This window comes from Hominisplanchenecus faecis (assembly GCF_020687205.1).
GTDB lineage: Bacteria > Bacillota > Clostridia > Lachnospirales > Lachnospiraceae > Hominisplanchenecus > Hominisplanchenecus faecis.
In genome coordinates this window covers 57,672-115,342 of the sequence record NZ_JAJEQE010000003.1, presented here as the reverse complement: position 1 = coordinate 115,342, position 57,671 = coordinate 57,672, and the positions used below count along the sequence as shown (strand labels likewise).

General features: G+C 42.9%; 51 protein-coding genes and 2 pseudogenes (2 of these 53 cut by a window edge). 6 read left to right on the top strand and 47 right to left on the bottom strand.

Going from position 1 to position 57,671, the window contains the following annotated elements:
* The 29 genes and pseudogenes from aguA to LKD42_RS01880 all read right to left on the bottom strand — a co-directional run.
* A protein-coding gene (gene aguA / locus LKD42_RS02025; RefSeq protein WP_248834654.1) for an agmatine deiminase crosses the window boundary here: on the bottom strand, window positions 1-662 show its 5' portion. It extends 502 nt beyond the left edge of the window; 662 of the gene's 1,164 nt are visible here — the first part of the coding sequence; the start codon lies at window positions 660-662; its stop codon lies beyond the left edge, outside the window.
* Window positions 663-724: 62 nt separating this feature from the next.
* Complete coding sequence (gene nspC, locus LKD42_RS02020) at window positions 725-1,873, bottom strand: carboxynorspermidine decarboxylase (protein WP_248834653.1); 1,149 nt, start codon at window positions 1,871-1,873, stop codon at window positions 725-727.
* On the bottom strand, window positions 1,870-3,129 hold the full coding sequence (locus LKD42_RS02015; RefSeq protein ID WP_248834652.1) for a saccharopine dehydrogenase family protein: 1,260 nt from the start codon (window positions 3,127-3,129) through the stop codon (window positions 1,870-1,872). Before LKD42_RS02015 ends, nspC begins: the two co-directional genes overlap by 4 nt.
* A 27-nt stretch (window positions 3,130-3,156) precedes the next feature.
* Entirely contained in the window at window positions 3,157-4,020 is an 864-nt protein-coding gene (gene speE, locus LKD42_RS02010) for a polyamine aminopropyltransferase (RefSeq protein WP_022119838.1), read from the bottom strand.
* Between the two features lie 22 nt (window positions 4,021-4,042).
* Window positions 4,043-5,497 (bottom strand): aminotransferase class I/II-fold pyridoxal phosphate-dependent enzyme, encoded by a 1,455-nt coding sequence (locus LKD42_RS02005; protein ID WP_248834651.1) that lies wholly within the window; start codon window positions 5,495-5,497, stop codon window positions 4,043-4,045.
* 540 nt (window positions 5,498-6,037) lie between these two features.
* Window positions 6,038-8,830 carry a two-component system response regulator gene (locus tag LKD42_RS02000; protein WP_248834650.1) on the bottom strand — a complete coding sequence of 931 codons (2,793 nt, stop codon included), beginning with the start codon at window positions 8,828-8,830 and terminating at the stop codon, window positions 6,038-6,040.
* Between the two features lie 299 nt (window positions 8,831-9,129).
* Window positions 9,130-12,039 carry an SF1B family DNA helicase RecD2 gene (recD2, locus tag LKD42_RS01995; protein ID WP_331464756.1) on the bottom strand — a complete coding sequence of 970 codons (2,910 nt, stop codon included), beginning with the start codon at window positions 12,037-12,039 and terminating at the stop codon, window positions 9,130-9,132.
* Window positions 12,040-12,050: 11 nt separating this feature from the next.
* Window positions 12,051-12,284 carry a purine biosynthesis protein PurH gene (locus LKD42_RS01985; RefSeq protein WP_215660429.1) on the bottom strand — a complete coding sequence of 78 codons (234 nt, stop codon included), beginning with the start codon at window positions 12,282-12,284 and terminating at the stop codon, window positions 12,051-12,053.
* Between the two features lie 649 nt (window positions 12,285-12,933).
* Entirely contained in the window at window positions 12,934-13,704 is a 771-nt protein-coding gene (locus LKD42_RS01980) for an ABC transporter ATP-binding protein (protein ID WP_248834649.1), read from the bottom strand.
* A gap of 4 nt (window positions 13,705-13,708) precedes the next feature.
* Entirely contained in the window at window positions 13,709-14,488 is a 780-nt protein-coding gene (locus LKD42_RS01975) for an ABC transporter permease (protein WP_147632084.1), read from the bottom strand.
* Between the two features lie 68 nt (window positions 14,489-14,556).
* Window positions 14,557-15,531: an ABC transporter substrate-binding protein gene (locus LKD42_RS01970; RefSeq protein ID WP_248834648.1), complete on the bottom strand. Its 975-nt coding sequence runs from the start codon at window positions 15,529-15,531 to the stop codon at window positions 14,557-14,559.
* A gap of 108 nt (window positions 15,532-15,639) precedes the next feature.
* The gene (gene cooS / locus LKD42_RS01965; protein ID WP_248834647.1) at window positions 15,640-17,760 is read right to left on the bottom strand and encodes an anaerobic carbon-monoxide dehydrogenase catalytic subunit; all 2,121 of its coding nucleotides are present in this window, start codon (window positions 17,758-17,760) and stop codon (window positions 15,640-15,642) included.
* 314 nt (window positions 17,761-18,074) lie between these two features.
* A complete protein-coding gene (locus tag LKD42_RS01960) occupies window positions 18,075-18,539 on the bottom strand; it encodes an Hsp20/alpha crystallin family protein (RefSeq protein ID WP_147632081.1) in 465 nt (154 codons plus the stop codon).
* A 247-nt stretch (window positions 18,540-18,786) separates the two neighbouring features.
* Window positions 18,787-18,996 carry a hypothetical protein gene (locus LKD42_RS01955; protein WP_248834646.1) on the bottom strand — a complete coding sequence of 70 codons (210 nt, stop codon included), beginning with the start codon at window positions 18,994-18,996 and terminating at the stop codon, window positions 18,787-18,789.
* A gap of 71 nt (window positions 18,997-19,067) precedes the next feature.
* Entirely contained in the window at window positions 19,068-19,457 is a 390-nt protein-coding gene (locus tag LKD42_RS01950; RefSeq protein ID WP_242859070.1) for a putative toxin-antitoxin system toxin component, PIN family, read from the bottom strand.
* Window positions 19,458-19,467: 10 nt separating this feature from the next.
* Window positions 19,468-19,725 carry an AbrB/MazE/SpoVT family DNA-binding domain-containing protein gene (locus LKD42_RS01945; RefSeq protein ID WP_055056916.1) on the bottom strand — a complete coding sequence of 86 codons (258 nt, stop codon included), beginning with the start codon at window positions 19,723-19,725 and terminating at the stop codon, window positions 19,468-19,470.
* A 110-nt stretch (window positions 19,726-19,835) separates the two neighbouring features.
* A pseudogene (locus LKD42_RS01940) lies at window positions 19,836-19,955 on the bottom strand (TnpV protein); the annotation flags it as partial.
* Between the two features lie 401 nt (window positions 19,956-20,356).
* Window positions 20,357-23,962 carry a leucine-rich repeat protein gene (locus LKD42_RS01935; RefSeq protein ID WP_248834644.1) on the bottom strand — a complete coding sequence of 1,202 codons (3,606 nt, stop codon included), beginning with the start codon at window positions 23,960-23,962 and terminating at the stop codon, window positions 20,357-20,359.
* A gap of 143 nt (window positions 23,963-24,105) precedes the next feature.
* Entirely contained in the window at window positions 24,106-24,996 is an 891-nt protein-coding gene (locus tag LKD42_RS01930; RefSeq protein WP_248834643.1) for an ABC transporter permease, read from the bottom strand.
* Window positions 24,989-25,996: an ABC transporter permease gene (locus LKD42_RS01925; protein WP_248834642.1), complete on the bottom strand. Its 1,008-nt coding sequence runs from the start codon at window positions 25,994-25,996 to the stop codon at window positions 24,989-24,991. The genes LKD42_RS01930 and LKD42_RS01925 overlap by 8 nt, the downstream gene beginning before the upstream one ends.
* Complete coding sequence (locus tag LKD42_RS01920) at window positions 25,993-26,742, bottom strand: ATP-binding cassette domain-containing protein (RefSeq protein WP_248834662.1); 750 nt, start codon at window positions 26,740-26,742, stop codon at window positions 25,993-25,995. Before LKD42_RS01920 ends, LKD42_RS01925 begins: the two co-directional genes overlap by 4 nt.
* 52 nt (window positions 26,743-26,794) lie before the next feature.
* Window positions 26,795-27,811, bottom strand: coding sequence for an ABC transporter ATP-binding protein (locus LKD42_RS01915; RefSeq protein WP_248834641.1), 1,017 nt, complete (start codon window positions 27,809-27,811; stop codon window positions 26,795-26,797).
* A gap of 57 nt (window positions 27,812-27,868) precedes the next feature.
* Entirely contained in the window at window positions 27,869-29,479 is a 1,611-nt protein-coding gene (locus LKD42_RS01910) for an ABC transporter substrate-binding protein (RefSeq protein ID WP_248834640.1), read from the bottom strand.
* A gap of 278 nt (window positions 29,480-29,757) precedes the next feature.
* Window positions 29,758-30,732, bottom strand: coding sequence for a carbohydrate kinase family protein (locus LKD42_RS01905; protein WP_248834639.1), 975 nt, complete (start codon window positions 30,730-30,732; stop codon window positions 29,758-29,760).
* Window positions 30,733-30,746: 14 nt separating this feature from the next.
* Window positions 30,747-30,854: pseudogene (locus LKD42_RS15310) on the bottom strand (GntT/GntP/DsdX family permease); the annotation flags it as partial.
* Window positions 30,855-30,971: 117 nt separating this feature from the next.
* Complete coding sequence (locus LKD42_RS01895; RefSeq protein WP_173866719.1) at window positions 30,972-31,700, bottom strand: retron system putative HNH endonuclease; 729 nt, start codon at window positions 31,698-31,700, stop codon at window positions 30,972-30,974.
* Window positions 31,697-33,004, bottom strand: a complete 1,308-nt coding sequence (locus tag LKD42_RS01890; protein ID WP_283094944.1) for an AAA family ATPase — start codon at window positions 33,002-33,004, stop codon at window positions 31,697-31,699. The genes LKD42_RS01895 and LKD42_RS01890 overlap by 4 nt, the downstream gene beginning before the upstream one ends.
* A 672-nt stretch (window positions 33,005-33,676) precedes the next feature.
* A complete protein-coding gene (malQ, locus tag LKD42_RS01885; protein WP_248834637.1) occupies window positions 33,677-35,179 on the bottom strand; it encodes a 4-alpha-glucanotransferase in 1,503 nt (500 codons plus the stop codon).
* A gap of 15 nt (window positions 35,180-35,194) precedes the next feature.
* Window positions 35,195-36,013: an endonuclease/exonuclease/phosphatase family protein gene (locus LKD42_RS01880; protein ID WP_248834636.1), complete on the bottom strand. Its 819-nt coding sequence runs from the start codon at window positions 36,011-36,013 to the stop codon at window positions 35,195-35,197.
* 12 nt (window positions 36,014-36,025) lie between these two features.
* Here LKD42_RS01880 and LKD42_RS15305 point away from each other — a divergent pair, with 12 nt between their 5' ends.
* On the top strand, window positions 36,026-36,253 hold the full coding sequence (locus LKD42_RS15305; RefSeq protein WP_248834635.1) for a hypothetical protein: 228 nt from the start codon (window positions 36,026-36,028) through the stop codon (window positions 36,251-36,253).
* 17 nt (window positions 36,254-36,270) lie between these two features.
* Here LKD42_RS15305 and LKD42_RS01870 read toward each other — a convergent pair whose 3' ends face one another.
* Window positions 36,271-38,460, bottom strand: a complete 2,190-nt coding sequence (locus tag LKD42_RS01870) for a PTS transporter subunit IIBC (protein WP_331464753.1) — start codon at window positions 38,458-38,460, stop codon at window positions 36,271-36,273.
* Window positions 38,461-38,748: 288 nt separating this feature from the next.
* Between LKD42_RS01870 and LKD42_RS01865 the strand changes: the two genes are divergently transcribed.
* Complete coding sequence (locus LKD42_RS01865; protein ID WP_248834634.1) at window positions 38,749-39,774, top strand: LacI family DNA-binding transcriptional regulator; 1,026 nt, start codon at window positions 38,749-38,751, stop codon at window positions 39,772-39,774.
* Between the two features lie 50 nt (window positions 39,775-39,824).
* Here LKD42_RS01865 and LKD42_RS01860 read toward each other — a convergent pair whose 3' ends face one another.
* Window positions 39,825-40,682 (bottom strand): AraC family transcriptional regulator, encoded by an 858-nt coding sequence (locus tag LKD42_RS01860; RefSeq protein ID WP_248834633.1) that lies wholly within the window; start codon window positions 40,680-40,682, stop codon window positions 39,825-39,827.
* A 134-nt stretch (window positions 40,683-40,816) separates the two neighbouring features.
* On the opposite strand from LKD42_RS01860, the gene LKD42_RS01855 reads away from it, so the two are divergent.
* Window positions 40,817-43,084, top strand: coding sequence for a glycogen/starch/alpha-glucan phosphorylase (locus LKD42_RS01855; protein ID WP_283094943.1), 2,268 nt, complete (start codon window positions 40,817-40,819; stop codon window positions 43,082-43,084).
* Window positions 43,085-43,148: 64 nt separating this feature from the next.
* Here LKD42_RS01855 and LKD42_RS01850 read toward each other — a convergent pair whose 3' ends face one another.
* From LKD42_RS01850 to LKD42_RS01830, 5 genes are all read right to left on the bottom strand, one after another.
* Window positions 43,149-45,440 carry an ATP-binding cassette domain-containing protein gene (locus LKD42_RS01850; protein WP_248834631.1) on the bottom strand — a complete coding sequence of 764 codons (2,292 nt, stop codon included), beginning with the start codon at window positions 45,438-45,440 and terminating at the stop codon, window positions 43,149-43,151.
* A 130-nt stretch (window positions 45,441-45,570) separates the two neighbouring features.
* Window positions 45,571-46,113, bottom strand: a complete 543-nt coding sequence (locus tag LKD42_RS01845) for a hypothetical protein (protein WP_248834630.1) — start codon at window positions 46,111-46,113, stop codon at window positions 45,571-45,573.
* Window positions 46,110-46,778 carry a DNA-3-methyladenine glycosylase family protein gene (locus LKD42_RS01840; RefSeq protein WP_022117981.1) on the bottom strand — a complete coding sequence of 223 codons (669 nt, stop codon included), beginning with the start codon at window positions 46,776-46,778 and terminating at the stop codon, window positions 46,110-46,112. Before LKD42_RS01840 ends, LKD42_RS01845 begins: the two co-directional genes overlap by 4 nt.
* Before the next feature lie 3 nt (window positions 46,779-46,781).
* Window positions 46,782-47,906: a DUF362 domain-containing protein gene (locus LKD42_RS01835; protein WP_248834629.1), complete on the bottom strand. Its 1,125-nt coding sequence runs from the start codon at window positions 47,904-47,906 to the stop codon at window positions 46,782-46,784.
* Window positions 47,907-48,147: 241 nt separating this feature from the next.
* On the bottom strand, window positions 48,148-48,813 hold the full coding sequence (locus LKD42_RS01830; protein ID WP_248834628.1) for a hypothetical protein: 666 nt from the start codon (window positions 48,811-48,813) through the stop codon (window positions 48,148-48,150).
* A 30-nt stretch (window positions 48,814-48,843) separates the two neighbouring features.
* On the opposite strand from LKD42_RS01830, the gene LKD42_RS15300 reads away from it, so the two are divergent.
* Entirely contained in the window at window positions 48,844-49,107 is a 264-nt protein-coding gene (locus LKD42_RS15300; RefSeq protein ID WP_248834627.1) for a hypothetical protein, read from the top strand.
* On the opposite strand, the gene LKD42_RS01820 is transcribed toward LKD42_RS15300, so the two are convergent.
* The 3 genes from LKD42_RS01820 to LKD42_RS01810 all read right to left on the bottom strand — a co-directional run bounded on the left by LKD42_RS01820 (window position 49,085) and on the right by LKD42_RS01810 (window position 51,327).
* Window positions 49,085-49,690 (bottom strand): TetR/AcrR family transcriptional regulator, encoded by a 606-nt coding sequence (locus tag LKD42_RS01820; RefSeq protein WP_248834660.1) that lies wholly within the window; start codon window positions 49,688-49,690, stop codon window positions 49,085-49,087. The two genes, LKD42_RS15300 and LKD42_RS01820, sit on opposite strands and share 23 nt — an antisense overlap.
* A gap of 94 nt (window positions 49,691-49,784) precedes the next feature.
* Window positions 49,785-50,036 carry a hypothetical protein gene (locus LKD42_RS01815; RefSeq protein ID WP_248834626.1) on the bottom strand — a complete coding sequence of 84 codons (252 nt, stop codon included), beginning with the start codon at window positions 50,034-50,036 and terminating at the stop codon, window positions 49,785-49,787.
* Between the two features lie 67 nt (window positions 50,037-50,103).
* Complete coding sequence (locus tag LKD42_RS01810; protein ID WP_248834625.1) at window positions 50,104-51,327, bottom strand: AI-2E family transporter; 1,224 nt, start codon at window positions 51,325-51,327, stop codon at window positions 50,104-50,106.
* A gap of 275 nt (window positions 51,328-51,602) precedes the next feature.
* Here LKD42_RS01810 and LKD42_RS01805 point away from each other — a divergent pair, with 275 nt between their 5' ends.
* On the top strand, window positions 51,603-52,118 hold the full coding sequence (locus tag LKD42_RS01805; RefSeq protein ID WP_022118466.1) for a helix-turn-helix domain-containing protein: 516 nt from the start codon (window positions 51,603-51,605) through the stop codon (window positions 52,116-52,118).
* Between the two features lie 51 nt (window positions 52,119-52,169).
* On the opposite strand, the gene LKD42_RS01800 is transcribed toward LKD42_RS01805, so the two are convergent.
* From LKD42_RS01800 to LKD42_RS01780, 5 genes are all read right to left on the bottom strand, one after another.
* Entirely contained in the window at window positions 52,170-52,586 is a 417-nt protein-coding gene (locus LKD42_RS01800; protein ID WP_173898386.1) for a hypothetical protein, read from the bottom strand.
* A gap of 21 nt (window positions 52,587-52,607) precedes the next feature.
* Window positions 52,608-52,823 carry a hypothetical protein gene (locus LKD42_RS01795; protein ID WP_147633043.1) on the bottom strand — a complete coding sequence of 72 codons (216 nt, stop codon included), beginning with the start codon at window positions 52,821-52,823 and terminating at the stop codon, window positions 52,608-52,610.
* Between the two features lie 260 nt (window positions 52,824-53,083).
* Window positions 53,084-54,031 (bottom strand): MarR family transcriptional regulator, encoded by a 948-nt coding sequence (locus tag LKD42_RS01790; protein ID WP_248834624.1) that lies wholly within the window; start codon window positions 54,029-54,031, stop codon window positions 53,084-53,086.
* A gap of 159 nt (window positions 54,032-54,190) precedes the next feature.
* Window positions 54,191-54,466, bottom strand: a complete 276-nt coding sequence (locus LKD42_RS01785) for a hypothetical protein (RefSeq protein ID WP_248834623.1) — start codon at window positions 54,464-54,466, stop codon at window positions 54,191-54,193.
* A gap of 285 nt (window positions 54,467-54,751) precedes the next feature.
* Window positions 54,752-55,318 (bottom strand): flavin reductase family protein, encoded by a 567-nt coding sequence (locus LKD42_RS01780; RefSeq protein WP_054754268.1) that lies wholly within the window; start codon window positions 55,316-55,318, stop codon window positions 54,752-54,754.
* 120 nt (window positions 55,319-55,438) lie between these two features.
* Here LKD42_RS01780 and LKD42_RS01775 point away from each other — a divergent pair, with 120 nt between their 5' ends.
* Window positions 55,439-55,777, top strand: coding sequence for a winged helix-turn-helix transcriptional regulator (locus LKD42_RS01775; RefSeq protein ID WP_107001143.1), 339 nt, complete (start codon window positions 55,439-55,441; stop codon window positions 55,775-55,777).
* Window positions 55,778-55,875: 98 nt separating this feature from the next.
* Here LKD42_RS01775 and LKD42_RS01770 read toward each other — a convergent pair whose 3' ends face one another.
* From LKD42_RS01770 to LKD42_RS01760, 3 genes are all read right to left on the bottom strand, one after another.
* Window positions 55,876-56,121: a zinc-ribbon domain-containing protein gene (locus LKD42_RS01770; protein ID WP_248834622.1), complete on the bottom strand. Its 246-nt coding sequence runs from the start codon at window positions 56,119-56,121 to the stop codon at window positions 55,876-55,878.
* Window positions 56,122-56,211: 90 nt separating this feature from the next.
* Window positions 56,212-56,730 carry a hypothetical protein gene (locus tag LKD42_RS01765; RefSeq protein WP_147632501.1) on the bottom strand — a complete coding sequence of 173 codons (519 nt, stop codon included), beginning with the start codon at window positions 56,728-56,730 and terminating at the stop codon, window positions 56,212-56,214.
* Window positions 56,731-56,740: 10 nt separating this feature from the next.
* Window positions 56,741-57,671 carry the 3' portion of an AAA family ATPase gene (locus tag LKD42_RS01760; RefSeq protein WP_147632500.1) on the bottom strand. 224 nt of this gene lie beyond the right edge of the window, so 931 of the gene's 1,155 nt are visible here — the last part of the coding sequence; its start codon lies beyond the right edge, outside the window — the gene reads right to left on this strand; the stop codon is at window positions 56,741-56,743.

Genomic DNA, 57,671 nt, shown 5'->3' with positions numbered 1-57,671 from the left:
CCCCTTGGCAGCCAGAGCACTTTCTCCGCACCCAGATATGCTTTCAGTTTCTCCTCAATCTGTTCTTTTGAAAGCTGCGGATTCCTGCCTTTGCTGAGCAGACAGGCTTCCGTCACCATGACTGTCCCTTCCCCATCACTGTGGATGGAACCGCCCTCCAGCACAAAAGGTGCCGCATCGTAGCAGAAATATCCTTCTCTTTTGGCGAAATCCAGGGCAAACGCATCATCCAGCTTCCAGGATGCATACAGCCCATCCACCGTTCCGCCCCAGGCATTGAAAGACCAGTTTACTGCACGAACGCTGCCTCCCTTTTTTACAAACGTCGGTGCCATATCTCTTGCCCAGGCATCATCCGTTTCTGCCTCAAAGACGGTCACCGGAAAATGTCTTCCGCATGCGATGGCTTCTCTATATTTTTCTTTCTGCTGTGCGGCAAATGCCTCTGCCCGTGCAAGAACCTTTTTTCCGGCAGCCAGATACACTGGCTCACTTTTTGTGATCTCTTCCATAACTGCACAAAAAGCCTGTTCGGCATCTTTTGCATTCTTTTTCCAGGAACCCGGCCGCTGCGGCCAGATCATGATGCAGCCTTTATGCGGCTCATACTCTGCCGGCATATAATATCCGTCCGCAGACGGTGTTGTTCTGTTGTATTCCATCGTATCCTCCTTCAGAATCTACGGTGCTGTCGCTTGCAAGTCTCATATGCGTTCGGTTTAAATTACAGACGCATTTTAAAATCGTCATAGCCAAATTCTCTTACCATTTCCACACTTCCGTCTTCTTTTAAAAGTGCGATTCCCGGAAGCGGCATTCCGTTAAAGGTATTGTTTTTTACCATGGAATAGATCGCCATATCTTCAAAGACCAGTTGATCCCCGATACGGATCGGCTGCTCAAAACTGTAGTCCCCGATCACATCCCCGGCAAGACAGGTCATCGAAGAGAGGCGATACGTGTACTGTTTTTCCCCTGCTTCAAATCCTTTTGCAAGCGGCGGGCGGTACGGCATCTCCAGCACATCCGGCATATGGCAGGCTGCCGATGCATCGAGAATCAGAATGTCCATATCGTTGTGCACGATGTCCATCACTTCTGTCACAAGATAACCGGCATTTAAAGCAATCGCTTCGCCAGGCTCCAGATAAACTTCCACCGGATAGGTTTCTCTGATATAACGGATCAGTTTTTTCAGAGTTTCCATCTGATAATTTTCCCTTGTGATATGATGACCTCCGCCCATATTCAGCCATTTCATCCGGTACAGATATTTCCCGAATTTCTTTTCAAATGCCTGAAAAGTCGTTACAAGATCATCTGCATTCTGTTCGCACAGCGTGTGGAAATGAAGTCCTTCCACACCCTCCAGCAGATCTTCCCGGAACTGTTCTTCTGTCACACCAAGTCTGGAAGCATAGCCACAAGGATCATAGATCTCATGCCCTTCCTGCGTGGAGCACTGCGGATTGATGCGGATGCCGACACTGACTGCTTTTTTATCTTTTCTCACCTTTGCACTTTCCCGGCACATTTCTTTATATTTCTCATACTGTGCAAAGGAATTGAAGATGATATGGTCGCAGATCTGCACCAGTTCTTCCATATCTTTTTCTTTGTATGCCGGTGCAAAGACATGATTTTCTTTTCCCATCTCTTCATATCCAAGTCTTGCCTCATACAGTCCGCTCGCTGTTGTTCCGCTGATATACTGACCGATCATCGGATACAGGCTGTACATGGAAAATGCTTTCTGAGCGAGCAGGATGTGACAGCCGCACTCCTGCTCAAGATTCGCAAGAATCTCCAGATTTTTTCTGATTTTGCCTTCATCCACAACATAGCACGGTGTCGGCAGATCTTTCCACATCATTCTACAGTCTGCGGATTTTCATCCACAACCCACGGCAGTCCGTACTGATTCAGCATATCCATAAACGGATCCGGATCAAATTCTTCAATGTTGAACACACCGTCTTTGTCCCATACTTTATCCACAACAAGTGCTGCCCCGATCATCGCCGGCACTCCGGTTGTGTAGGAAATCGCCTGAGATCCGACTTCTTTATAACACTCCTGATGATTACATACATTGTAGATATAAATGGTCTTTTCTTTTCCGTCTTTCTTTCCGGTAAAAATACAGCCAATGTTTGTCTTTCCGACGGTACGCGGTCCAAGGGAAGCCGGATCTGGAAGCAGTGCCTTCAGAAACTGAATCGGCACAATCTCTTTTCCTTCAAACAGAATCGGTGAAGTGGAAAGCATGCCTACATTTTCCAGACATTTCATGTGCGTCAGATAGCTCTGTCCAAAGGTCATAAAGAAACGGATACGTTTTACGCCCGGAACATTTTTTGCCAGAGATTCGATTTCTTCATGATGAAGCAGATACATATCTTTTTCGCCGACCTGCGGGAAATTATATTCTCTTTTGATTTCCATTGGCTCTGTCTCTACCCAGTGGCCATTCTCCCAGTAAGAACCGTTTGCGGACACTTCCCGCAGATTGATCTCCGGGTTAAAGTTGGTGGCAAACGGATAGCCATGATCTCCTCCGTTGCAGTCCAGAATATCGATCGTCTCGATCTCATCAAAATAATGTTTCAGTGCATAGGCTGTAAAGACACTGGTGACACCCGGATCAAAGCCGCTTCCGAGAAGTGCCGTGATGCCTGCTTCTTTAAATTTTTCCTGATAAGCCCACTGCCAGGAATAGTCAAAATATGCGGTAAATCCGGCCTCTTTGCAGCGTTTCTCGTAAATTTCACGCCACTGTTTATCGTCGGTATCTTCCGGCTCATAATTGGCGGTATCAATATAATCCACCTTGCATGCCAGACACGCATCCATGATCGTCAGATCCTGGTACGGAAGTGCCACATTTAAAACAGCATCCGGCTGATAAGACTGGATCAGTGCGATCAGTTCTTCCACCTTATCGGCATCCACCTGTGCTGTTGTGATTTTTGTTTCCGTTGTATTCTCCAGTTTTTCTTTCAGTGCATCGCACTTTGCCTTTGTTCTGCTGGCAATACAGATCTCAGAAAATGTTTTGCTGTTCTGACAGCATTTGTGGATCGCAACTCCTGCAACTCCTCCGCATCCAATGATCAGTAATCTTCCCATAGTACAATCTCCTTTTCTTTTTGCTTTTTATTTTTTACGACCTTCCTCTTCTTCCAGCATATCTTCTACATATTTTGGAAGCATAAATGCCCCCTTATGAAGATTGGTCGTGTAGTACCAAGTTTCTATCTTCCGCTCTTTCCAGCGTTTTGCATTCAGGTGTTCCAGCGGATGATATTTTTTTGATGCAAACCCAAACAGCCAGTACCCGGATGAACAGGTCGGGATGTGTGCCTGATAGACACGGCTGATCGGGAAACTGTGGCTTGCCTTCCGGTGCATCACCCGGCAGGATTCTTCGTCTTCATCATAAAACGGACTTCCGTGCTGATAGACCATGATGCCGTCTTCTTTTAGTGCACGGTAACAGTTCCCGTAAAATTCTTTGGTAAAGAGTCCGGCATTATGTCCGAGCGGATCAATCGCATCATTGATGATCAGATCATATTCATTATGACGCAGACGCAGAAATTTCAGTCCGTCCTCATAATAAACACTGACTCTTTTATCTGCCAGTCCGCAGGCATTGTCCGGGAAAAATTCTTTACAGACTTCAACAAAAACGCGGTCCGGCTCGACCACATCAATTTTTTCGATTTCTTCATAATGGCTCAGCTCTCTTGCCACACCGCCGTCCCCGCCGCCGATCACCAGGACATTTTTCACACATGGATGAACTGCCATCGGCACATGAACGATCATCTCATCATAAATAAACTCATCTTTTTCTGAAAATACAATGCTTCCGTCTGCACTTAAAAAACGGCCAAATTCATCGGAATCAAACACATCAATACGTTGAAATTCCGTCTGCAGACCAAAAAGCTGTTTCTGGACTTTTACCGAAACTTTTACTTTTTCTGTCTGGTAATCTGAAAACCAAAGCTCCATCCTTTTCCCCTCCCATTTGCTTTTATTTTTCGCTCAGCACATATAAATATTCTATCTCTGTATCCTGCATTCCCTGCATGGAACAGCCCTTTTCTTTTGCGTAAATAATATAATCAATGATCTCCTGCGTAATCAGCTCTCCCGGTGCAAGGATTGGGATCCCCGGCGGATAGCACATCACAAATTCACTGCAGATCATGCCTTTTGTCTCCCGGATCGGAACTGCTTTCTTTTCTGCATAAAAAGCAGTCTGCGGAGATACCAGAACGGTCGGCCTGATGTACTCGGCTCCCGGCATTTTTTCCGGATCTTTTGCATAAAGCCGCTTGATATCCGCCAGTGCCCCCACCAGCCGCTCGATATCCTGGATACGGTCACCAATGGAAATATACGCCAGGATATTTGCGATATCTCCAAGCTCGATCTGGATGTCATACTCATCACGCAGCAGGTCATAAACCTCAATGCCGGCAAGCCCGATATCTCTTGTATACACGGAAAGTTTTGTCACATCAAAATCATAGACGCTTCCGCCGTTTATCATATCTTTACCGTAAGCATAAAAACCGCCGATTGAATTGATCTCTTCTCTTGCATATTCTGCCATGCGGCTCACTTTATCAAAAGACTCCCGTCCGCGCAGTGCCAGATTTCTCCTGGAAATATCCAGACTGGAGATCAGCAGATAGGAAGCACTTGTTGTCTGTGTCAGATTTATAATCTGACTTACATATTCCCAGTTTACATTTTTTCCGGTAAGAAGCAGAGAACTCTGTGTCAGGCTTCCGCCGGATTTATGCATGGACACCGAAGCCATATCTGCCCCGGCATCCATGGCACAGACCGGAAGATCACTGCCAAAATACAGATGCGTGCCATGTGCTTCATCAACCAGCACCAGCATATTATGTTCATGTGCCACTTTAACGATCGCACGCAGATCCGAACAGATCCCATAGTAGGTCGGATTGTTTACAAGAACTGCGGATGCATCCGGATTCTCACGGATCGCCCTTTCCACCTCAGAAACCTGCATTCCGAGTGATATCCCCAGTTTTGTATCCACTTCCGGATTTACATACACCGGAACCGCACCGCACAATACCAGTGCATTGATCACGCTTTTATGTACATTTCGCGGCAGAATGATCTTGTCACCTGCCTTGCAGCAGGAAAGCACCATTCCCTGCACGGAAGAAGTTGTTCCGCCAACCATAAAAAAGGCATGATCCGCACGAAATGCTTCCGCTGCCAGTTCTTCTGCTTCCTTGATCACAGAAACAGGATGACAGAGGTTATCCAGCGGCTTCATGGAATTGACATCCAGGCTGACACATTTTTCTCCCAGAAGATCCGCAAGTTCCGGATTTCCTCTTCCGCGTTTATGTCCCGGTACATCAAACGGCACAACTCTTCTTCTTTTTAAACGCTCCAGTGCCTCATAAACCGGAGCATGCATCTGTTTGTTTCGATTCATTCTTTTTCTCCAATCATAGCATGATGTGGGTGTCAAAAGTCCCCAACTATAATGCCTACGGATTGTTCTGTGCGTTGCACTCCCTGGCATCATAGCATACGATAAATATATCCGCATAAAAAAAACAGGTGAAATCCTCACCTGTCTTTAAACGTCTTATGATAGCTTTACTTTATGTATTTATCTTACATCCGCAAAAACTATTTCCAGAGTCTGTCGTTGGCACTCTCGCCAGCAAATATTTGCTAATCCTACTCTTTATTGACCATTTCACAAGTGATGTTTTATTCTGGGACGCTGTATTCCCAAACAAAAGACTTATAAAATTTAGCTTTTAACTAAATCAATAATGCGGTCTCTCACCGCAATCGGCAGCTGCCCCGCCTGTCCGTATGGGCTTAACCAATCACTTGGTGGGCAAATATTTGCATGAAAATCATTTCTGCTTCATGTATTAGATTCCAGAGTCAAAAGGTCTTCTGACCCTAATATCATTTCAAGTATAGCATGGCAATTTTTGAATTGCAAGTTAAAAAATCTTTACATCTCATCAAGAAGTTTTCGAAACTCTTCCTGTGGGATCGGACGGTAATAATAATATCCCTGGATATAATCACAGTGGCTCTTCTTCAGAAAATCTGCCTGAACTTCTGTCTCAACGCCTTCTGCAACGATATAAATGCCCATCTCATGTGCCATATCGATCAGGAATCGTAACATACTTTTCGTCTTTGGATTTGTCTCTATCTGGCGGATGAAACTCATGTCAATCTTCATAATATCGAAATTGTACTGCTGAAGCATACCAAACGAAGAATAACCGGTTCCGAAGTCATCCATCATGATCTTGACACCTTCTGTACGGAAGGATTCAAGAATACTGTTGCGGCTCTCACCCATCGCAGCGTAGGATGTCTCAGTAACTTCCAGACGGATCAGTTTTTCTTCCAGATCATTGTTTTTACATTCATCAAGGATATCTTCCATAATCTTCTCATCATAGAAATCCATCCATGATAAATTGACCGAAACCGGAACCACATTCTTGCCTGCATGGTAACGATCCATCAGGAAATCGCTGACCTGATGAATGACATAATCATCCAGTTCGGAGATGTGACCGCTCTCTTCCAGAGCCGGTATAAAGAAGCCCGGCGACAGGAAACCTTTCTCGGAATGATGCCAGCGGATCAGGGCTTCTGCGGAAGCGATCTGTCCGGTCTTTACATCCACAACCGGCTGATAATAAACCTGAAGTTCTCCTTTCGCAATGCCTTCTGCAAGTTCTCCTGCAATCTCTGCTTTGTCTATATAAGCAGTCTGCATGGAAGAATCATATACTTTATATGGCTGAACATACTCATCTTCGATATATTTCTTTGCCAGCTTCGCACGCCCGATCATCATGTTTACGGACATTTCTTTATCTTTTACATAGAAAATACCGCAACGGCTGAACAGACGGATGGCCTTTCCGGAGCTGGAAATCTTCTTCGTACAGAGCTTTAGCAGAAATTTCTCATCCAGATTTTCCCGTTTTACAAGGCACACAAAATGGTCAGCCTCTGCTCTGGCGATCACAACCGGATCAAGCTGTGAATTTTTCAGATCTTCATACAGCTCACGCAGAATAAAATCACCAAGATCAATTCCAAAAAGTTCGTTCACTGCCTTAAAGTTCTTAATATTGAAAAACAGGATCGCATAATTCTCATCCTCATTTGCATTCTGCAGGATATGTTCTGCCTTCTGTACAAATCCCTGTCGGTTATATCCGCCTGTCAGTGCATCCTGTCCTGACAGCTCCGTAATATCTTCAACTGCTACAGCCACGATGTCAAAGTAATGATCAAAATAAAGATATGTGTAATTATTCAGGGCTTTTTCACCGTTTCTGTTCAGCTGATATACACTGAAAGAATAGCGACCTTTCCGATCCAGCTCTCTTTTTATATTATCAAGATTCGTGTAATTTTCAAACTGTGCCTTTTCTTCTTCCGGAACAACGCACTTCATGACTTTTTTTTGATACTGATCGTAATCCATTTCTTGCTCCAGTGACTGTGAAAAATCAAAAACTGTTTCCGCAATGGCTACAATCTTCCGGCGTCTTAAATCGATCACTGCAATCTGTTCATAATTTTTTTGATACAAAATCTGCGGCATCTTTTCTGCCAGATATTTTCCTGTGATATCTGTAAAATAAAGAATAGCCTCTATCTGACCGGAAAAAGAATTGCGAACCATCTCTGCTGTTACGCGATAAAGCTGCGGACGATGGTTTTCTGTGCTGTATACCGGATAATTTTCCTGAATGACCGTGTGACCTTTTTCGAAAGAATCCAGCATATGCTTTCTGCTGAAATTTTCTGTAAAACTTCTGCGCCCGTCCTCCTGTGGAATCGAAGTGCTGATCCTGTTTATATACTGATCAAGTGTACGATCCTCTTCCTGAAGCTCCAGGTTTTTCAGAGAACTGCTTCCGGATTTGCAGGTTCCGTCTGTTACATTGACATTCACCATACCGACAGAACCTTTGCTCCTGCTCAGAACCATATCCAGCTGTTTCAGATAGTCTGTATTGATATCCCGAAGATAAAGAACCACGACTTCGTTATCTTTTGCGTACTCTGTACTCTTGATGATCTCCATGGAAACCCAGCGAAATTCCTGTCCATTCCGACAGCGATAGCTCATACTGATACGCTCTGTATCTTCTTCCGAGAAATTTTTACGCAGATTTTCCGAATCACAAAATTCCAAAAAAGCTTCCTGATCTTCCTCATGGACATATTCTTCTCCGTACTGCCTCAGTCTCTGCGAAATACTCTTAATGCCATCCAGCGGACTCCTGAAATCGTCGGAAATATTTTTAAGTGTTCTATAGGTATCCGTACTCAGATTGATTTTAATGATACGATAAAAAATGCCGGATAACATCTCCATCGCATCGTGCAGACTGCTGGACGCTTTTGCATACAGTGCAATCGTATTGTGCACACGCCGCAGTACGACTGCCGTATCAAACGGCCTCGTAAAATAATCCGTGGCTCCGAGTTCGTACGCCTTTCCTATACTTGCCTCCGATGTTTCTGCCGAGATACAGATAACCGGCAGTGAATCAAGCCACTGCTTTTCTTCCATGACCTTCAGAACTTCATATCCATTTATCACCGGCATATTCAGATCAAGCAGCACGATCTGATACGTTTCCCACTTCTTTTCCAGGATCTCGATCGCTTCCTGCCCGTCTTTCGCCATATCGATCTCGTATGTTTTCTCAAGCATGGCTGCCAGGATCTCTCTGTTTATTTCCGAATCATCTACTATCAAAATTTTCTGCATTCTTCATTTTCCCTCTTAAAAGAATACCCTGTACTGAACATTTTCCACGTCTTTTCAAAACTTTTCAAAAAAAAAAAAAAACAGTTCACCCCCCCCCGAACTGTTCCCGCTTCTTCAATGTCCATATAAAAGATATCACAATTTTCCTGTCATCTAGTAAAGCGGACATCGGACATTCACAATCCGCTTCGCTATATCTCCGCTTTTCGGCTGCCAGAGTTATAAAATACCGTCTCCGGCACCATTGTTTTCTTATTATACTATGTTTTTTATCTCACGTCCAGCTATTAAAACTTTTCCTGTAACCTTTCTTTTAAAAGAGTATTTCGTTTTGTCACCGTCACATTCCGCACGGCATAGGAAAGTGCCTTGCGTGTTCCGACCAGTACGAGGATTTTTTTCGCACGGGTGATTCCTGTATAGATCAGATTTCTCTGAAGCATCACAAAATGATTCATCAGCACCGGCATCACGACGATCGGATATTCCGAGCCCTGTGCTTTATGGATTGTTGTTGCATAGGCAAGTGTCAGTTCATCCAGTTCTGTGACATCATACTCTACGATGCGTCCGTCGAAATTCACTTTCAGATTTCGGGCTGCCACATCCACCGCATCGATCATCCCGATATCGCCGTTAAACACTTCTTTGTCATAATTATTGCGGATCTGCATCACTTTATCGTTTACGCGAAATACAAAACCGCCTCTTCGCAGTCCTTCGCCCTGCGGATTGAGAGTCTCCTGAAGAATCGTATTTAAATTGGCAGCTCCGACGATTCCTTTCTGCATCGGCGTGAGCACCTGAATCTGGGACGGCGGCGTCTGATAATAACGCGACAGCTTATTTTTCACCAGACGCACGACCTCGTCTGCTGCCTCCTGCGGATCTTCTTTCTGCACAAAAAAGAAATCCGTATCCTTCCCATTGGAAATATCCGGCATTTTGCCCTCGTTGATCCGATGTGCATTCATAACGATACGGCTGCTCTGTGCCTGTCGGAAAATCCTGGTCAGACGGATCACAGGCACTGTTTCAGAATCAATGATATCACGCAGCACGTTTCCGGCTCCGACAGACGGCAGCTGATCGATATCTCCGACCAAAATCAGACGCATCCCCTGCGGAATCGCCTTTAAAAGTGCATTCATTAAAACGATATCGATCATCGAACATTCGTCAACGATCAGTACGTCCCCTTCCAGCGGATTTTCTTCGTTTTTGAGATATCCTTCCGGAGGCTGACATTCCAGAAGACGATGGATTGTTTTCGCTTCCAGGCCGGTGGCCTCTGTCATACGTTTTGCCGCACGCCCTGTCGGTGCCGCAAGCAGAATCTTAAGTCCGAATGCACGATATGCTGCAATGATCCCCTGTGTGGTCGTTGTCTTTCCGGTTCCAGGCCCTCCGGTCAGCACCATAACTTTGGAAACCGCTGCTTTGCGAATCGCATCTGCCTGAACCTCATCATACTCCATATGCACCTTTTCCTGGATCTTTTCCACATCAATCGACAAATCCGGATTGCCTGTTTTTTCTTTCGCCGTCTCCAGTGCAGTCCACAGACGATCCGCCGCCGGAGCTGCCAGCAGCCTTTTTAATTTTCCTGCCACACCGGTCTCCGCATAATAGAACGGCGGCAGATAAATAGCTTCGGTTATTTGAGGTTCTGCCAATTTCCATTCCGGTTGTTCAAGTTCTGCAGGCATTTCATGTTTTCGCTGCTCTTCCGGAATTTCTACTTTCTGTAAGATCAGATCGTGATCCGCCAGCATCTGATCCAGCGTCATCACAACACAGCCCTCCTCTGCTTCCAGAAGCTCTGCTGCCGTTTTGATCAGCTGTTCCTTCGTTGCATAGACATGTCCCTGATCCGCCAGATTGCTTAATGTATACATAATACCGCTTCGAAGACGCACAAAGGCTTCTTTTCCAAATCCCAGCTTCTGTGCAATCCCATCCGCTGTTTTAAAGCCGATCCCCCAGATATCATCTGCCAGCCGAAATGGATTTTCCCGGACCTTATTGACACTTTCATTGCCGTATTGCTTGTAGATCTTTGCTGCAAAGGAAGTGCTAACCCCATGATCCTGCAAAAACAGCATAACATTTTTAATCTCTTTTTGCTTTTCCCAGCTCTCTGCAATCTTGCGGATACGCTTTTCTCCGATTCCCTCCACTTCCCTCAGCCGGAAGACATCGGTCTCAATCACAGTGATCGTCTCTGTTCCGAACTTCTGCACGATCCGTTTTGCATATTTGGGGCCAACCCCTTTGATCAGCCCAGAACCCAAATATTTTTCAATGCCAAAAACAGTCGCCGGCATCGTCTCTTCCCAGGTCTTTGCCTGAAACTGTCTGCCATAGCGACTGTCCATTTTCCAGTTTCCGTCGATCAGAAGCACCGAACCAACATTGACATCCAGAAGACTGCCGACCACCGTCACCAGATCCTGATAATTTTTCACCGCACACTTCAGAACCGTATAGCCGTTGTCCGGATTCTGGTAAGTGATCCGCTCCACCACCGCACGCAGTTTAAAAGTACTGCGTTTCCGGACTGCCGGTGCGGTGTTTTGTGCCTGTTCACTCGGTTCTGTTTTTGCCGAATCGACTCCTCTGTTATTTTCTTTATCTTTGCCCTGTTTTTTGTATACAGGATTTCCCATTTTCTCGAAAACCTGCTGGTTCATCCGGCAGTCATTTAATGCCCGATGTGCCCCTTCTGCCGAAATCCCGTAGTATTCTGCCAGATCCGTCAGCCTGTGATGCTCCAAATTCGGAAGCTCCCTTCTCGCCATCTGCAATGTATCAATATAATCATTTGCCAGCGACCGTTCAAAATACTTTTCCACATCACGATAAAGAAAATTCATGTCAAATCGGGCAATGTTATGTCCGACCAACACGAATCCTTCAATAAACTCCAGAAATTCTTCCAGAACCTGTTCAAAAAACGGTGCTTCCGCAACCATATCATCCGTAATGCCATTTACACGGCTGGCTCCGTAAGGAATCCTTTGTTTCGGATTCACCAGCGTACTGAACTCATCCGTAACCTTGCCGTGCTCCACCTTCACTGCAGAAATCTCAACCACTTCGTCCGTCTTAGGCGAAATCCCGGTCGTCTCCAGATCAAAGACCACATAATCCGCAACATAAGTGTTTAATAAATTTCCGCCCGCTTTTGCCATCATCCGCTCCTTTGTTATCTCATCGGACAGGAAGAACGAACCGTCGGTGCTTCCTCCCCGGAAATATAGCGTGCGTTAAACTCCATCGAAATCTCACGCAGCTCCTTTTTTCCATCAATATAATCCTGATACATCTCCACAATCCCGGAACTGCATCCATCACAGGAAGCATCAATATTGCCAAGAGATTCTGCCACGATCTGCTCACGTTCTTCCCTTGTCGTGTCCTTTATCAAATATTTTACCATCGTTATTCACTCCATTGTTGCGATTCTATATAGAAAAATGACCGCCCCATGCCTGAGAAACTAGAGCGATCATAAGCCTTTAACAATCAGGCGAACCGTCATCGGCAACACCTTTTATGCATTTATAATAGCATTTCTATTCTTTTATGTCAAATATATTATTTTTGTTTTTGTATGTTTCTTTTTGTTTATTAATGTCTTTTTTTGTTTTTATTGATTTTATAATAAATATATGATATTATACAAAACAGGTGTTGCCACACGTTGACGTGTGTATGGCGGTTCGCTTCTTGCGGAGAGTAGACTGTAGCTCCGATTACATAGATTTATCTCTCACTTTCAGAGAAATCTTGGAAAAGGAGGTCTTACTTATGCTTACCATTTCTGACCTTATCGCAGTATTTTCACTGTGTGCGACTTTTTACAGTCTTGGTTATATGCATGGAAAGCATGACTCCAAGACGCAAAAATAACCGCCCTCTGTCCTGACAAAACATAGGCGGTTATCCAACTATTAAACAATCAGGCGAACCGTCATCGGCAACACCTTTTATGCATTTATAATAGCATTTCTATTCTTTTATGTCAAATATATTTTTATATGTTCTCTTTTTATTATTCACAAACAATAGAAATGAATCTTGTGAAATCAGATAAAGTACTCGATATTTCTCTCTTCTTTCATCTGGAAGATCTCATACACTTTATCTCGCATCAGCAGGAAATCATCTGATGTACGGTCTCTGTCTTTCGGCAGTGTGACTTTCATGATGCTCTTGATCTTGCCCGGATTGGCTGACATGATCACGATGCGGTCTGCAAGGAAAATAGCTTCTTCGATATCATGTGTAACGAACACGACGGTTTTGTCTGTCTCATGTGCGATCTTCAGAACATCTTTCTGAAGTTTCATTCTGGTGATCGCATCCAGTGCCCCGAACGGCTCATCCATAAACAGGATTTCCGGCTCGACCGCCAGTGCTCTGGCGATCGCCACCCTCTGCTGCATACCGCCAGAAAGCTGTGCCGGACGTTTTTTAGCTGCTTCTTTTAAGCCAACCATTTCCAGGTAATGATCTGTGATCTTCTTTTTTTCTTCTTTGCCGAGTTTCTTTGTTTCCAGTCCAAGCTCTACATTTTTCTGCACGCTTCTCCATGGCAGGAGTCCATAGTTCTGAAAAATGGTGACATATTTCATGGACGGTTTTTCTACGGTCTGTCCGTCGATTTTGATCTCTCCGGATGAAGGTTTTAAAAACCCTGCCATCGCATTGAGCAATGTGGATTTTCCGCAGCCGGACGGTCCGAGCAGGCAGATAAATTCTCCTTTTTCCACCTGAAGGGAAACATCATTTAAAATGGTATGCTGTTCTTTGTTTTCCTCGAAGGAAATGCTCACATTTGATACGTCTATATACATTTCTCTACACTCCAAATCCAATTTTTGTGCTGATCGCTTTTTCTGCGAAACGTAACAAGCCATCTAAGATAAATCCGATCACTCCGATCGTGATCATAGTTGCCAGAAGTGCATCAAAACGCATGCAGTTTTTGCTGTCCATGATCAGAAATCCAAGTCCGGACTGTGCACCTACCATCTCTCCGGAAACCAGAAAAATCCAGGATGTTCCAAGTGCCAGGCGAAGTGCATTTGCAATCTGTGTAAAAATCGCCGGAAATACAATGCCAAATAATGTCTTTACTTTTCCAACTCCGAAGCTGTTGGCGATTTTATAATAAATCCCATCTACATGCTGTACCGCCGCCACAACGGAGAGCAGAATCGGGAAGAATCCGGCTATAAAGATGATCACGATCGCAGGCACATCACCGATTCCGAACCAGAATACGATAAACGGCAGGAATGCTACCGGTGCAATCGGACGGATGATCTGAAGGATCGGGTTGATAAACTGAAATACTTTCGGAAGGCTTCCGAGGATCAGTCCCAGCAGGATCGCAGATACGGCTGCAAGCACATAGCCGGTCGCAAAACGTAGCAGGCTGATCCGGATATGTCCCGGTAAGGTAACGTGGGAAGTACTTCCTTCCAGTCCCTGTGTAAACAATTTAACAAATTCCTCTCCGACTTTGACCGGAGACGGAAACAGTGTTGCATTTGCGTTTGTCACTGTGCAGGCGATCTGCCATACCAGAAGTACAACTACAAATGACACGATAACTCTGATACCTTTTTTCCACATAATATTGTTTCCTCGCTTTTTCTTTCAAGTCGAATTTCAAGACGCACCGTTCTTTTCTATACGCTATTTTAATCAGATTCGCTGCTTTCAGGCTGATATACGAAGTCTTCATAAGACGGCGGATTTTTGTTGATTCCGTACTTCTTCATTCGTTCTGTCAGCTGTTCGTAATCGGATTTTGTGATCTGCAGATTGTCATAATGAATCCACTGCATGGAAACTTCCAGCGTCTTTTCATTCTGTCCAAGATAAGCTTCTGCAAGTGTTTTTGCCGTTGTTTCGTCGAGCCTGTTTCCGGCCTCTTCGTATCCGGCAACCAGTTTATCAACGGCTTCCTTGTTTTTTTCAAGAAAGCTTCCATTCATAACGAGGGCACAGCAGATGGAATTCTGCCACAGCTGTGTGGAATCATAAAGCACATGGCCGTAATCCTGCACCACTGCCTGTGCTCCGAACGGTTCTGCAACGCAATATCCATCAATTGCACCGCTTGCCAAGGAAGACGGCATTTCTGCCGGTGCAAGCTGGACAACCTTTACATCGTCAATCGACATTCCCGCATCAGAAAGCATATCGTTCAGTAAAATATTGTGGGAAGACTGTTTAGATGGAATGGCAAAGGTTTTGCCTTTCAGATCTTCTACTTTTGTGATGTCATTGGAAACGATCACCACATTTCCATCTTTATGTCCCAGTGCCACTGCTTTGAGATCCAGCCCGTTACTGACGGCTGCCATCGCAAGTTCTGCCAGCACGGACGCTCCGTTGATCCTTCCGGAATTTAATGCATCCATCAGATCGGTCCAGGAACTGAATTTCTGAAGCTGTATCTGCAGAGTGCTGTTTTCGTCTGCATCAAGCAATTCTTTTTCTTTAAAGACAGCCAGTGCATGTGTGATCGGAAGGTAGCCGATCGTGATGATCTGCTTCTTTCCGTCTGCGGTATATTTTGCCTCAGATCTGCCGCATCCTGAGGACAAAACTGTCAGAAGCGTCAGGACAAGCAGCATGCACAGGCTTTTTCTGATTTTATATTTTCTCATAAGTACTCCTATGTCTGTTTTCGGGCAGCTATTTAACTCAAACGCTCATGGCATTTTTTAAAAATGTCATCTGGATTTTTCTGTACTTTATCGTTTCGCAATTTTTGATCAGATTCCAAGCTGTCTGCGTTTTTCTTTCATATCAGCTACCATTTTCTCGCCGAGTGATACCGGATCCACATCTACCACCATGGAAGAATGCAGCGTTTCTTTTGTTCCTTCTTTCAAAAATTCGATGACTTTTGAAGAACCATGGATCGGTGCTTCCACACAGTGGTAAGAACTGATTCCGTTCAGGCGGAAGCCAAGTGCCGCATCAATTCCTTTTTCATTTGACCACTCCGGTGATGCAAAAGCGAACGGCATTTCGTACATTGCTTTTCCGAATGCATTTGCAATACCTGCAAAGATTCCGGATGATCTGGTGTTGTCGATACATTCTCCGACATGCCATACCGGAGGCATATCCGGTTTGAGAAATTCTCTTAATCCTTCTCCTGCCTTGCTGTAAGCAAACTCGGAAGTCTGGCAATAACCCATTTTCATCAGCGGGAAGGATGCACATCCGTTTGTGATAATCAGAACGTTATTTTTCAGAAGTACATCACAGACATCAAGGATCGCTTTTTCGTAGAGTACTTTCGGATTGTTGCATCCGACCATATTTACCACACCAAGGATTTTGCCCTCTCGGATTGCATCCGCAATCGGCTCCAGACTGCCGTATTTTTTGCACAGATATTCTACAGAAAATCCAACTTCTGCCTCTACTTCATATTTCGGAATAAATACCGGCACACCTTTTCGTGCCTCAAAACTTTCGATTGCACGCTCTACGATGCGTTCTGCAATCTTTTTTGTCTCCGCGATATTCGAATGATGATGGTCGTATCCGATATGTTCTGCTCCCGGAAGTCTCGCAGAATCGTGTGTCGTGACAACCGTTGTCTTGAAACATTTTGCAACATCCATGATCGCCGGATAAACTTCCTGCACATCTGCTACCCAAAGATCCAGTGCTCCGGTTCCAAGCACCAGTTCTGCACTGACTGCATTGGACAGTGGGATAACGCCCTCATAACGGTACATAGAAGAAAGTCCGGAACAGCAGATGCCGTAAAACTGAATGCCCTTTGCTCCTTTTTCTTTCGCAAGTTTCTGAAATTTCTCGCTCTGTCCAGCCTTTACGATCTCTTTTACCAGAATCGGCAGATGTCCGTGAACTGCGATATTTACATAGCCTTTTTTCAATGCTCCGACGTTTACCTTGGAAGTCACACGGTCACCGACTCCAAGCAGTGCATCGGTTGCGATCGATGTAGAAACAACACCGCTGAATGTAAAGGCAAGTCCACAGCGAAGAAACTGTTTCATCACGCTCTCCCAGTCTCCGTCCGTCGCACAGCCTGTTTTGTGGTAAGCTTCAAACACTTCGTGATAAGCACTAATCGGCAGAATATCCATATCTTTCCATACTTTCTGACGCTCCGGTGCTGCACAGGCAGTGATCACTTTGTATTCATCCGGCTCTGTTCTCGATAAATCTGCAAGAAGTGCATCTGCCAGGTCAATCGCGATATTTTTGATCTGTCTGTGTTTTGTTTTGATGCCAAATGCCTTTGCCATTGCAATGACTTTGTATTCTCCGATGATCGGAATATCCAGTTTGCCCTGAGCTGCCCATTTCAGCATCAGGATCAGTTCTCTTGCATGCATGCCATGCTGTGCTGCACCGGCTGCCGCACCGCGAAGCAGATTTCTCGCAACGATCAGATCTGCATCTGCACCACAGACACCTCTCGGAGATTTCGAAGTGATACGGCATGGACCCATGTTACAGATACGGCAGCAAGTACCGCTCAGTCCAAAACTGCACTGTGGCTGTTGTTTGTCAAAACGGTCAAATGCCGTATCATATCCAAGCTGCTCCATACGCAGCATCATTTCTTTGACTGCCGGGTCCGGCACATTGTCCAGCACATCCTGCTTTGTCGGAAATGTTTTGCGATAAGCTGCAACCGCCTTCATGTAATCTTCCGTGAAAACCTCCTCGTGGCTGTGTTCATACTCGGTTCCGTTTTCATCTACATGTTTGTGTGTATGGCCGCTGACCGGCACCAGAACTTTCGGAACACCGTTTTTGTCAAATCCAATGATCGCTCTGTGATTATGCGGTTCAACCTGCGTATTGATCATATCCTGTTCGTTTTTCTTTTCTTTATTGTCCATACCTGTTTTCCTTTTCTGCTTTTTGAAAAATCTATCTCTATGCTTCTTTCTGAAAGTTTTTTTTCATTTTTGGGTTACTATACCACTTAATTCTTATTATGTCAATAGGTTTTGTATATATTGGAAATATCGGGATAATATCGCTTTTTTCCTGTATTTCTCGAATCTCTGAAAATGATAACCTTTCATAATACAAAAAGCCCCGGCAGATTTTCATCTGCCGGGACTTCCATCTCACATCAGGCGGATATTTAGCATCCGCCTTTCTGTTTCGTTAAACTGCTTTTTTTGCGAACCCCTTCCTCTCAAAAGGATCAGCCTTCGATTGCAATGGTCTTTTTCTGCTCTACTGCCGGTTTTGCTTCTTTCTTTGGAACAAACAGGGTCAGGATACCATGTTTGAACTCAGCCTTGATATCGGCCTGTTCTACATCTTCACCGACATAAAAGCTTCTGCTGCACGCTCCCGCATAACGTTCTTTGCGGATATAATGACCGGTTTCTTTTTCTTTCTCATCTTTGTCCAGACCTTTTTCTGCACTGATGGTCAGATAACCATTTTCAAGCGTAGCCTGAACTTCATCTTTTGTGAATCCCGGAAGATCTACAACCAGCTCATAACCATTATCTGTTTCTTTGATATCGGTTTTCATTACATGGCTGGCTTTACGTCCGTAAAGTTTCTTCTCAACGTTCTTCATATCTTTATCGTAATAAAATGGGAAATCACCAAAAAAGTCATCAAATAAATTTTCTCCAAAAATGCTCGGCATCAACATAAGTCATCTCTCCTTTTTCTAATTGCAGTAACCTTTTCGCATTCCGGGTACTTCGACCTGTACCGAACAGTTACATTTACTTTTCATTTCGCTTATCAGGACTCAGGAGGTTTTGGATTTTCGGGAACCTCTTTTTCTTATTTCCTGTTCCCTTTCTCCTCTTCCTTTGTTCTATCTGTACTATAGCACGCAATGTTAGCACTGTCAATAGATGAGTGCTAATTATTTTGTGAAGATTTTGTGAACGCTACGAGCCATGCACATTTCCTTTTAAATCAAACTTGTGGAAATAACTTAATTTCGGATCATTCTTCGGTTCTCGCTCAAACCGTAGGACAAACTGTTCCAAATCTTTCCCTACTTCTGGCTGATTATCCACCAAAAAGATATACTTCTTGGAAGTACCTTCCGGTTCTGTTTCCATATAATGCTTCAGGAACTTCTTATTCATGTTCATCACTTCAGAGCAAAAGAAAAGGCACAAGCCACATTTCTATGACTCACGCCTTACTTTGCATTTATTCATTTTTAATATTGTTCCAAAAAGTCTTTCATTGTGAGAATCTCTGGTGTTTCGACATCCAACACCAAAAAGTCTTTATCCCCGGTCAGAAATACATCAATCCCTTCCATAATTGCAGTTGCAAGGATCGGGGAATCTTTTACATCCCTCATTTCCGGGAACTCGTTCAAATCCAGTTCTTTCGGTGTATAAACCAGTTCAAATGGTAATTCCATGAAAAATCGGTCAAGGAATTTTCTCTTTGCCGGAAATTTACGTTCCGTTACAAGTCGTAATTCTTCAATCACATAATCGCAAACTACTATCTGATGGCTTTCTGTTAATCTTCTTGCCAGTTCTCTGGTCTGTGCAGAAGGAAAGAAGATCATGGAAATAAAGATGTTGGTATCAAGCATTATCCGCAAATCAACGCCCCCTTACTTCCTTCCGGATTTCTTTCATATACTCCTGCATATCTTCTTCTGTTTCAAATCCTGCCTTTTGTGCTTCACCCGCAAAGGCATCCTCTGCACGTTTAAATGCAAGCATGGCAGAGTTTTCAAAATAAAATCTTCCATTTTCTTCAAGAATGACAATTTTATCGCCAGTTCTCAATTTTAACTTGTTCCTTACAGATACCGGAATTGTAATCTGCCCTTTGCTGGAAATTTTTGCTACTTCCATAATCATCATCCTTTCATTGATTGCTTTGTTTTCTTTGTTTTCTTTACTTTCTTTACATTTTTATTATACGCAATCAACGCAAAAATATCAATTCGGTTTTAAACATAAATCAGTTCTTTTAAAATAATTTCTTCCCGTTTTCTGGCTGACTTGTCTACTTTCAGCAGATGCTCACCGGATTTATAGGTGAGATTGGGAATCAGATATCCATTCACATTTGTATAAGTCATAACAGTGGACATTCGCAATCCGCTTCGCTACTTGCTCATGAACGCAGTCACTTCGTAGCCTGCGTTCATATTATTAGCACTCTCCATTTCTTATCATTTTTTGACCACAAATCTACGACATTTACGACAAATCTGACACTGCTTTACAATACCAGACAAAATGACCTATGCCCTGGAAAGCCTGTAAAACAGGCACTTCCGGGATACACAAGACAGGACAAAAATCGACTTCCATTATCAAGAGGTGAGTGCTAATTTTTTGTGAAGATTTTGTGAACTCTATGAGCTGTGCATCCGTTTTGGTTTCGGAATCATGGACGCAATACCCCTCATCGCCTTCTTATTATTTTTTCAAAAATGTAAACAAAATTTTCTTGCTTCACAACAACATTATCCGGCTCTTATCTTTTCGTCACAACAGATTTGCCTTTTGACCAACTTGAGTAAATCTTATTTTTTTTACCATTTACATTCACTGTTTTATATGTGCGGATCCTTACATGATACCTTGATCCGCCTTTCAGCTTTGAAATTTTTCTCTTTGTGTTCTTACTCGTTGGTACTGTCATATTCTTTGCATTTTTAAACTTTGAAGAAACGCTGTATTGAATCTGATAACCTGTTGTCTGCACTGGCTGCCTGCTCCATGCTACCGCAAATCCTTTTGATTTTGCTGTTACTTTTGATACAGCGGTACCTTTTGGCCTGATTGTAAAATCGAGTATTTTCTTTCCACTGTACTGCCCTTTAAAAGAAATCTGAACTTCATATTTTCCAACCTTTTTTCTTCCTGACTGATAGCTCGCAATATAGTCTTTTCCCTCTTCAAGTTTTTCACCCTTACTGGTTTTGACAATAACGGACGGTTTTTGTCTTTTGCCGTTATAGACACAGGATGTCCTTAAAAGTCTGACGGAAGAAATCTTATAAATCGGGGTGGTTTTTCTTACCTTACCACATTCTGTGCAGGAAGAAACTATTTCACCATCCTTTGCTGTTGTAGCTTTTTTTGTCGTTGTTTTATAATTATGAGCAAGTGCAGGAGTCAGATTGTCACGATATTTTGCCCCGCAGGCACAGATATGCTCGGTATAGCCGCCTGCCTTGCATGTAGCATAGACGGTTTGCATACAGTAATCATAATTGTGGACGTGTCCGCTTTCATTTTCTTCATGCCATGTAAAAGTGCAGCGGCGGCAATAGTACCGCGTCATACCTGTATAGGCTGAACCCGGATATTCTTCGAGGGCTATCACCCAGTCATGGCCTAATGCAGGGGTTTTTTGCGGCTCTGTAATCGTCTTTCCACAGAAAATGCAATGCGTTCCACCGGTATAGCCGCTGCCGGTACAGGTTGCCTCGATCTTATCGTTGGCGACAGCCTTGTGGGCGACTACGGCTGTTTTTTCCGACTCTGTCACTGTGCCGCATACGGCACAAACTGTACAGGTAAATCCTCCGGTCTGGCAGGTTGCATCAACTGTCTCCGTTACAGGCTGATGTGCTGTACATACGGAGGTTTCAAAGTCGAATTCGTTCGTTTCAGCATATGACTGTGCCACACTGCCAGGCTCTCCTCCAACAGCAAAACCGTCAATCTTCTTCGTACCTGCAAATGGAATATCCGGATCAACCGGACAATATCCAATGGCTTGTGGACCGATGTATGCAACGCTGGCAGGAACCTTTATACCTTTACCTGCTCCATACGAGAAGAATGCCCCTTCATCTAATGCCTGCAAGCCTTCGTTGAGATGCACTGCCCTGATATTTGCTGCCGAGAACGCATTGTTGCCAACAAAACGGACAGAATCCGGCAAAACAATCGTTTCACAGGCATTGTCATTAAATGCACTGCCTCCGATGTAAATAGCACCGCCCAGATCTATGAATTTTATATTCCCGGCACCTGCAAAGGCATAACCATCAATATACTTACAGCTTTGCGGAAGAATAAGGCCTGCAAGATTCGGCTGGTCGAAGTTCGGGTTCAGTTCTTTCTGTCCTGCAAGAAACTGATAGGATACAAAGACCGTCCCTTCCTTAATGTTTAAAACAGTGTCCTTTGCCATAGTGCCTTTGTATGCATATGCCGCTTTGCCGAAATATACCACTCCGTTAGGCTGATCGTGGAACCAGTCAGTGTCCAGAAATGCCAGTACACCCACATTCCTTACACTCTTCTCCAAATCACCGAAATCATCCAGCTCAGAGCAATCAGCGAAACAACTGCTGCCTATCTGGCGAACATTTCCGCCTCCTTCGATGCTGCGAAGTTTCCTGCAATTTTGAAACGCACTCACGCCAAGGGTGATCAGCGAATCCGGTAAAGTGACCTTATCCAGCACTATGCAGTTTGCCAGTGCACCATTTGTAAGAATTCGAACATTTTTAAGGTCTATTGACTTCAGAGTCGAGTTGCCGCTGTTTATATTATCCCAGCTGCTTCCTCCGTTTGAAATCGGACCGTTCACCTCTAATACATCATCCGGCAAAACCACATTGGCCGTCCGTCCGACATTCACCCCATTTAAAGTTATGTTTCCACGTGGTATGATAAGATTTTTGATTTTATAGCAGGCTGCAAAACAATCATTTGCTAAAACTGCTGTCTCAGGCAGTTTTATATCCGTCAGCTCAGGCATATTATTCAGATCAATGTAATTAACACTCTCAGGAACCGTGAGACTGGTGATGGTGATGCTGCCGCTATCTGTGCCGTCATCCGGTATGATAAGTGATTCTAACCCATCCGGCAAATTCAATTCTTTCACACCGCTCAGGGAATTCTCGATACGCACCATCTTTGTCCCCGGACGAACAGTTAATTTTTCTGGATATCCTGCGTTCTTGCAGCCAAGAAATACGCTTCCACAATAAAGTTCCGCACCGTCAGGAAGATTTTCATACCATTTCGAAGTATATATGCTTGACCATTCCATATCGCCCAGCGATGCAGGAAAAGTGAAATCTTCAATATTTATACAATCATAAAATGCTGCGTCCTCCAGCGTTGTGAGACCTTCAGGAAGATCAAGGCGATTCAGGCTTTCACACTCACGGAAGCTTCCGTCACCAATGACTTCCAGACCCTCGTGGAACGTAACAGACTTCATGCTGCTGCAACCGGAGAAAGCACTGTCATCTATACGTTTAACGCTGCCCGGAATATCCACAGCAGACAATGAAGTACAGTTATAAAAAGCAGCATCGCCTATTTCCTGGACGCTCGATGGAATCGTCACTTTGGTAATATCTCTTTCCCGAAACACACCGGCTCCGATTACCGAAACCGTATCCGGAATGACAGGTGTTTTGCCCGTACCTTTATAGGCGATAAGCTGTCCCTGCCAGATCAGGAAATCATCCGAGCTGTTGTCATAAAGCCAGTCTTCATACATCTTGTTTATTTTTCCTGTGCTGATGTTAAATGCTCCTCCGTGCAGAAACGTATTACTTCCCTTAAAAGTAATGTCAGAAAGATCTGAACAGGAAGCGAAAGCATCCTTTCCGATTTCTGTTACACTGGACGGGATTTCGATTTTTTTCAGGTATGAATTATTATAAAATGCACGTTCCCCTATCGTTTTCAGACCTTCATTCAAAACAATTTCACGCAGTTCAGAATGAACCTGTGCACTCCAGTCCTTTTCATCATAAAATGCATCATCTGCAATATAGGTCACTGTTTCAGGCAAAATAACCTTCTGCACAAATGCATTTGGCTTTGCATATCCTGTACGAAAATTTTGGATACCAACTACGGTATATCCATCAATAGCTGCCGGAATATTAACTTCTCTCTCGTAACCATCATAAGATGTGATTTCAATAGTTGTGGGTGATACAAATGCATAAGTAAATCCGAACCCTGCATCTCCTGGTACCTTTTCTTCTCCCGTAATCCCTGCGGCCTCTGCCGAAAGTGTTGCTGCACCCAACAGCAGCAGCAACATCAGGCAGATTGTGAGCAGCTTACTTATCATGTTCTTTAATCTTGTTTTCATAGGATGCCCTCCTCTCTGTAAGCGTCTTTCTTTGTCCGGCCAGCTATGATAATTATAGCATAGATTATGCCATAACCTGGAGAGGAATTCTTTATAGTTTCCGATGTGTCAATTGACTTTTCGGGAATCTCGGCTCCTGCTTTTTATAAATTACTTTCCTGTTTATTTAATTTTTTTCTGATACAGTCTCCAATACTGGTAATACACAATAATGTCACAACAAGAAAAACACCGGGAATCAGGATAATCCACCAGGCACCTGTAAGCAGTGCTTTTTCTGACAGTGACAGCATACTTCCCCATGAAATAACTTCCAGCGGAAGTCCTATCCCGATGAAACTTAATGTTGACTCTTCCACAATAGCACTTCGGATATTCATGACAACCATAAACATGATGGAAGATAAAAAATTGGGTGCAAGATGTTTATAAAGAATATAAAAAAATCCTCCCCCCATGCACCTGGCCGCAATTACATATTCATTGTTTCGCAGCTGCCGCACTTCTGTTCTGATAATTTTGGCTATACTCATCCAACTCGTAATCCCTATCACAAAAGACAGACTGAATACATTTGCCTTTCCAAGAATGGCCTGCAGAAAAATAACCGTTAAAAGATTCGGAATGCTCAGCAGAATCTCTGTTGCCCTCATGAGCAGCATATCCAGCCATTCCGGTGCCATGCCGCTTACCGTGCCAAATATGATTGCAATACCGGTAGATATCACGGTTGCTGCAATTCCGATAAACAGAGACTGCCGTCCGCCATACCAGATCATGGAAAAAATATCACGCCCCATAGTATCTGTTCCAAACAAAAATTCTTTACATGGAGCAATTGTATAATTTTTCAGATCCATGTAAGACGGATCTTTTGTCATGATTCGATTGCAGAACAGACAGCCACCCACAATCAGTATCAGAATGATGACAGACAACCATGGAATCGTATCATACCATCTGTTTTCTTTTTCCGGTACCTGCTGTTCTGCAAGCTCTGGTTTTACTCCAACCATTTCAAACAGGTCACTCATAGTTATCCACCTCCTGCATTTCCGACTGCCTGCTGATACGCATTCTCGGATCAATCCTCTCATTAAGAATCTGTGCAGCCATATTACAGGCAATGATTATGATCCCTGACATCAGACTGATGATCATCAGTAAATTATAGTCTTTATAACGGGCACTTTCATATGCCAGTGTCCCTATTCCGGGATAAGAAAAAACAGTCTCTGCCACATAAGTTCCTCCCATGATATGCGTTACCGAAATCGCCATAATACTCAGATATGATGGCATGATATTTCTCATACAATGTACCAGCATAATACGGGATTTTTTTATTCCTTTTGCTTTTGCCAGCAGCACATAATCTGCACGGATTTCATCCAGCATTTTATTCCGGACCATGTAGCCATAATACCAGAGATGTTCTGTCACGATCACAGTCAAAGGCAGGATCATATGTAAGATTCGGTCGGAAATGTTTTTTTCCTGCCCGACTGCATATGCCCCGGAACTTGGCAGCCATCGCAGCGAAACAGAAAATACAAGAATCAGCACCAGTGCCAGCCAGAACTCCGGGACACAGCTTATGATCGTCCCTGCTTTACAGATGATTTTATCCAGCCATCCGCCTTCTTTCCATGCACATATGACTCCCAGCAGCAATGCACCTGCAAATATAATCAAAAAGCCAGTACCGCCAAGAAGCAGGGTATTACCAAGTCTGCTTTTCAGCACATCCAGTACATCCATCTTATATTTATAAGAACGTCCGAAATTTCCATGAAAGACCTGATTGATCCACCTGCTATACTGTACAGAAATTTTATCATTCAGACCAAGTTTTTCTTCTGCCCACTCTCTTTCTTCAGGACTCATCTTTTCCACTCGTTCTCCGTAGTAAGAAAACAGTGGATCTCCCGGTGCAAGTCTGGAAACATAAAATGTCACAAGAGAGAGCAGTCCTACACTGATCATAAAAATCACCAGTTTTTTTCCATAATACAGCATTCGTTCACCTCTCATAACACTTCACCTTTCTGTCTTTCTATTCGTGGATCCGGTATTGGGACTGCCGCTAACAGTGCTTTGGTATATTCATGTTCCGGATGGGCGAAAATATCTTTTGTTCTCCCTTCCTCCACCAGTTTCCCGTGATACATAACACCTGTCCTGTCACACAGAAACTCCACCATTGAAAGATCATGAGCAATAAAAAGAAATGAAAAACCCTGTTCTTTCTGTAATTTCCGAAACAGATTTACCATCTGTGCCTGAATTGACACATCAAGCGATGCAATCGGTTCATCTGCCACGATCAGCTCCGGTTTTGTGGAGAGTGCCCGTGCAATCGCTACTCTCTGCCGCTGTCCACCGGATAATTCACATGGATATTTTTCCATATAACTGCGATCCAGTCCAACAAGCTCTAACTGTTTTTCTATCTCTTTTTTACCTGGCCTGCCCTTTCCTGAATAAATACGCAGCGGTTCTGCTACAATATCCTCGATTTTCATTCTCGGATTCAGACTGGATGCGGAATCCTGAAAAATCATTTGCCGTGTCATCTGCAGCATTTTCCGATTTTTTCGAAACTCTTTGTTTTTACAGATTGGGATCCCTTTGTAAAATATTTCTCCTTCAGAAGGTTTATATATATTCATAATACAGCGTGCCACTGTAGATTTTCCTGATCCAGATTCCCCTACCAGTCCGTAAATTTCCCCTTTTTTTATTTGAAAAGATACATCATCTATCGCTTTTACTGTCATTTTTCTCTTCAGGTGAAACATATGCGAAAGATGCTGCACATCCAGTAAACTGTTATTTTCCATATCTTCGTTCTCCAATCGGAGCCTTTACTTCCGGAGCTCGTTCATCCAGCAGCCAGGTAGCTGCATAGTGCGTGTCCGTAACCTGAAACATGGGCGGCTCTTTTTCATAATCTATCCTCATCGCATACGCATTTCTCTCTGCAAATGCATCACCTTTTGGCGGATGGATCAGGGTTGGAGGCATTCCCGGTAATGTCGGAAGCCATTCTTTCCCCCTGGACAAAATCGGAAGAGACTGCAGCAGCCCCCATGTATACGGATGCCTTGGATCATAAAAAATCTCTTCCGCTGTTCCGATTTCCACAATTTTTCCTGCATACATAACCGCTACACGATCTGCCACCCCTGCTACAACCCCAAGATCATGGCTGATAAAAACGGTTGCTATCCCGAGTTTTTTCTGGATTCTCCGAAAAACATCAAGAATCTGAGCCTGAATCGTCACATCCAGTGCCGTGGTCGGCTCATCCGCAAACAGAATTTTGGGATTGCCTGCAAGTGCGATTGCCATAACTGCCCTCTGGCGCATTCCACCTGAAAATTCATGTGGATACTGCGAAATTCTCACTTCCGGCTCATCAATTTCCACCAGCTGCATCAATTCAAGAACTTTCTTTTTCACCTGCTTTTTGGGCATTTTTTTATTATGGATCCGCACAGCTTCTTCGATCTGTTTCCCGATGGTCATTGTCGGATTGAGTGATGTCATCGGATCCTGAAATATCATGGAAAAAAGGGCTCCCCGCAGCCGTGACATATTTCTCTGCGTATAATCCGTGATATCTATGCCATCTGCCAGGATCTTCCCGGATTTAATTTTTGCCGTCTTCGGAAGCAATTTCATAATGCTTTTACATAATGCACTTTTCCCACATCCGGATTCTCCTACTATAGCCAGGACTTCCCCTTCCTCTACGGTCAGGCTGACATCTCGAACTGCCTCCACTTCACCGGATTTTGTAAAAAAACTTACTGATAAATGCTCTGTCTTCAGTAACTCTCTCATAATGAACCTCTTATAACTGCATAAAGAGACTGTTCCCAGTCTCTTTGCAGCTCTCTTTTATTCTTGTACTATTTCCCAATCCTGAATATTCCAGAAGATACCTACTCCATGATGTCCAAGAACCGTATTTTCAGAGATTCCCTGTATATCTGAATCTGCCACATAATTAGCATCAATATAGCAGATAAATGCATATGGCGGATCCTGCAGCAGCTCTTCCTGGAAAAGATCATAATATTTTGCACGGGTTTCCTGATCTTCATACTGTCTTGCCAGAGTCAGATATTCATCCACTTTCTCATTAGAGTAGGAAGAATAATTTGCACCCTTATCTGTGCCAAAAACTTTATAGGTATGATCGTCTGCATCAAACGGGCTTCCCCAGCCGATCAGACATGCCATCTGTCCGCCCCAGTCAATCTGTGCCGGAATATCTACCGTACAGTTAATGCCTATTTCCTGTAACTGCTGAGCTGCTGCCTGTGCGATATCAATTCGGTCCTGCTCTCCGGACATAACGCTGAGGACGAAACCGATTTCTTCCCCGTTTCTTTCATAAAAGCCATTTTTTCCCACCTTGCATCCTGCATCTTCAAGGATCTTTCTGGCTTTTTCCGGATTATAATCATAATGCTCTGCCTTTTCATTGTTATATATATTTCTCTGTAACGGACCATAAGCCGGCATTCCCTGTCCAAGAAGTACTGCATCTATAATTGCCTGGCGGTCAATTCCATAACAGATTGCCGGAATAAGATCTTTGTTTTCCTTCCAGTAATCATTTGCGAAATTAAACATAATACCACGATAATCGGAAGTAGTCATATCGTAACAGCTGTATCCATCCATATTTTTGAAATTCTCTGCATTTTTCGGATCCAGCAAAGCCATATCAATCTCACCGGACTGCAGCTGAACTGCCTGTGTATTATCGTCCTCTACAATTTTAAAAATCACCTTATCGATTTTTGGACTGCCAAGATAGTAATCTTCATTTTTTGTCATTACAATAGACTGCCCTGCATCCCAGCTTTCCAGTTTATAAGGGCCTGTACCTACAGGATGCCGGAAAAAGTCTGATTCCTGCATATCTTCCCCTTCCAGAAGATGCTTTGGCAAAATCGCTATCGTCATATATTCCAGAAATGCCACATTTGGTTCTGCCAGTTTAAAGGCAATCGTCTGGTCATCCATTACTTTTATTTCCTGAACATCTTCATAGTTTGGTGCATTTTCTGATCCATTCTCCTGATCCATAATAGCCTCGATGGTAAATTTTACATCATCTGCAGTAAAAGCTTCCCCGTCATGCCATTTGATCCCGTCACGAATATGGAACGTATAAGTACAGCTGTCCTCATCATATTCCCATTTTTCTGCAAGACCCGGAATCACCTGGTCATCTGCATCATGAGCAGTCAGACCGCTAAATAACAGCATATTAATCTCACAGTGTTCATCCATCGCCGGATTGATTCTTGTGTAATCACCGGATCCATATACCAGCGTTGATTCTTCGGCTTTTTCTGTATTTTCTGATTCCTTCGTTGTTTCCTCCTGTTTTGCCGTCTCTTCTGCAGTACTTCCTGTTTTGGATGTATCCCCACAGGCTGTCAGAGACATTGCCATGGCCGCTGCAAGCAGCAATGCAATCACTTTCTTTTTCATCTATTTCCCCTTTCCGCTGTTCTGCTTCCTTTTGTTTTGAAAAGAGCCGCCGCTTTTGATTCAAGTCGAACGGACTGCTCTTTTTCGCAGTGCATTTATCATAATCTGTTTCTTTCTTCCCCACAAGCCCCCCGTCTGGTTATCTTTTTCCTTTCTTTTTGTACGATATTTCTGTACTTTTTCCCACTTTTTTCACTTTCGCATCCTTATCCGGGGGATAGCTGAATCAAAAAAGACGCAAGCCACACTTCCGTGACTTGCGTCCCTTACGAATCTCTTTAAAAACTGCAATGTCTTTTTTTCTCAACTTCTTCCAATGTCGGCATTGCCGGTATTGCCCCTTTCTTCTCTACACAAAGACTTGCCACTGCATTTCCGAACCGCACATATTCTTTCAGTTCTTCTATGCCAAACATCTCCGGACTTTTTCCAGCTTTGCTGATGCAGTATAAAAATCCGCCCCAGAAGGAATCTCCCGCACCATTTGTGTCAACCGCCCTGCTTGCAAAGCCCGGGATCTGTATCCCGCCTTCTTTGCAGTAAAGATATGCTCCTTCGCTTCCAAGCGTGACGGCAATGATTTTAACACCTTTCTGAAATAAAATTTCTGCTGCTTCCTCTGGTTTTTCTTTTCCGGTCAGCAGTTCTGTCTCCTCATCTGAAATTTTCATAATATCAACATAAGGGATCAGGCTTCGCATCTGTTCTTTTGCCGTCTCTTCATTTTTCCATAAAGAAGCTCTGTAATTTGGATCATAGGATATCATGCTTCCATTTTTTTTTGCTCTTTTAACTGCATAAAATGTAGTATCTCTTGCCGGCTGATCGGTCAGCGAAAGGGAACCTGCGTGAAAAATTTTTGTCTGATCCAGAATCACGGTATGGATTTCTTCTTTTTCGATCCTGGTGTCTGCTCCTGGTTTTCTTGCAAAAGAGAACGATCTCTCTCCATTTTCCGCTGTTTTTACAAACGCAAGTGTCGTAAAAAATTTCTCATCCAGAATCATTCCGTCTGTCTCAACATTTTCTTTTTTCAGTACTTCTTTCAGAAATTCTCCATGCATATCTTTTCCTGCTTTTCCAAGAAAAGCTGTGCGGGCACCAAGTTTTGCCGCCGCAACTGCCACGTTTGCCGGAGCTCCGCCTGGGTTCTGTGCGAATACTGCCTGTCCTTCCTCATTGACTCCCTGCCAGGTAAAATCGATCAGGATCTCACCAAATGTTGTAATATCATAACAAGATTTTTTTGTCATTATTTCTATTCCTCCTAAGCAAACAGACTGATCACGAAAGCACAGATCAAACCGGTAAAGCCAATGATCGTCTCCATCATGGTCCATGATTTCAGTGTTGTTTTTTCATCAATTTCAAGCAGTATTCAATGTGTCGTAAAACCCCTTGCTTTAGCTGTGGGGAGTGTCAACAAGTTCTATATCCACAAGCACCATATTCTTGCTGATTTCTGCTGAAATCAAAAAGCTGCAACTTTTGTTTAATCTGCATTCAAAAGATGGATCTGCTTTTTCAGCCACCAAATCGCAATTCCTATATAAGGTGTTTTTGGATCTGCTTCATTCTCCCAAATATGTAATTGCTCTATACAATTCTGTTGAAAATCTCCTTCCTGATTTGCTAAATCTTCCTGAATCATATCTAATACTGCTTTTCTGTTCTTTAGAAGCGTCACCGCATCTGTATCACAATTTAAATTCAGTCTTATATTGATGTCTTCATCTATAACCACATCTGTAGATTTCATCGTTCCATCTGTCAGATAATATATGGTTTCCAGCGTTTCTTCATCCAACGGATTAATTTTAAGAGGTGCATTTTCTCTCTTTTTATCGCAAGTAAGAAAACGCCTTTTATGCTTTCCATTTGCTTCAGGTGCTTTTTCATTTCCCGAACATACAGCAAGCATATTTCTATAATCCAGTCCTTTATTTTCTGTTGTATCACCTACTGCACTTCTTGCCTGCCAGTGTTCAATATAAACATCACTTAAATCTACATCTTCTTCTAAAATGCGTATATCCGGAATACGTCGCATACAATAGGCACACAAATGTCCCTGTTCCTGCATCAGCAAATTTCTGACCTGTGTTTTTAATGGATTTCTAAGTTTAGCATACCCATCTTTATCTGATAATCCCTGTTCTTCTGCTTCTTTTTTTAATGTTTCCAAGTCAGAAGGTGCCGGGAATTTTTTTATAAGAATCATCGCTTTCTCCTGACCTTCAATAACTTTAACTTCACATTACAGCCTGCAATTTCAGAATCATCGTCGCCGATTTTTTCCTTTAATTGATTCAAAATCTGTTCTGCATTTTCTATCTCTTCACAGTCTATAAAATGATAAAATTTTTGAAATAGTGCCTTTATTTCCATTGGTCGTTCTGATGAATGCATAATACCACTTATAATAGTATTTGTATCTTTTCCATGAACCTCTCCTGATGGTTCATAAGCCATACCATCATCAAGTAAAATAATATTTTCACTTTTTACGGTATTAATCACGGCAGGTGCATGTGTGCTGACAATAAACTGAACTTTAGGAAAGATCTCTGTCAAGTCCCCTAAGATCCTTTGCTGCCAGGTCGGGTGCAAATGCAAATCGACTTCATCAATCAGTACAACACCATCTGTCTCTCTGCATACGTTACCTAAAAGCTGTGGATTAAGTGCCGCCATGCGGTACGCTATATCTGCCACCAGACTAATCGTACTTTTATATCCATCACTCAATTGATTGATTGGAATTCTCATGAGTTCACCTGACTCATCTCTGTAAGCCACTTCTAATTCCTTTGTTCCAACATTGTACTGCATTTTAACTTCATCATTTCCGGTAATTTTTTTATAGCAAGTTTCCATGGCAGCATAAACTGCTTCTAATTCTGGAATGCCTTCTAATCCTAGTTCCTGATTCTGATATTTCCGTACCGTCATTTTCGCAAACCAGTTCATCATCAGCTTAATGTTAGCTGTTCCATCCACACAATCCATATAACCGTTCATTCTGTTATTTGTCTCAAAAACATCACTTTGCTTTTCTCGATGATAATCCCATAAACGCCCGGTTCCATAATAAGCAATAACCGGAAGTATCAGCTTTGTATCACCTTCTCTTAAATGTTTCTGAAACTGAATACCAAGATCAATCATCTCTTTTGCATTACCAATTGTCGTACTTCCATTTAATTTATTAAGACTTCTTTCCCATTTTTTCACTCCAGACTTTGTCATTGCCTCTGCCTGTACCGTAACCGGATATTGCGGCTGGACATCCTTTGTACTTCCAACCGAAAAAGCTTTCAATCGAACCTGATTTTTATCAATTCTGCGACTATACAATCCATCCATTTTTACAAAAATCGTACTGACTGCAATTGCTGCTCCCTCCATAATGGATGTTTTTCCAGAGCCATTTGCACCTACAATCACTGCCAAATTTGGATGCAATTTTATATCAAGATTTTCAAAACATCTGAAATTTTTAAGTACCAATTTTTGAATATGCATTTTTTCACCGCTTTCTTTTTATTCTAATTTATCATTCATTTATTGCTTCTTTTATTCATTCTGTCCATTTCTTACAGCCTGATACATTTTGTAACCCCTGGCACTGATGAACTCTTATAAGCTTCTAAAAATATAAAACATCAAAAGAGCCACGGTCTTCCGTGGCTCCATTGTATCACAAATCAAAAAATAAATCTTCTTTAAAACTTAATCATTTCCGATTGATACGTGATAGAAAAAATATATCGTAAGAACATTTTGTAGCAGAAAAATCCTTCCTCAATGAAAACACCTTTTGCACAGTTTCTGACAAATGTAACCGATTCTTCATACTGGGATCTGTCCCAAAATGCACTACCATAAACGCCGGATCTGTGATTGCGATAAAACTTGCAGTTCTGCCAAAAAAGGCGGGACAACTTATACCTACGAGAATATGGATTTACGTATGTTTCCTGGTATCCAGCGTGATTCTGATGATTGGAATACATGTGTATCGCTGGAAGAAAAACCAGAAACCATACCACCACAAAGTCTGACGTTCTATGTCAATCCAGAAACAATTCTGAATACTGACCTTTTTTTACCTGCTCTGAAATCATCTGCACCCTGCTTATGCTCATCCTCCATTTCTGAAGTTCCTTATATGCTGTTGTATTTGATGCTGAACCGCTATTCCCAGTTCATACGGCCGTATCGGGTAGTCATACGGCAGATTTCTTTTTGGAGCTTTTTGGTCAGCTGCGTCTTTTTCAGACGCCATCTCCAGTTCTTACCAACCGTAGAAGGTTTATTGATGCGGGCGGAATTGTCCAGTCCCAGCCAGTCCTGCATCGGAATGATGCAGGTGGCAGCCGCACTTCGCAGAACCAGTGCGATCATGCTCTTATAGAGCTGTTCTTCCGGGGTGGCATAGTCGTACAGATAATCACGCACCATAGCACGTTCGGCAGCTGTGATGGTCTGATACCATGACACCAGTGTTTCATTGTCATGCGTTCCGGTGTAGGCCACACTGTTCACGGAATAGTTATGCGGCAGATAATCGCTGGCACTGCCGGTATCACGGGAATCAAAAGCAAATTCCAGTACCTTCATTCCCGGGAATCCACTGTCACGCACCAGCTTACGCACGGTGTCGCTCATATAGCCAAGGTCTTCCGCAATGATTTCCCGTTTGCCCAATGCCTGTTCCACCGCACGGAACAGTTCAATGCCCGGTCCTTTTTCCCAGTGTCCTGATGCAGCTGTTTCACTGCCATAAGGGATTGAAAAATACTCATCAAACCCACGGAAGTGATCGATACGTATCACATCATACAGTTCGAAGCAGTACCACAGGCGAGTGATCCACCACTGATAACCGGTATTGCGGTGCACTTCCCAGCGATAGAGCGGATTACCCCAGAGCTGACCGGTTGCTGAAAATCCATCTGGCGGAACACCTGCCACTGCAGTTGGAATGTTCTCCTCATCCAGCTGAAACAGACCAGGATTTGCCCATGCGTCCGCAGAATCCAATGCTACATAGATCGGAATATCTCCAATGATCTGTATTCCTTTGCTGTTTGCATAAGTTTTCAGTTTGCTCCATTGTTCATCAAACTTGAACTGGAGATATTTATAATACTCCACTTCATAATACAGTTCCCGGCGATAGTAATCCATCGCATTCTGCCACCGCAGACGGATATCTTCCGCCCACTCGATCCATGGTCTGCCTTCAAAACGCTCCTTCACTGCCATGAACAGTGCAAAATCATCCAGCCACCACTGATTTTTCTCGCAGAATCTCAGAAACGCTTCGTTGTGGCCGATATCACTGCGGGAATATGCCAGCCGCAGCAGACGGTTTCTTTCTATATAAAGACAACTGTAATCAATGTCATCTGCCTTACGTCCAAAATTTGCCTTTTTGCACTCGGCAGTTGTCAGCACACCCTCTTTTACCAGTTCATCCAGACTGATAAAATACGGATTTCCTGCAAAAGCAGAAAAGCTCTGATAAGGACTGTCGCCGTAACTGGTCACACCCAGCGGCAAAATCTGCCAGTATGTTTGCCCGGCTTCTTTGAGCCAGTCCACAAAATCATACGCTTCCTGTGAAAAACAGCCGATACCGTAGGGGGACGGCAGACTGCTGATTGGCAGCAAAATACCTGCACTTCTCTTCATCTTTTTTACCTTCCTTTATAATTCGATCAGAATACCTGCATGGTCAGACACCTGTGGTTCCTGTGTTCCGCGAAATACAACTCGGCTGCTCTTTACCGGAATAACTTTTGAGCACCAGATCTGATCGATACGCTTTTTCTCTGCTGCATCCGGAGTATCTCTCCAGCCGTCAATGGCCTGCACCACCGTATAACCATCATCCTTATGCTGTGCCAGACAGTAGGTATCCTGCCAGCCGTCCCGGGCGATCAGATCATAACCTTCTCCCCGAACCGCTGCTTCACTGTTGAAATCACCCAGCAGAAATGCCATCTGTTTTCCGGATGCTGCATGGGACATCTTTTCCCACTGATCGAGAAAAGGCTCTTCTTCATCCTTCCACCAACCCATGTGTACCGCATAGTACCAGACATCTCCTGCACAGATACCAAGTGCACGACGCGTTTTCCAGTAATGATAATCGTCTGTCCTGCTCAGCAGCAGATTTTCTGTTGCAGTGATTGGCATACGACTGAAAATTGCCATACCTTCATCATACTTGTCGTAGCCGATTTTTGCCGGAAGCCAGCTCCAGTAATAATGTACGCCCTCTTCCTTTAGCATCTGTGCAACAGCTGCCGCATGGTTGTCCTCTTTCAGCAATATCCCGTTACCGGAACATGGACAATAATTTGCCAGAGGGATGGGCATCGCCGGAGCAGATGCCGTCTGGTTCACTTCCTGCAAAGCGAAAACATCCGGCTGCTCCTTTGCGATAAAATCTACAAAAAATTTTCTTTTCGCCTCATAGTCCGGCTCGACGAGGCTGTGTGTATTCAATGTTAATAATCTCATAATTTTTATAAAATGGTGTTAAAATTAAAAGTCCAAAACTATGATGCCTACGGATTGTTCCGTGCGTCGCACTCCCACAATCCTCTCCAGTATTCGCATATCGTGGGATTATCATCCCACTTTTATGTCTACGCTCCGCTTCGGTCGGAGCAAAACGAACATCCACTGGATGTTCTGCTCCATATCTGGGCGGGTCCCAAGGTCTTTCATCCACTTATGAGCAAGCTCATGTGGATTTAGACCTTTTGACCCTGGCATCATAAAATATCATTAATATCAGATTTCAGGACGTCTGCCTTTGGACCATACACTGCCTGGATGCCATCTCCTTTGATCAGCAGACTCAGTGCACCTTCTGCCTTCCATGCCGGAAGATCGGCGACCTTTGTCGGGTCTTTCACCGTGACACGTAAACGGGTCATACATGCATCTACCAGTACAATGTTTTCGCGGCCGCCCAGCAGAGCAATGATACGCTCTGCCTGACTGTTTCCGTTTCCGGCAGAAGCACCTGTATTCTCTGCGGTATTCTCATCGGCATTGTCATCGGTATAGTTGCCCAGACGACCCGGCGTTGCCAGTTTGAACTTACCGATCATAAAATATGCTACAAAGTAACCGATTGCAAAAAATACTATCACACAGATCACAAAGTTGATAATATCGCCGCCCAGACCGGCCTGAAGCGACATCGGAATTCGGGTGATGAATTCCAGATTGCCAAAGGAATGTAAACGCAGGTGTATGATTCCTGCCATTGCAAAAGCACATCCCTGAAGAATCGCATAAACTACGTACAGCGGCATTGCACAGAACATAAACATGAATTCCAGAGGCTCGGTAACACCGGTAAGGAACACAGCCAGTACTGTGGAAATGAACATGGACTTATACTTTGCACGCTTGTCAGCATCGACACGGCGGTACATAGCCAGCACAATACCCAGCAGCAAACCGGTAGCACCGATCATCTGACCTACCTTGAATCTGGCTGGAGTAACCGTAGTCAGCAGATTATTGTAAGCAGCCATATCGCCTGATTTTTTAAAGTTAATAAGGTCATTTGCCCATGCCAGCCACAGTGGATCCTGACCAAACACCTGGCTGCCTGCGTTGACACCGGTAGCGATGGTGTAAGTACCTCCGAAAGAGGTGTAGTTCATAGGAATCGTCAACATATGGTGCAGACCGAAAGGCAGCAGCAGTCGCTCGAGTGTACCATAGACGAATGGAGCCAGTACCGGAGAAGTTGCAGAGGAATTGGCGATCCAGATACCAAAACTGTTGATACCGGTCTGGACTAAAGGCCAGAACAATGCCAGCACCAGAGAAATAACCACGGAGTAAACAATAACCATCATAGGTACGAAACGTTTTCCGTTAAAGAATGCCAGTGCATCCGGCAGCTTACGGAAGTTATAGTACTTATTGTATGCCACACCGCCCACAAAACCGGCGATGATGCCCACGAATACGCCCATATTCAGAGCCGGGGCACCGAGTACGGAAGTGAAGTAACCATTGACAGCAATCTCCTGTCCGAACAGCGTATGGGTCACAGCACTGGAATCTGCCAGCATGGCACTGGTAACACCAAAAATATTACCGGTGATGACGTTGATAAGAGCAAACGCCAGCACTGCTGCAAATGCACCGCCGGCACGTTCTTTTGCCCAGCCGCCGCCAATGGCAACTGCAAACAGGATGTGCAGGTTATTGATCACAGCCCAGCCAATGTTCTCCATGGTAGTACCGATGGTCATAACAACTGCCATATCTGCACCTGCCATCTGCACCAGCTTACCAAGGCTGATCATCAGACCGGCCGCTGGCATAACAGCGATGACCTGCATCAGTACTTTGCCCAGCTTCTGCAGGAAATCAAAGTTAATCATGCCTTTTTTCTTCGCTTTCTTCTCTGCTTTGGTTTTCCCGGTCGGCTGAGCATCTGTTCTGGCTGCACCGGCCGGCTGCTCTTTTGTATTCAGTGTCAGAATCGATGTCTTACCTGCTTCAGCAGTTCCGCTTGCACAATGCAGCTCCATATCTTCTGTGCCGCCTGTCAGAACAACAGACGTAATCGTTTTCAGCCCCCGCTCACGAATAAGGTCAAGATCTACTTTTGCTACAGGCTGACCTTTTCTGACTTTGTCACCCTCTTTAACCAGAATCTCAAAGCCCTCGCCATTAAGACTGACTGTTTCCAGACCCACATGAACCAGAATTTCCAGCCCGCCATCTGCCACAAAGCCAATGGCATGTTTTGTTCCGGCAATCGTTTCCACCGTACCGTTTACAGGACTGCAAAACAACCCGTCAGACGGTTCAATGGCGATGCCTTCACCCAAAACACCGCTTGCAAAGGTTTCATCCGGGACTTTGTTCAACGGAACAATGTTTCCGCTGAAGGGTGCTGTCACAACGGTTGAATGTTTCATTGCTGTCATGATATTCCTCCTTATTTTTTTGCATTGTTTCACGCAAGTATTGCACTGTATTTGCATAACTTTATGCAACCAGAATAATCCCATTACGCAACTTTTACAAGAGTTTTCTAATCAAAAAACAAACTTTCTACTTTTTTCACAATTATTTATAAGGTTTTTTGTGGAAATTGAATATATGAATCGGTTTGTTGCATGCAATGAGCATGCAAACTGCCCCTTATACCAGCGTTGACATTGCATAAAAATAGCTTTACAATAGACACAATGAAAACCAAGGAGGAACAGACTATGGCAGTTACCATTAAAGATGTCGCAGCAGCAGCCGGTGTTTCACCTTCCACGGTGTCACGCACCTGCAAGGACAGCCCTTCCATCAGCCGGGAAACCAAGGAACGGGTACGCCGCATTATGGCACAGCTGGGCTATGTACCCAATTTTGAGACAGAACCGGTAGAGGCATTTTCCAAGACGATCGGCATTATCCTGCCCTCTTCTCAGCGTGATGTCTATGAAAACGCATTCCATCTGGAGATCATCCGCGGCATCGGGCAGTTCTGCAACCAGCGACGCTATGTGAATACGGTCATCACCGGGCAGGATGATGCAGAAGTGCTGGATGCGATACAGAGCATGGTATCCAATTCCCAGGAAGATGGCTTTATCCTGCTCTATTCTAAAAAAAACTGTCCAGTAGCATCCTATCTGCGAAATGAGGGTCTGCTTCATGTCATTGTCGGCAAAGCAGTGCAATCCGCCAACCAGACCATCTACATTGACAACGACAATGCCCTTGCCGGAGAAGAAGCCACCGATTATCTTTATGAACTGGGACACCGCCGCATTGCTTATTTCGGTGTCAGCAACGCCATGCTGTTTTCTGCGGAACGCAAACGCGGCTACCAGATGTCTTTGCTGAAACATGGGATCACACCGCGTGAAGAAGACTGTGTGGAGATCAACTCTCTGAACGATTCCTATGAGGATGCACTGGAAACGCTCCTCACATCTGCGGACCGTCCTACAGCCGTGCTGATCAGCGATGACATTCTGGCTGTGGTATTGGAACAGTTCTGCGGTAAGCTTGGATTCAGCATCCCGAAAGATCTTTCGATCATTTCGTTCAACAACTCACTGTTTTCCCGCATCACCAGTCCAAGGCTGACAACGATCGATGTCAATCCCTACCAGCTTGGCATAGAAGCCGCCAGCCAGACCATTAACCATATCGAAAACCCGAATCTTCTGGCAACAAAAATCATTGTGCCACACCAGCTGATCCCCCGCGAAAGCTGCTGCCCTCCTCCGAAGATCTGACAGAAACAGACACGACCGTTCCTCTCCATACAGTAAACGGTCGTGTCTGTTTATCTTTTCCGGTAATCCCGCGGTGTTATTCCAAAATGTGCTTTAAATATTCGATTAAAATAGGACAGATTCTCAAACCCGCACCGTGAAGCGATCGTCAGGACCGTTTCATCCGTGGTCTGTAATGCCTCAGCAGCCGTATTCAAACGGTATTCATTCAGAAAAGCGATAAAGCTCTGCCCCGTCATCTGCCGGAACCATCGCATAAAATGGCTGGAGCTGAAAGAACATACTTCTGCTGCATCGCCAACGCAAATCTTTTCGGCATAATGTTCCGAAATCCATTGCAGGACGGTTTTCAGCCGTCTGGTATCCGCCGTTTCCGCCGGAATCTGCTGTTTTCCATGCAGAATGAGCAGAGCCAGAAAACGCAGCAGTCCGCTCTTGATGACCAGTTCATAGCCTGGAAGTTTGGAGCTGTTGGCATCTTCGATTTCCTTCAGACAGTTCGCCGCCTGAGGATAATACAGATCATCCGGCGTCAGATGTATGTTCAGTGCCAGACGCCCGCTTTGCAGCGGAAGAATATACTTTTCGGCACACAGATCTCCTGCACCACCCAGAAGTTCCGGATCAAAAATAATATTCTCATACTCCATATACTGACCCTCTGTCTGCCTGAGTGCATGGAGCGTACCCGGTGTAAAAATGAAAATATCTCCCATATAAGCCAGATGCGTCACAGCACCTGCCTGAACCAGCCCGGCTCCCCGCTTTACAAAGATCAGCTCCATACTTTCCTGCCAGTGGAGTGCCACCTGCGGGAAATCTCCCGGAATGGTGCAGGGATAAATATTAAACGGAAAACGCACAGCCCCATGCTGTTTTGTTTCCCGCAAGGAAACCTGTTTTTGCATCGCTATACCTCCTAATGATAGGATTGTACCATATTTTGCACTTTTCAGGCAAGATTTTGATTGTTTTATGTGATATATCTTGAAACACAGACATCAAAACTCGTTTTCCATATCAACGACATCAAAAGGAGGATTTGTTTATGAATTTCACTGAAATATTACAGAATCTCACAAAAAAGCCGCTGGCTGACTGTACAGATCAGGAGCTGTACCTGGCTCTGCTGGAACTCGTACGACAGAAAAGTGCCGACCGTGTACAGAGCGTCACCGGCCGCAAGCTTTACTACATCAGTGCCGAATTTCTTATCGGCAAACTGTTATCCAATAACCTGATTAATCTCGGTCTGTACGAGAAGGCCCGCGAGGCTCTGGCTGCTGCCGGAAAGAATCTCTCAGACATTGAGGAAGTAGAACCGGAACCTTCTCTTGGCAACGGCGGTCTGGGACGTCTGGCTGCCTGCTTTCTGGACTCGCTGGCAACACTGAACCTGCCAGGTGACGGCGTTGGTCTGCGATATCACTTCGGACTTTTCCATCAGTCCTTTGAAAATGATATCCAGAACGAAAAACCAGATCCATGGCTGACTGCACACAGCTGGGCAGAAAAAACCGATATAACCTATCCGGTAGAACTGGCAGGCAAAGAATACACTGCCAGACTGTACAAACTGGCAGTTACCGGCTACGAAGGCCGCACCAACACCCTGAACCTGTTTGACCTCGACACCATCGACGAAAGCATCGTTCATGATGGTATCGCCTTTGACAAAACTGCCATCGACAAAAACCTGACACTGTTTCTCTACCCGGATGATTCGGATGAAGCCGGCCGCCGCCTGCGTGTATATCAGCAATACCTGATGGTTTCTGCCGGTGCACAGCTGATCCTTGCTGAATGTGCTGCCCGTGGCTGCAATTATCATGATCTTGCCGATTATGCTGCCATCCAGATCAATGATACACACCCGAGTATGGTCATTCCGGAACTCATCCGCCTGCTTGGTAAAAAGGGCATTGCGTTTGAAGAAGCTGTTGAAATTGTCAGCAGAACCTGTGCTTACACCAACCATACCATTCTGGCAGAAGCACTGGAAAAATGGCCTCGTGCCTATCTGGATGCCGTTGTGCCACAGCTGATGCCTGTTATCGAAAAGCTGGATGCACTGGCCCGTACCCGCACTGCAGACGAAAGTCTTGCCATCATCGACCAGGACAGTCTGGTACACATGGCTAACATGGACATCCACTTCACTCACTCAACCAACGGTGTGGCAGCCCTGCATACGGAAATCCTGAAAAATTCAGAACTGCACGGCTTTTATGAACTGTACCCGGAGAAATTCAACAACAAGACCAACGGTATTACGTTCCGCCGCTGGCTGCTGGAATGTGATCCGCGACTGACTGCCAGACTGGAACAGTACATCGGCTCCGGTTTCCGCAAGAATGCGTCCGAACTGGAAAAACTGTTGACCTTTGCGGACGACGAAACGGTTCTGAATGAACTGACCGCCGTAAAAAAAGCTAACAAAGAAGATCTGGCCGACTGGCTTCTGAAAACTCAGAATGTGAAAGTCAACACCAATGCTGTGTTTGATATCCAGTCCAAGCGTCTGCATGAATACAAACGTCAGCAGCTGAATCTGCTGTACCTCATCCATCAGTATCATGAGATCAAAGCCGGTCATCAGCCTGCCGTTCCACTGGTAAGCATCTTCGGTGCGAAAGCCGCTCCGGCCTACACCATCGCAAAGGACATTATCCATGCCCTGCTGACTCTCTCAAAAGTGATTGCAGCAGATCCGGAAGTATCCAAATGGCTGCAGATCGTATTCATTGAGAACTACAACGTCACCGCTGCCGAAAAACTGATCCCGGCCTGCGATCTGTCCGAACAGATCAGTCTCGCTTCCAAAGAAGCATCCGGTACCGGCAATATGAAATTCATGCTGAACGGTGCACTGACACTGGGTACTATGGACGGTGCCAACGTGGAAATTTGCCAGCAGGTCGGAGAAGAGAACATTTACATCTTCGGCCAGAGCTCCGATCAGGTCATCCATCGCTATGCTGCCAATGATTACGTTGCCGCTCAGTGGTATGAAAACGATGCCAACATCCGCCGTGCCATTGATTTCCTCAACGGTCCGGAAATGCTGGCAGCCGGTCATTCTGAAAGCCTGAACCGTCTGCATCATGAGCTGATCCACAAGGACTGGTTCCAGACCTTGCCGGACTTCAACGCATACGTTGTACGCAAAGGACAGGCTCTCAGTGATTATACCTGCGATCCGATAGGATGGAGACGCAAATGTCTGGTGAACATTGCCAAAGCCGGTCTGTTCTCCTCCGACCGCACCATTGCTGAGTATGACCACGATATCTGGCATCTTGGTAAATAAAAATCTACCATTTTATGCCATCGACAGCCGGAACTTTTTCTGATACGGATCTTCAAAGATCTGATCATCCAGAGAAATTTCGATGCCGTACTGTCCGGCAATCTGACTGACCGGAGAAATCTTGTTTCTGCTCTGCAATCTTTCCGTCTTCCACCCGGTAAACTCTCCGGCACAGCCTCAGAACCCCCGGGCGATGCGTTGTCACGATACAGGTTTTTTCCGGTGCTTTTTCCAGTATATTTTTCAGAAGTTTTTTCTCTGTTTCTTCATCAAGTGCGGAAGTTGCTTCATCCAGAAGGATCACCGGTGCATTGCGAAGCAATGCCCGTGCGATGGCAATCCGCTGCGACTGTCCTTCGGAAAGCCCTTTTCCGCGTTCACCCAGTTTTGTCTCCAGTCCTTCCGGCAGTTTTTTGACAAATTCCCACGCACATGCCATCTCAAGAGCCGTCTTCATTTCTTCCCTGGATGCTCCTTCTTTGGCGATACTCAGATTCTCGGCGATACTCCCGGCAAGAAGGGTATTGCCCTGCGGAACATATGAAAAGCATACCCTTGTGTCTGCATTTAACTTCTGCTCCGTTTTGTCCTGTGCCTTTAAGATTGCCTTTCCTGTATCCGGCTCGATCAGGCCGAGGATCAAACGCAGCAGCGTTGTCTTCCCTTCTCCGGATGTCCCGACAAGTGCCACGATTTCTCCCGGGCAGGCACAAAAATCAGATTCCCGAAACACCTGTTTTCCTTTTGTATACGAAAATGTCACATTTTCCAGACGAACTTCCAGTCCGCCCTTTGTCAAAAACAGATCCTTTTGATTTTGCATGCTATGTATTTCTTTGGGAAGCTCTGTCAGTTCCCGGAGGCGATGTGCAGAAACCGAACTGTTCAGGAAAGACGGAATGATCGACACGAGATTCTGAAATGCCCCAGACAGGCTGTTTCTCTGCTGCAAAAATAAAGTCATCGTGCCATAAGTGATCGCATGTGTCCATAAGCGGAACAGACAATACCCAAATGCAGTAAACTGAATTGCCATTCCAACCACCGACAAAACTGCCTTTGTTTTGATGCTGAACAAATTGTAATCCAGAGTTATTTTTTTATACTGTTCCTGCAATTTTTTCAGACAGGTGCTGCAGTGCAAAGAAATGCCAAGCGATTTGATCATATCCATATTGTAAAAAGTTTCTGCCTCAAACGTCATCATCCGACTGCTCATTTCACGCACTTTCTTCTGGCAGTCCCGCTGTTTTTTCATCATAAACTGCGACATCAGAACAACAAACGGAGCACTTCCAAGTGCAATCCCTGCCATGACCTTATCATAATAAAAAAGCACAAGAAATGTTGCCAGAAAATGATAGAATGCGATCACGACCGCCGGAAGCCAGCTGACGGCATTGCTGCCCACTGTTTCAATATCCTGATTGAAACGGCTGAGCATATCGCCGTTTTGATACTTGCTCAGTTCCAGCCAGCTGACATCCAGAATCTGTTCAAAAAGATCTGCCCGAATATCATTGCTGATGTTCGTATTCAATTTTACCATAATACGGCTGATACCGCCATTCAGAATCAGGCTGACTGCAAAACTTCCTGCCATAACTCCAAAAATCATGCCCGCTTTGTTCATCTGATATCCGGTAACAATATCAATCAGATATTTTCCTGCAATGCTGCTGAGAAGTCCAAGAGAGGTACTTACCATTCCGAGAAATGTATAAAAAAAGATGGTCCATCGATATCTGACACTGTAATGCAAAATCCATTTCCAGTCATCAAAGATTTCCTGAAATATCCCATCTTTCCATTTTTCCGCTGCTCTTACTGTTTCGTTATGTATTTCCTTACTGCTTTTTTTTAAATTCTGCACCTTTGAAGAAAAAGAAAACCCAAGTTTCCTGATACCACAAAAACGAATCCAGATATGTTCAAAAAATCTCCACCGAAAATTTTCTGATCCTATCCATTTTCCCCGCACCTGTACTTTGGTGATTCTGGCAAAAATCTGCTCCTGACGGATTCCCGATTCCGGTACAATCTGACCGTCGCCAAGCAACGTATAACTTTGATCCCCGCATTTTAAAATCCGGTGCATTACATACTGCCCATTTTCACGGCGATAAAATACGATATCGCCTTTTCTTAGTTTCCGGTCTGTTTTTTTCATGCAGATTTTGTCCCGTCCATGTTTCAAAAACGGACGCATGCTGTTTCCCGTGACGATCATGCTGACTTCCTGTCCATCTTCCAGGAGTGCCCGTATCATTTCCATATATTCCTGCGTATCGACCAGCCTGACTGGTTTCTTTTCTTCAAAATATTTTTCACTGTCTTGTTTCCGAAATTTTTTCATAGTTTTATGCTCTGTTGGTTTCTCCTGGTGGCATATCAGATAAATGTTGTCGGACAATGTCCTCAAATAGAATCTTATGATTTTAATCCTATGCGAAAAATTTCGAATTTATGACTATTTCTCTTTTACATTATTTCTCTGATCTGGAATATTTTTCAAAAATCCGGATATACTCAGCTTCCACTTTTGCAAAAGGCTCTACGGTATAATCCAGCTCGATATGAAGCTTGGGCGGCTCCCCGTCCTGCTTTTCAAGCAGCCCGTCCAGATCATACCAGAGCATCGCATGGTCGATCTCTTCCAGCTGTGCCTGCTCCTGTGCACTCAGATCTGATCCCAGAAATTTTTCGTAAATCAAATGCAGCAAATATGCTTCCTGCTCCTGATATTCCGGCAATGTTTTCTTAAAAGGAGATGGCACATCGGACATATAACATTCACTGGCATCGTGAAGCAGACAGGCAAGTACCATGCGATCAGACAGTCCCCTTGCCACCGCTTCTTTCGCACAGCAGATACAGTGCTGTCCCACTGACCAGAAGATCTTTACATGGCCGTTTCCCCGACAGATCAACGACAATGCATGGGCAATATCCGGTATATCGATCAGCTCCGGATCTGGATCCGTCGGTTTAAAATGTTTTCCGGTATAGGTAGTGATAAATTCGCTCATCGTATTCCTGCTTTCTTTTTGCAATCAGCACCGGATTTTGGTGCATGATCTTTCAAACCAGGCACCGCTCCTCCGGCTGCTGCCCAGAAGTACAGACTTGCCACGCTGCAGTACGGACTTAATCTGCGGCGGTATTTTTCAAACAGTTTGCGGTCGATTTTTCTGTGATGGTAAATCATCCGCATCCCACGCTGTATCGCCAGATCACCAAAACTCAGCACATTCGGTCTTTGCATACAGAACAGCAGGATCATTTCCGCAGTCCAGACACCGATGCCTTTCAGTGATGACAATTCCTCAATCGCTTCTTCATCTGATTTTTTCCAGATGCCTTCAATGTCAAAACTGCCGTCTTTTACTTTTTCCGCAAAATCTGTGATATACTCCGCTTTCCGGAAAGATATCCCAAGCGGCTGCAGATGTTCCACACCTGCATTTAATATCGTGTCCGCATCGACTGTCCCAAGATAATCCTTCATTCTCTGCCAGATCGTAGCCTGTGCTTTGGTCGAGATCTGCTGACCGACAATATGATGAACCACCGATGAGAACAGGTCATCGTCAACCGTTCGCTCAATCATGCCAACCTGATCGATCACCTCAGCGAGACGTTTATCTTTCTGTTTCAGATAGATAAGTTCCTTTTCTCCGTATTCAAAATACATATCCTATTTGATTCTCTTCAATTCATATTCTCTTGTTCCAAGTCCGATCTTTTCTGCCTGGTCAAGGGTTGCTTTCCACTCGATATTCGGATTGGAATCTTTGAAATGATCGTGGTGGCAATGCCATCCCGGCTCTGCCAGATGTTCTCCAAGCTGGCTGTTTGCGATCGGTGCTGCATTCAGGCAGGCATCTGCACACGCCTGATCCAGTGCGACCGGATCAAAGCTTGCGAACATTCCGATATCCGGAAGGATCGGTGCATCATTCTCTCCGTGACAGTCACAATTCGGGCTGATATCCTGTACCAGTGCGATATGGAAATGCGGACGGTCATGACAGACTGCCTGTGCATATTCTGCCATTTTACGGTCGAGAAGCTCATTTGCACTGTCATTTGGATTATATACCGCATCAAAACTGCAGGCTCCGATACAGCGTCCGCATCCTTTGCATTTATCATAATCAATAACTGCTTTTTTATTTACATAAGTGATCGCATCGCTTCCGCATTCTTTTGCACAGCGGCGGCAGCCACGACAGACTTCCGTATTGATTGCCGGTTTTCCGCTTGCATGCTGCTGCATTTTTCCTGCACGGCTTCCGCATCCCATACCGATATTTTTAATGGCTCCGCCAAATCCGGTTGCCTCATGTCCCTTAAAATGGCTCAGGCTGATAAAAATGTCCGCATCCATGATCGCATGTCCGATCAGAGCCGTTTTGCAGTATTCTCCGTTTACAACCGGAACTTCTACTTCATCCGTTCCTCTCAGTCCATCTCCGATGATAATCTGACATCCGGTCGTAGTTGTATTAAAACCATTGAGATTTGCACAGTCCAGATGTTCCAGTGCATTCTTTCTGCTTCCCGGATACAGTGTATTACAGTCTGTCAGAAACGGCATTCCGCCCTGCTCCTTGCACAAATCTGCAATTACCTTTGCATAATTTGGTCGAAGGAAAGCCATATTTCCAAGTTCACCAAAATGCATCTTGATCGCCACAAACTTTCCATCCATATCAATGTCTTTGATGCCGGCAGCAATACAAAGTTTTTTCAGCTTGTCCAGCTGGCTGGTCCCTACCGGACAGCGGAAATCGGTAAAATAAACAGTAGATTTTCCCATGTCAGTTCCTCCTGATATATTTTCTTCCGTAAGTTTCCCGTACCTTTGCATCCTTAATGCCAGACTCTGTAAAAAAACGTGTTGAGTCTGTACAGAATCCTTACTTTCTATAAAAGAATAACACATCAAGTACACTTGAAGTCAAGTACCTGTTTGTAAGTATCCGATTTTTTCCTGCTTCTCAGGCTGCCGCACCTCAGACTCTGTGAAAACAACAGAGCCGATACTGATTTGAATGCTCTTAAGCTATTTCTTTTTTCATTGCCTTATAGCCGATTACCACTGTCCATACATAGGCACATGTTTTAGGAATCATCAGCATACCGATCATTGGGATTACATCCGCCCACAATACAACCGGAATATAGAAAGCAAAGCTCAGTACGATTGTCAGCCACATCCAGCGGAAAGATTTATCATTCTTTTCTTTTGCACTTTTATAAAACAGAACAATGATAATCAACCCCATCAATGCGAATGGAATATTACGGTAAATACCCCAGGAAAGCGGAGCATCTGTGGCAAGCCAGTTATTCTGAGGCATCATGCACAAAACAATTCTCAATCCTGCAAGAGCGTAGATTGCAGCTGTGGTTATTTTATGCCCTTTAACCTGATAACGTTCACGCCAGATATGATAAAGCACAACATAAAAGATCGTCATAGTAACAGAGGTGATCCACTTACCTAACCCCAGCTGTACGGTAAAGTTCTCAAGGCCGGTGGTACAAAGTGCCGTTGCACGTGGAATCAGATGGAACGCATCTCCACTGCCTAAAAGAACTGCCATAATTCCAAACATAGTAAACTGACGGTTTCCTTTACTTTGACGGATCATTAAAATTCCGATTGTGATTACCGAAATCAAATATACGGTATCAAATAAAGTTTCTACAATTGCCTGCATAATAAACATCCTTTCTTATTTTGAAATTTTATGATGTGGGTGTCAAAAGTCCCCAACTATGATGCCTACGGATTGTTCCGTGCGTTGCACTCCCACAATCCTTTCTACGCTCCGCTTCGGTCGGTGCTAAACATGTGCCACCGGCACATAGCACCCCAGTATTCGCATATCGTGGGATTATCATCCCACTTTTATGCTCACATGGAAATCCAATATATGAACACTGTTCATTTTGATTCAAAAATTTTCCCACATGATCTGTGGGAGAATTTTAATATAATGTTTTATTTATAAGCATCACTATTTGTGAAGGGTCATAATCCTGACGGATCATCGACACTAACATCAGCGAAAATAATATATCTGCGAACTGTTTTTCCGTAAATTGCTGGTCAAATACATTCGGGCGGATCTTAGAATCATTTTTCAGGACATCGCACAGTCCATTGAGGATATGCCCCCAGGTCTGCATCATTCTCTTTTTACCTTCCGTTCTTTCTTCTCTCATAAATCCAAACGAATGCAATGAAAAAAACCCCGGAAATTGCTTATTTCCATATTGCAGACGTTCATAAATCCATAAGATGCAGGTTGTAACATCATCAAAGACCTGTTCATCCTGGGAATGAAAGAAAATCTCGTGCCAAATACTCTCTATTGTATCACTGAGCAAGACCGCCTTCGATTCATAGTAATTATAAATTGTACCGGCAGAAACAGAACACCGGGATGCAACAGCCCTGATACTTACAGCAGCCCAGCCATTTTCTTTGATCAATTCCCTGCTGGCAGCCAATATGTCTTCTTTTGAAGTAGCAAGATGATTCACAACTTCACCTCCAATATTTCTAATTTGCTTATTATTACTTTTCAGCATGAACACTGTTCATATTGAAAACATACACCGTTCATTTTGATTTGTCAATATCTTTTTTGCAAAATCTGTGACAACACTCTTCATATTAAAAATTTCAAATTTCTGCCTGGATAATATGTCCAAAATTCATTTCATCTTTGAATAAATCATACACATATTCTGGACTTTCCAAATATAATCCTGTTTCTTTGTCTATAAGTTTTTCAAAGACTTCTGAATTGTAAAATTTATTCATTGCTTCATCATACTCTATATTTTGATCGGTACTAATCATATTGACAATATCCTGTATTAAATATTTCAGTAACTGATCCTCATAAAAGGCAATGAACCATTTCTGATTCACTGCCTTTTTCTTTACATATTTTTCCTTTTTATCTTCTGAATATCTTCAGGAATTTTCATAATATACTTTATTCTGTTCTGTTCATTTCCTTTCCTTCTATAGCAGCAATTTCTTCTTCCGTATATTCTTCTATTTTTGTTGCTGTTACCTGTTTGATATGTTGTTTTTTCAGGTGCAGATATACGAATTCCCGAAAAATAGTATAGAACACTGATAACAGTGGAATAAAAACAAGCATACCTACAATTCCCATAATGTTTCCACCGACTGTAACGGCTGCCAGCACCCAGATGGACGGAAGACCTACAGATTCACCAACAACATGGGGATAGATCAGATTTCCCTCTATCTGCTGCAGTACCAGAAATACTATTATGAATAGAATTGCCTGTTTCGGGCTTAGCATAAAGATTAAAAAGCTTCCTACCGCACACCCGATGAAAGCCCCGAAAACAGGGATCAATGCCGTAAACGCAATTAAAACTCCAATCAGGAGTGCATATGGCATCCGCAAAATACTCAGTGTAATGACAAACATACATCCAAGAATCACGGCTTCCAGACACTGACCTGTAAGAAAGTTTGCAAATGTCCGATACGTGAGAGAACAAACTTTAAGGAATGCATCTGCTTTTTGTTTTGGAAGAAAAGCGAAAAATACTTTTCTGACCTGTACATGCAGCTTTTCTTTTTGAAAAAGAATATAGCAGGCAAAGGAAACCGCAATGAAAAAGGTTGTTAATCCACTGATCAGGGAACCCACTGCAGACATTGTCGTATTCATCATATTTCCTGCACCGTTTCCAAGAAGGCTTATTGCCCATCTGACTGCCTGATCCAGATTAAACTGCAGCTGATCTGTCAGTTTTATAATTTCCTGATTATTATGGAAAAATTCTCGAATCCAGCTTTGCATATGCGGGATAAAATCAGCGATGCTCGTCATCAAAGTTCCCATTGTTCGTGTAAGCTGCGGAATCACACCAAACATTACCAATGAGATTACACCAACTACTAATACAACCGTAAGGAGCAGACTTATCGGTCTTGACAGTTTTTTAACTATCTTATTTTCTTTTTTTGCCTTTTTAAAAATTGTCCTTTCCAAAAAGCTCATTGGCACATTGGTCAGAAATGCGATAGCTCCACCAAGTATAAACGGAAATATAATCCTCCATATGGTTTTCAGCACACCGAATACCATATCAAACTTCCACAAGGCAACTACAAGAAGTGCCGTAAATACAATAAGCTCCCTGATTTTTTTAATAGATATTTTGTTTAGATCCACTATTTTCTCCTTTTTCAATCGTTATCCGTTATTTTGTGTGATCGGTATTTGTTTTATTTTAACTTAGCATATATTAAAAATCAAGGTTTTTGGATACAGGTGTCTTTGGATAATTTTTTGCGGCACATTTCAGGACCGTATAACCAAAGTTTATTATCTCTTGTTGTTTACTGATATTTCAAGTATAATGAAATTTATAAAAGAAATACACGTACAGCATACGGACTTACAACGCGATAATCCTAATGTTTTGTGATATACAGGAGGTTATTCTCATGGGAAAGCAATCTAAAAGAGAAAATAAGACGATTTATCAGATTTGCCGGGAAGAAGCCGGTCTCACCAGATCAGAAGCCAGTGAAAAGATGACAGCTGTTTCTGATTCTAAAATTGAAAAATTTGAATATGAAATACAGGAACCAACACCTTATGATATCATCCAGATGGCTGATGCTTACAGACGACCGGATCTCTGCAATTATTACTGCTCCCATAAATGCGAAATCGGTCATCGTTATGTTCCGGAAGTCAAAGTTTCCGACTTATCCAACATAATTCTGGAAACCATTGCCAGTCTAAATGAAATCAATCCTCTTACCACACGCCTGATCCAGATAGCCCGCGACGGCAGGATCAGTGATGATGAGATAAAAGATTTTGCACTTATCAGCAAAAAGCTGGATGAAATTTCTCTGGCAATAGATTCACTGAATCTCTGGATTGATAAGACCGCCAGCGAACAGGCATTGAATATTGAACTGCTGAATGAGGAAAAAGAAAAGCTGAAATAATCCATAACGCACGAAGGGCAATGAACCATTTCTGATTCATTGCCCTTCTCTTTACATACGCTGTAATTGATTAACGATACTTTCTGTTCTTCGAATAGCTTCTTCTACCTGTCTTTTTGCATTATTGATTCGATCCTGGACCATCCAGTCCACAACAAATCCATCAAAAAAATAATCTGCAAATGAAAGAAAATTTCCGGTATCGATATGCAGGTTACATGCCATATTTACATCATTTAATTCTCTGCTGAAATTACGGAGATCATACTTTGCCTGCTCCATATTCTGCTTCGCCTGCTCCATTTTTGAATGTTTCAGCATTGTACTGAAAAATCCTCCGCCAAACATATCTACCAGACCCCAGTTTTTTGCACTGTTCAGATTTTCTTTTGCTGTACTAAGACTGTTTAAGGCTCTATGTCCAGCTTCAATTGCTTCTCTTTTTTCTTTTTCAATATCATATCCCATAAAAAACACCTCTCTGACTCTTTATGAATGTGAAGTTACAAGTCCGATAATCCCACCAATGATCAATAGCGGAAAAGCTATATACATTAATCCGCCTACCACCATTCCAATCAATATCACCGGAAAGAAAATAACCGTACAAAGTAATTTCAGGATTCCCCAGGATGCTTTTAAGCCAAATATAAAAAATTTTCCAACAAACCAAATCATACAAATAGTAAATAATAATGATAACATCTTTTTCTCCTTCTAACACTCATCCAGTTGTGAGTGATTCATTTTTTGTTGTTTATCTGATATAAAATCAGATGTATTTTTCAATCCAAGCTTGTTACTGAATTCCGGATTTTTTTCAATCTTTTCTATTATCCGAATTAATCGTATTCTCTGTGTTGCATTCATCTGATCACCTCGCTAATATCCACCTTTTCTGTTGATATTGTCAGTATAGCAAAATAATTTTTTACAATACACATCCGTAGTAAAGAATTAAATCTTTATAATTCCCGTTTTTTGAGAAATAACACAATTCCCTGCAATTCATCTACTGCTTCTTCAATTCTTTCATCGTTTGTATCTCCAAAAGATAAAACAATGGAAATATCATCAGCACTGTTATCCTCTGAAAATTGTTTCGGGCTGTATGCCCATAATTCAAGTCTTACCTGCTTATCCAGGTCTATCAATTCATCGGTTAGCAAGGTTTTATCATAATCTTTCTCACTAATTGCATAGGTAACAACTCGGCTTGGATTTAACATTGCTTTTTCAGAAAGTGCCGTTTCCCCTGCAAAGACCATATTTTCTGTAACTTGCGTCTTATCTATATATCCTGTTTTTCGAACAGGAGTCGTCAAATATACTTTTGCTTTTTCAAATAATTCATCTCGCTTATATTTTGACTCAATAAACTTGTTGACACCGTCTTTTGCTACCAAAAACAAATCCGTCGTTTCCAACTGCTTTACTGCTCTGGTCAAGGTCATTGCTGTAAATGGAAGCACTTTTCCGGCTTCTGAAATATACAATCGTTTTTTCTTACTATACAGATAAAACAAAAACAACTGCTGCGTGGAATAAACAAACTTCCCCCTTAATTTTGGGGGTTCTTTCTCATCAGAAAGCATTGTTCCGATGAAAGGAAGAAAGACCTGCTTATCAGTAATAAACGGTATATTATTTTCTATAAGGCTTTTTCTTCGATAATTTGATACAGTTGTAAGTTCAAATACGACTGGCACATTATCAACCTGCTGTATTTTTACAATTTGTTTTTTCAATGCCGGAAGTGTGGCAAGTTCTTCTGTTGGAGCAAGCATTATACAGCGTCTGTTTCCAATATATGCTGTATGAAAATCATAACTCCCTGCAATATAAACAGGCAAAGAATCCTGATGATTCCATGCTTCATATTTTATAGAAATCCCGAATACGCTTGTAAGCATATTTCTCATTCTCTTTTTAACTTAATTTATTTCATTTTAACTTAACCAATGTTAAAATTCAAGTTTTTGAGTTATTTTGAATTTATGCAGACAATCTGCACAAACTTCTTTCATAAGCAAATTTTCCACTCATCGAGTGAAAATTTTACAATACCCAAACTACTTCTTGAATTTATATTTTCCTTTTCCGTGACCGGATACTGGTTCAATAATATCTGCCTGCACCAAATTGGAAAGAAGTTTTGAAGCACCTGAACCTTTCAGCTCAAGAAGTTCCATAACTGCACTTCTTTCAAACACCTCATCAAAGCCAAACTTTTCAAAAAGTCTATGGATATGAATCGTCGTTTTTACCGAGAAATCGCTGCCTTTTTGAGAAAGTACACTTTCAATATCCACTTTCCCATCTTGAATGTCCACTTTTTCTTCATTCAAAAGTCCACTTATATGAAGATTTCGATTATGAAGTTCATTTTTCTCGTTCAAAAGTAGATGTCTGAGAAACGCTTCCAGATACTCTATTGTTTCGTGAATACCTTTTTGCAGATAGGATAATCAGATAATCCAAAGCACTCCTGCCGCCAATACCTCTCGACCACCTTCCTTAAAATAAAAATAGCCACCTGATTTTTTGAAAACCAAGTGGCTATATAATATTAAATTTTGTGTCTATGTTTTATGAAAGAATCTTTTCTTAATCAATTTTTCTTTCCTGTAGCTTTACTTTTTCAGTTTTAACCCATCTTTGAAAGCTTCACCCACACGCTCTGTAACTTTGTAGTAACCATGAGTATAAGGGTCAAATGCAATGGCATTTACCTTGGAAATATCAATTTTACCGTCTACCATAACGCTCTCATCGGCAGTTACATTCACTACCTTTCCAATAACGCCACAACCGTATTCATTATCTTGATACTCAATAAATTTACATTCTAAACAGATTGGAAACTCATTGATAATAGGAGCATCTACGACTTCAGCCTTACTTGCAGTCAATCCGCTACGTGTAAATTTATCTGTTACACGATTACCAGACTCTACGCCAAAATAATCTGCTTCTACCAAGTGTTCAACATCTGCGATACTAACAGTAAATGCACCTCGTGCCTTAATATTTTGCACGGTTTTATGTGTTTCGGTAAGATTCAATGCAACTATGTCCCTTGCTTGCATTGTCCCCCAAGCAGCATTCATTACATTCACACTGTTGTCCTCATTATAAGTTGCCACCATCAACACTGGCATAGGAAAAATTCCTTCCGTAATTTTCAACTTTGTTCTCATAATAATCTCTCCTTAAAATTAGATTGACAGAATTATTTATCCTACTTATAATTATATTCAATCAATTCAGAATTTCAAGTACTGGTAAAAATGATAGGTACTATCCAAGGAGAAAGTATAATGATACAAAACTACATTGAAAATGCCAATTTTGAAGATACAGGCTTTGCTTACACTTTGTCCCTGATTTCCGGCAAACATAAAATGGTCATTCTTTATTGTTTAATGGAATTTAAAACTGTAAGGTTCAATGAGCTGAAGCGTTATCTGAAAACAATTTCCGATAAAACATTAAGTACCAATCTCAAGGAACTAGAGTCTGACAAACTGATTATCCGTACTGAATATCCTCAAATTCCACCCAAGGTGGAATACTGTCTTTCGGAACGTGGCAAGTCACTAATGGTAGTGTTAGATCAGCTTTGTGTTTGGGGTGAAGAAAACAAACTGACAGATTAACATCTTCTAGCCAATGTTAAAAGCAAAGTTTTTGAGTTGTTTTGGCTTTTATTGAAAATTTCTGCCTATATAGGCTTTTTTACTCAATATATCCATTTTCAAATGTTCTCCCACTCGTGTCCTTTCTCACATCTCCAAATCACTTTCTTATGAGAGCCAATAGAAATCTCTGTCGGTTTTATCTTATTCTTTTTCGACCACTCCGAAACAAGCTCTGGGTGTACTTCTGCTAAACTGTTATTCATAGAATATAATTGCGCCCCTTCCTCATAACGGACAACTTTCTTTCTTCCGACCTGCACCAGCTTTTCCAATTCTGGAATTTCTTTTCTGACTTTAGGCATGAAAAAACCTCCTTCCTTCGTACATAAAAAATATCTTTCATATATACAAAAGAAGGAGGGTGAAAATACAGCCTCTGATATGCAATTTTTTTATTTTAACAAATCGAGCAGCGTATATTCACCTTTTGGAATCTTAGCTGTTCTATGATACTCTTTTATTGCTTCCACAAGAATCCCAGAATTAGAAAAATAATTAAACACATAATCATATGATTTTACGTCAGACATTCTAAGATTTTCCTTGCAAAAATCACTTGGTTTTTTCCCTGACTTTTTGAATTCTTTATACTGATTTTCAGCAAAGATAATCAACATTTCTATTTCCGGTGCAGTAATCACATTGATGACATCTATCTTATGTTCATATGCTTTACCAATTTTAAATTTTTCTCTTCTTGAATCTAATATTCTGATTACTGATATCTTTTCTGCAAATCCTTTTCTCAAATATTTCTGTTCAAATTTCTTGCCGTCCCTACATCGAATTACTGACTCCTCCAGCATCTCTTCTCTCGAAAACACAAGCAATTCTTTATCTAGAAGAATATCCATAATTGCATTTTCTGCAGCACCTTCACATATACACGCTTTATATTTTGCCAGTTCCATAGTGCACCTCCTATTTCAGAGATGCAGCTATACTTTTCTTCAACTGCATATAAGCTTCATAAGTAGGTGTCGTTCCTTCCAGAAATCCACTCTGATAAGCATCGCTTTTCTTAATATCATTTCTTTTTAGAATATTGGATAGATTCTCTGCTGTAATCCCATCTCTATTTCTAGTAATAAAAATACTGTCATTACGGTCGTATTCATCCAAAAGTTCCGGATAATGAGTGGAGAAGATTAGCATACCACCATTTTTATTTATTTTTCCGTCCATAAAGAAACGAATTAAAGTACTTACTATTTCTTTATTGAAATGATTCTCTACCTCATCAACAATCAGGCAGCCTCCATCTTTCAGAACTTCTTGCGCCAGAGTGAAAGTAATCATTCCTTTTACAGTTCCTGACGAGAGATAATTATTTAATTCGATTGGATTGTTCAATACAATCTCTTCTTTTCCTTTAAATTTTAAATGTATAATTGGCTTCTCATTTTTTTCTTCAAAATATAATTTTTCAATTGTTGGATCCAGATAGGAAATAACCTCAGCCGGAATTCCTTCTGAAAATGGTAACACATTCACATTGGTGAAAAGTAACATGCTGACTACTTTTATATGTTTACCAGTTTTTTTATTATATGCGATCATAATACTAACATCATCTGACAAAAAGCTTTCCTGTTCATCTCGAACAATGAATGGTTCTCTCTCCTCAAAATCCAGCATAGCTTTACGAGTTGTTACTTCTTCAGCTTTTTTTGACCATAATGATTCTGATTCAATACTGTACACAACTCCTTCTACTTTCGTATTCTTAGATGTTATGACCGTTTCCAGTCTGCAAATTTCTTTTGTAGTCTCCGAATAAAAATATACATTCAAAATAGCATTTTTTGTATTTCCTAATATATCTTTCGTATTCATATGATTGATTGGTTCG

Excerpts from the sequence above, each read along its gene's own strand:
- LKD42_RS01780 (WP_054754268.1), bottom strand. The coding sequence starts at position 55,318 with ATGAGAACAAAGTTGAAAATTACGGAAGGAATTTTTCCTATGCCAGTG.
- LKD42_RS01850 (WP_248834631.1), bottom strand. The coding sequence starts at position 45,440 with ATGAAAAAATTTCGGAAACAAGACAGTGAAAAATATTTTGAAGAAAAG.
- LKD42_RS01860 (WP_248834633.1), bottom strand. The coding sequence starts at position 40,682 with ATGCAAAAACAGGTTTCCTTGCGGGAAACAAAACAGCATGGGGCTGTG.
- LKD42_RS01980 (WP_248834649.1), bottom strand. The coding sequence starts at position 13,704 with ATGTATATAGACGTATCAAATGTGAGCATTTCCTTCGAGGAAAACAAA.
- LKD42_RS01895 (WP_173866719.1), bottom strand. The coding sequence starts at position 31,700 with ATGATTCTTATAAAAAAATTCCCGGCACCTTCTGACTTGGAAACATTA.
- LKD42_RS01920 (WP_248834662.1), bottom strand. The coding sequence starts at position 26,742 with ATGACAGTAAAAGCGATAGATGATGTATCTTTTCAAATAAAAAAAGGG.
- LKD42_RS01915 (WP_248834641.1), bottom strand. The coding sequence starts at position 27,811 with ATGAGAGAGTTACTGAAGACAGAGCATTTATCAGTAAGTTTTTTTACA.
- malQ (WP_248834637.1), bottom strand. The coding sequence starts at position 35,179 with ATGAAGAGAAGTGCAGGTATTTTGCTGCCAATCAGCAGTCTGCCGTCC.
- cooS (WP_248834647.1), bottom strand. The coding sequence starts at position 17,760 with ATGGACAATAAAGAAAAGAAAAACGAACAGGATATGATCAATACGCAG.
- LKD42_RS01975 (WP_147632084.1), bottom strand. The coding sequence starts at position 14,488 with ATGTGGAAAAAAGGTATCAGAGTTATCGTGTCATTTGTAGTTGTACTT.
- LKD42_RS01835 (WP_248834629.1), bottom strand. The coding sequence starts at position 47,906 with ATGGGAAAATCTACTGTTTATTTTACCGATTTCCGCTGTCCGGTAGGG.
- LKD42_RS01840 (WP_022117981.1), bottom strand. The coding sequence starts at position 46,778 with ATGTATTTTGAATACGGAGAAAAGGAACTTATCTATCTGAAACAGAAA.
- LKD42_RS01930 (WP_248834643.1), bottom strand. The coding sequence starts at position 24,996 with ATGAGTGACCTGTTTGAAATGGTTGGAGTAAAACCAGAGCTTGCAGAA.
- LKD42_RS01945 (WP_055056916.1), bottom strand. The coding sequence starts at position 19,725 with ATGGAAGTAGCAAAAATTTCCAGCAAAGGGCAGATTACAATTCCGGTA.
- LKD42_RS01955 (WP_248834646.1), bottom strand. The coding sequence starts at position 18,996 with ATGAACATGAATAAGAAGTTCCTGAAGCATTATATGGAAACAGAACCG.
- speE (WP_022119838.1), bottom strand. The coding sequence starts at position 4,020 with ATGGAGCTTTGGTTTTCAGATTACCAGACAGAAAAAGTAAAAGTTTCG.
- LKD42_RS01790 (WP_248834624.1), bottom strand. The coding sequence starts at position 54,031 with ATGCTTACAAGCGTATTCGGGATTTCTATAAAATATGAAGCATGGAAT.
- LKD42_RS15305 (WP_248834635.1), top strand. The coding sequence starts at position 36,026 with ATGGTGTTAAAATTAAAAGTCCAAAACTATGATGCCTACGGATTGTTC.
- LKD42_RS01800 (WP_173898386.1), bottom strand. The coding sequence starts at position 52,586 with ATGGGATATGATATTGAAAAAGAAAAAAGAGAAGCAATTGAAGCTGGA.
- LKD42_RS01845 (WP_248834630.1), bottom strand. The coding sequence starts at position 46,113 with ATGAGCGAATTTATCACTACCTATACCGGAAAACATTTTAAACCGACG.
- LKD42_RS01880 (WP_248834636.1), bottom strand. The coding sequence starts at position 36,013 with ATGAGATTATTAACATTGAATACACACAGCCTCGTCGAGCCGGACTAT.
- LKD42_RS01865 (WP_248834634.1), top strand. The coding sequence starts at position 38,749 with ATGGCAGTTACCATTAAAGATGTCGCAGCAGCAGCCGGTGTTTCACCT.
- LKD42_RS01770 (WP_248834622.1), bottom strand. The coding sequence starts at position 56,121 with ATGCCTAAAGTCAGAAAAGAAATTCCAGAATTGGAAAAGCTGGTGCAG.
- LKD42_RS02005 (WP_248834651.1), bottom strand. The coding sequence starts at position 5,497 with ATGAATCGAAACAAACAGATGCATGCTCCGGTTTATGAGGCACTGGAG.
- nspC (WP_248834653.1), bottom strand. The coding sequence starts at position 1,873 with ATGATGTGGAAAGATCTGCCGACACCGTGCTATGTTGTGGATGAAGGC.
- LKD42_RS01765 (WP_147632501.1), bottom strand. The coding sequence starts at position 56,730 with ATGGAACTGGCAAAATATAAAGCGTGTATATGTGAAGGTGCTGCAGAA.
- LKD42_RS01775 (WP_107001143.1), top strand. The coding sequence starts at position 55,439 with ATGATACAAAACTACATTGAAAATGCCAATTTTGAAGATACAGGCTTT.
- LKD42_RS01795 (WP_147633043.1), bottom strand. The coding sequence starts at position 52,823 with ATGTTATCATTATTATTTACTATTTGTATGATTTGGTTTGTTGGAAAA.
- recD2 (WP_331464756.1), bottom strand. The coding sequence starts at position 12,039 with ATGATGGCAAAAGCGGGCGGAAATTTATTAAACACTTATGTTGCGGAT.
- LKD42_RS01830 (WP_248834628.1), bottom strand. The coding sequence starts at position 48,813 with ATGCAGGCAATTGTAGAAACTTTATTTGATACCGTATATTTGATTTCG.
- LKD42_RS01870 (WP_331464753.1), bottom strand. The coding sequence starts at position 38,460 with ATGACAGCAATGAAACATTCAACCGTTGTGACAGCACCCTTCAGCGGA.
- LKD42_RS01985 (WP_215660429.1), bottom strand. The coding sequence starts at position 12,284 with ATGGTAAAATATTTGATAAAGGACACGACAAGGGAAGAACGTGAGCAG.
- LKD42_RS01910 (WP_248834640.1), bottom strand. The coding sequence starts at position 29,479 with ATGAAAAAGAAAGTGATTGCATTGCTGCTTGCAGCGGCCATGGCAATG.
- LKD42_RS01960 (WP_147632081.1), bottom strand. The coding sequence starts at position 18,539 with ATGTTGATGCCGAGCATTTTTGGAGAAAATTTATTTGATGACTTTTTT.
- LKD42_RS01950 (WP_242859070.1), bottom strand. The coding sequence starts at position 19,457 with ATGCTTGATACCAACATCTTTATTTCCATGATCTTCTTTCCTTCTGCA.
- LKD42_RS15300 (WP_248834627.1), top strand. The coding sequence starts at position 48,844 with ATGATGTGGGTGTCAAAAGTCCCCAACTATGATGCCTACGGATTGTTC.
- LKD42_RS01925 (WP_248834642.1), bottom strand. The coding sequence starts at position 25,996 with ATGAGAGGTGAACGAATGCTGTATTATGGAAAAAAACTGGTGATTTTT.
- LKD42_RS01905 (WP_248834639.1), bottom strand. The coding sequence starts at position 30,732 with ATGACAAAAAAATCTTGTTATGATATTACAACATTTGGTGAGATCCTG.
- LKD42_RS01935 (WP_248834644.1), bottom strand. The coding sequence starts at position 23,962 with ATGAAAACAAGATTAAAGAACATGATAAGTAAGCTGCTCACAATCTGC.
- LKD42_RS02015 (WP_248834652.1), bottom strand. The coding sequence starts at position 3,129 with ATGGGAAGATTACTGATCATTGGATGCGGAGGAGTTGCAGGAGTTGCG.
- LKD42_RS01820 (WP_248834660.1), bottom strand. The coding sequence starts at position 49,690 with ATGCTGAAAAGTAATAATAAGCAAATTAGAAATATTGGAGGTGAAGTT.
- LKD42_RS01970 (WP_248834648.1), bottom strand. The coding sequence starts at position 15,531 with ATGAGAAAATATAAAATCAGAAAAAGCCTGTGCATGCTGCTTGTCCTG.
- LKD42_RS01890 (WP_283094944.1), bottom strand. The coding sequence starts at position 33,004 with ATGCATATTCAAAAATTGGTACTTAAAAATTTCAGATGTTTTGAAAAT.
- LKD42_RS01805 (WP_022118466.1), top strand. The coding sequence starts at position 51,603 with ATGGGAAAGCAATCTAAAAGAGAAAATAAGACGATTTATCAGATTTGC.